This is a genomic window from Sphingobacterium psychroaquaticum (genome assembly GCF_900177625.1).
GTDB lineage: Bacteria > Bacteroidota > Bacteroidia > Sphingobacteriales > Sphingobacteriaceae > Sphingobacterium > Sphingobacterium psychroaquaticum.
On the sequence record NZ_FXAU01000004.1, the window covers coordinates 173,015 to 230,685 of the forward strand.

The 57,671-nt window shown below is 40.4% G+C and carries 43 protein-coding genes (1 of these 43 cut by a window edge); 23 read left to right on the forward strand and 20 right to left on the reverse strand.

All coding sequences use genetic code 11. The features are described 5' to 3' along the window. The first annotated feature begins 180 nt into the window (after window positions 1-180). The 9 genes from B9Y69_RS11865 to B9Y69_RS11905 all read left to right on the forward strand — a co-directional run bounded on the left by B9Y69_RS11865 (window position 181) and on the right by B9Y69_RS11905 (window position 12,596). The gene (locus tag B9Y69_RS11865) at window positions 181-2,526 is read left to right on the forward strand and encodes a TonB-dependent receptor (RefSeq protein WP_085473182.1); all 2,346 of its coding nucleotides are present in this window, start codon (window positions 181-183) and stop codon (window positions 2,524-2,526) included. 150 nt (window positions 2,527-2,676) lie between these two features. Beyond that, window positions 2,677-3,159 (forward strand): thioredoxin family protein, encoded by a 483-nt coding sequence (locus B9Y69_RS11870; RefSeq protein WP_085473183.1) that lies wholly within the window; start codon window positions 2,677-2,679, stop codon window positions 3,157-3,159. 77 nt (window positions 3,160-3,236) lie between these two features. Then, complete coding sequence (locus B9Y69_RS11875; RefSeq protein WP_085473184.1) at window positions 3,237-3,896, forward strand: FKBP-type peptidyl-prolyl cis-trans isomerase; 660 nt, start codon at window positions 3,237-3,239, stop codon at window positions 3,894-3,896. Window positions 3,897-3,981: 85 nt separating this feature from the next. Beyond that, window positions 3,982-4,578 carry an FKBP-type peptidyl-prolyl cis-trans isomerase gene (locus B9Y69_RS11880; RefSeq protein WP_085473185.1) on the forward strand — a complete coding sequence of 199 codons (597 nt, stop codon included), beginning with the start codon at window positions 3,982-3,984 and terminating at the stop codon, window positions 4,576-4,578. Between the two features lie 150 nt (window positions 4,579-4,728). Next, on the forward strand, window positions 4,729-5,307 hold the full coding sequence (locus B9Y69_RS11885) for an RNA polymerase sigma factor (protein ID WP_085473186.1): 579 nt from the start codon (window positions 4,729-4,731) through the stop codon (window positions 5,305-5,307). A gap of 61 nt (window positions 5,308-5,368) precedes the next feature. Next, entirely contained in the window at window positions 5,369-6,463 is a 1,095-nt protein-coding gene (locus tag B9Y69_RS11890) for a FecR family protein (RefSeq protein ID WP_085473187.1), read from the forward strand. A gap of 14 nt (window positions 6,464-6,477) precedes the next feature. Continuing rightward, complete coding sequence (locus tag B9Y69_RS11895) at window positions 6,478-9,957, forward strand: SusC/RagA family TonB-linked outer membrane protein (RefSeq protein ID WP_085473188.1); 3,480 nt, start codon at window positions 6,478-6,480, stop codon at window positions 9,955-9,957. Window positions 9,958-9,970: 13 nt separating this feature from the next. Further along, window positions 9,971-11,383 carry a RagB/SusD family nutrient uptake outer membrane protein gene (locus tag B9Y69_RS11900; RefSeq protein WP_085473189.1) on the forward strand — a complete coding sequence of 471 codons (1,413 nt, stop codon included), beginning with the start codon at window positions 9,971-9,973 and terminating at the stop codon, window positions 11,381-11,383. Window positions 11,384-11,387: 4 nt separating this feature from the next. Further along, window positions 11,388-12,596: a TlpA disulfide reductase family protein gene (locus tag B9Y69_RS11905; RefSeq protein ID WP_085473190.1), complete on the forward strand. Its 1,209-nt coding sequence runs from the start codon at window positions 11,388-11,390 to the stop codon at window positions 12,594-12,596. Window positions 12,597-12,636: 40 nt separating this feature from the next. On the opposite strand, the gene gldB is transcribed toward B9Y69_RS11905, so the two are convergent. Next, window positions 12,637-13,671 (reverse strand): gliding motility lipoprotein GldB, encoded by a 1,035-nt coding sequence (gene gldB, locus B9Y69_RS11910; RefSeq protein WP_085473191.1) that lies wholly within the window; start codon window positions 13,669-13,671, stop codon window positions 12,637-12,639. 182 nt (window positions 13,672-13,853) lie between these two features. Here gldB and B9Y69_RS11915 point away from each other — a divergent pair, with 182 nt between their 5' ends. The 3 genes from B9Y69_RS11915 (at window position 13,854) to B9Y69_RS11925 (ending at window position 16,850) form a co-directional block, all read left to right on the forward strand. Further along, window positions 13,854-14,504, forward strand: a complete 651-nt coding sequence (locus B9Y69_RS11915) for a porin family protein (protein WP_085473192.1) — start codon at window positions 13,854-13,856, stop codon at window positions 14,502-14,504. A gap of 70 nt (window positions 14,505-14,574) precedes the next feature. Continuing rightward, entirely contained in the window at window positions 14,575-16,203 is a 1,629-nt protein-coding gene (locus B9Y69_RS11920; RefSeq protein ID WP_085473193.1) for an NAD+ synthase, read from the forward strand. Between the two features lie 71 nt (window positions 16,204-16,274). Then, entirely contained in the window at window positions 16,275-16,850 is a 576-nt protein-coding gene (locus B9Y69_RS11925; RefSeq protein ID WP_085473194.1) for a DUF4136 domain-containing protein, read from the forward strand. A gap of 542 nt (window positions 16,851-17,392) precedes the next feature. Here B9Y69_RS11925 and B9Y69_RS11930 read toward each other — a convergent pair. From B9Y69_RS11930 to B9Y69_RS11955, 6 genes are all read right to left on the reverse strand, one after another. After that, window positions 17,393-18,829 (reverse strand): RagB/SusD family nutrient uptake outer membrane protein, encoded by a 1,437-nt coding sequence (locus B9Y69_RS11930; protein WP_159451841.1) that lies wholly within the window; start codon window positions 18,827-18,829, stop codon window positions 17,393-17,395. Window positions 18,830-18,842: 13 nt separating this feature from the next. Continuing rightward, a complete protein-coding gene (locus B9Y69_RS11935) occupies window positions 18,843-22,019 on the reverse strand; it encodes a SusC/RagA family TonB-linked outer membrane protein (RefSeq protein WP_085473196.1) in 3,177 nt (1,058 codons plus the stop codon). 654 nt (window positions 22,020-22,673) lie between these two features. Then, window positions 22,674-24,056 (reverse strand): RagB/SusD family nutrient uptake outer membrane protein, encoded by a 1,383-nt coding sequence (locus B9Y69_RS11940; protein ID WP_085473197.1) that lies wholly within the window; start codon window positions 24,054-24,056, stop codon window positions 22,674-22,676. Window positions 24,057-24,068: 12 nt separating this feature from the next. Then, window positions 24,069-27,047, reverse strand: coding sequence for a SusC/RagA family TonB-linked outer membrane protein (locus B9Y69_RS11945; protein ID WP_085473198.1), 2,979 nt, complete (start codon window positions 27,045-27,047; stop codon window positions 24,069-24,071). Between the two features lie 506 nt (window positions 27,048-27,553). Further along, window positions 27,554-29,056 carry a RagB/SusD family nutrient uptake outer membrane protein gene (locus B9Y69_RS11950; RefSeq protein WP_085473199.1) on the reverse strand — a complete coding sequence of 501 codons (1,503 nt, stop codon included), beginning with the start codon at window positions 29,054-29,056 and terminating at the stop codon, window positions 27,554-27,556. An 11-nt stretch (window positions 29,057-29,067) separates the two neighbouring features. Next, entirely contained in the window at window positions 29,068-32,286 is a 3,219-nt protein-coding gene (locus tag B9Y69_RS11955; protein ID WP_159451842.1) for a SusC/RagA family TonB-linked outer membrane protein, read from the reverse strand. Window positions 32,287-32,800: 514 nt separating this feature from the next. On the opposite strand from B9Y69_RS11955, the gene trmD reads away from it, so the two are divergent. From trmD to dusB, 6 genes are all read left to right on the forward strand, one after another. Then, entirely contained in the window at window positions 32,801-33,478 is a 678-nt protein-coding gene (gene trmD / locus B9Y69_RS11960) for a tRNA (guanosine(37)-N1)-methyltransferase TrmD (protein ID WP_085473201.1), read from the forward strand. A gap of 245 nt (window positions 33,479-33,723) precedes the next feature. Then, window positions 33,724-35,127 (forward strand): anthranilate synthase component I family protein, encoded by a 1,404-nt coding sequence (locus B9Y69_RS11965; protein ID WP_085473202.1) that lies wholly within the window; start codon window positions 33,724-33,726, stop codon window positions 35,125-35,127. Next, window positions 35,124-35,315, forward strand: coding sequence for a hypothetical protein (locus B9Y69_RS11970; protein ID WP_085473203.1), 192 nt, complete (start codon window positions 35,124-35,126; stop codon window positions 35,313-35,315). Before B9Y69_RS11965 ends, B9Y69_RS11970 begins: the two co-directional genes overlap by 4 nt. Further along, window positions 35,305-35,877, forward strand: a complete 573-nt coding sequence (locus tag B9Y69_RS11975; protein WP_085473204.1) for an anthranilate synthase component II — start codon at window positions 35,305-35,307, stop codon at window positions 35,875-35,877. Before B9Y69_RS11970 ends, B9Y69_RS11975 begins: the two co-directional genes overlap by 11 nt. Window positions 35,878-35,961: 84 nt before the next feature. Beyond that, window positions 35,962-36,744 (forward strand): indole-3-glycerol phosphate synthase TrpC, encoded by a 783-nt coding sequence (gene trpC / locus B9Y69_RS11980; protein WP_085473205.1) that lies wholly within the window; start codon window positions 35,962-35,964, stop codon window positions 36,742-36,744. Between the two features lie 45 nt (window positions 36,745-36,789). Further along, a complete protein-coding gene (gene dusB / locus B9Y69_RS11985) occupies window positions 36,790-37,794 on the forward strand; it encodes a tRNA dihydrouridine synthase DusB (RefSeq protein ID WP_085473206.1) in 1,005 nt (334 codons plus the stop codon). 68 nt (window positions 37,795-37,862) lie between these two features. On the opposite strand, the gene B9Y69_RS11990 is transcribed toward dusB, so the two are convergent. Beyond that, the gene (locus tag B9Y69_RS11990) at window positions 37,863-40,319 is read right to left on the reverse strand and encodes a TonB-dependent receptor (protein WP_085473207.1); all 2,457 of its coding nucleotides are present in this window, start codon (window positions 40,317-40,319) and stop codon (window positions 37,863-37,865) included. A 222-nt stretch (window positions 40,320-40,541) separates the two neighbouring features. Between B9Y69_RS11990 and dtd the strand changes: the two genes are divergently transcribed. Together dtd and B9Y69_RS12000 are read left to right on the forward strand one after the other, a co-directional pair. After that, a complete protein-coding gene (gene dtd / locus B9Y69_RS11995) occupies window positions 40,542-41,000 on the forward strand; it encodes a D-aminoacyl-tRNA deacylase (RefSeq protein ID WP_085473208.1) in 459 nt (152 codons plus the stop codon). A gap of 1 nt (window position 41,001) precedes the next feature. Next, window positions 41,002-41,328: a nucleotide pyrophosphohydrolase gene (locus B9Y69_RS12000; RefSeq protein ID WP_085473209.1), complete on the forward strand. Its 327-nt coding sequence runs from the start codon at window positions 41,002-41,004 to the stop codon at window positions 41,326-41,328. Between the two features lie 127 nt (window positions 41,329-41,455). On the opposite strand, the gene B9Y69_RS12005 is transcribed toward B9Y69_RS12000, so the two are convergent. The 4 genes from B9Y69_RS12005 to B9Y69_RS12020 form a co-directional block, all read right to left on the reverse strand. Further along, window positions 41,456-42,961: a lipopolysaccharide biosynthesis protein gene (locus B9Y69_RS12005; protein ID WP_085473210.1), complete on the reverse strand. Its 1,506-nt coding sequence runs from the start codon at window positions 42,959-42,961 to the stop codon at window positions 41,456-41,458. 10 nt (window positions 42,962-42,971) lie between these two features. After that, window positions 42,972-43,250 (reverse strand): acylphosphatase, encoded by a 279-nt coding sequence (locus tag B9Y69_RS12010; protein WP_085473211.1) that lies wholly within the window; start codon window positions 43,248-43,250, stop codon window positions 42,972-42,974. Between the two features lie 40 nt (window positions 43,251-43,290). Then, window positions 43,291-44,457, reverse strand: coding sequence for an amidohydrolase family protein (locus tag B9Y69_RS12015; RefSeq protein WP_085473212.1), 1,167 nt, complete (start codon window positions 44,455-44,457; stop codon window positions 43,291-43,293). 62 nt (window positions 44,458-44,519) lie between these two features. Then, window positions 44,520-45,284, reverse strand: coding sequence for an endonuclease/exonuclease/phosphatase family protein (locus tag B9Y69_RS12020; RefSeq protein ID WP_085473213.1), 765 nt, complete (start codon window positions 45,282-45,284; stop codon window positions 44,520-44,522). Window positions 45,285-45,431: 147 nt separating this feature from the next. Here B9Y69_RS12020 and ggt point away from each other — a divergent pair, with 147 nt between their 5' ends. After that, a complete protein-coding gene (gene ggt, locus B9Y69_RS12025) occupies window positions 45,432-47,126 on the forward strand; it encodes a gamma-glutamyltransferase (protein ID WP_085473388.1) in 1,695 nt (564 codons plus the stop codon). Between the two features lie 38 nt (window positions 47,127-47,164). Here the strand turns inward: ggt and B9Y69_RS12030 are convergent, their stop codons facing one another. Next, window positions 47,165-48,484 carry a DNA recombination protein RmuC gene (locus B9Y69_RS12030; protein ID WP_085473214.1) on the reverse strand — a complete coding sequence of 440 codons (1,320 nt, stop codon included), beginning with the start codon at window positions 48,482-48,484 and terminating at the stop codon, window positions 47,165-47,167. Between the two features lie 119 nt (window positions 48,485-48,603). Then, entirely contained in the window at window positions 48,604-49,791 is a 1,188-nt protein-coding gene (locus tag B9Y69_RS12035; RefSeq protein WP_085473215.1) for a formimidoylglutamase, read from the reverse strand. Between the two features lie 124 nt (window positions 49,792-49,915). On the opposite strand from B9Y69_RS12035, the gene B9Y69_RS12040 reads away from it, so the two are divergent. Beyond that, on the forward strand, window positions 49,916-50,881 hold the full coding sequence (locus B9Y69_RS12040; protein WP_085473216.1) for an SDR family NAD(P)-dependent oxidoreductase: 966 nt from the start codon (window positions 49,916-49,918) through the stop codon (window positions 50,879-50,881). A gap of 28 nt (window positions 50,882-50,909) precedes the next feature. Beyond that, window positions 50,910-52,205 carry an HAD-IB family phosphatase gene (locus B9Y69_RS12045; protein WP_085473217.1) on the forward strand — a complete coding sequence of 432 codons (1,296 nt, stop codon included), beginning with the start codon at window positions 50,910-50,912 and terminating at the stop codon, window positions 52,203-52,205. 258 nt (window positions 52,206-52,463) lie between these two features. On the opposite strand, the gene B9Y69_RS12050 is transcribed toward B9Y69_RS12045, so the two are convergent. From B9Y69_RS12050 to lpxD, 6 genes are all read right to left on the reverse strand, one after another. Continuing rightward, window positions 52,464-53,015, reverse strand: coding sequence for a 5-formyltetrahydrofolate cyclo-ligase (locus B9Y69_RS12050; protein WP_085473389.1), 552 nt, complete (start codon window positions 53,013-53,015; stop codon window positions 52,464-52,466). A gap of 164 nt (window positions 53,016-53,179) precedes the next feature. Next, complete coding sequence (gene efp / locus B9Y69_RS12055; protein ID WP_085473218.1) at window positions 53,180-53,740, reverse strand: elongation factor P; 561 nt, start codon at window positions 53,738-53,740, stop codon at window positions 53,180-53,182. A gap of 138 nt (window positions 53,741-53,878) precedes the next feature. After that, window positions 53,879-54,502, reverse strand: coding sequence for an ABC transporter ATP-binding protein (locus B9Y69_RS12060; RefSeq protein WP_085473219.1), 624 nt, complete (start codon window positions 54,500-54,502; stop codon window positions 53,879-53,881). A 14-nt stretch (window positions 54,503-54,516) separates the two neighbouring features. Then, window positions 54,517-55,314, reverse strand: a complete 798-nt coding sequence (lpxA, locus tag B9Y69_RS12065; protein WP_085473220.1) for an acyl-ACP--UDP-N-acetylglucosamine O-acyltransferase — start codon at window positions 55,312-55,314, stop codon at window positions 54,517-54,519. Between the two features lie 5 nt (window positions 55,315-55,319). Continuing rightward, window positions 55,320-56,714, reverse strand: coding sequence for a bifunctional UDP-3-O-[3-hydroxymyristoyl] N-acetylglucosamine deacetylase/3-hydroxyacyl-ACP dehydratase (locus B9Y69_RS12070; protein ID WP_200811799.1), 1,395 nt, complete (start codon window positions 56,712-56,714; stop codon window positions 55,320-55,322). Between the two features lie 24 nt (window positions 56,715-56,738). After that, window positions 56,739-57,671 carry the 3' portion of a UDP-3-O-(3-hydroxymyristoyl)glucosamine N-acyltransferase gene (lpxD, locus tag B9Y69_RS12075; RefSeq protein ID WP_085473222.1) on the reverse strand. It continues 111 nt past the right edge of the window, so only the last 933 of its 1,044 coding nucleotides appear in the window; its start codon lies off the right edge, out of view — the gene reads right to left on this strand; it ends in the stop codon at window positions 56,739-56,741.

The following is a 57,671-nucleotide window of genomic DNA, read 5'->3' on the forward strand; positions in this document are numbered from 1 at the left end:
ACTATGGAAAGGACACGAGCCGAAGGCTCGTGCCAGCTAGTACGTATATTTCGGCATCGCATAAAACGTACAGACTTGATAGCTTTACGACTTTACAGTTTGATAACGTAACCGCAACATCTAACGACTTTACAGTTTAACAACTTAACAGTTTAACACAAAACAATTTCACTTTACATAATGACAAAAACATACTTTTGGTTATTAATAACCCTTTTATATATATTCCCGATCACTTTATTTTCTCAAGTTACCCTTAAAGGAAAAGTAACAGATGCAAATCAAGCGCCGATTGCGCAGGCTACAATCTTGGTTGATGGCACCAAACTGGGAACCTCCACTGACAACGAAGGTTTCTTCACGTTATCCAATGTCCCGACAGATAAATCCACATTAACGACACGGGCTGTTGGTTACCAAAGCAGTAAGCGAACACTAAACCCAAAGGAAAAATCGGCAACTATTACGATTGTACTAAACGAAGATAACCTCAGTTTAAATGAAGTCGTTGTCAGTGCGACGCGGTATGGCTTGGAACGTCGAGAAGCTCCGGTGGTTGTAAATGTACTAGGACCGAAACTATTCAATGCGACCCAATCTGTCGCCATGTCCGAAACATTGAACTACCAACCTGGTGTCCGTGTAGAGAACAACTGTCAAAACTGTGGTTTTTCACAAGTACGACTAAACGGGATGCAAGGTGCTTATTCTCAAATCCTGATCAATAGCCGATCCGTTTTCAGCGCCCTGAATAGTGTGTACGGTCTTGATCAAATTCCAACCAGTATGATTGACCGCATCGAAGTCGTACGTAGTGGCGGCTCTGCCTTATTTGGTGCAAACGCAATTGCGGGTACCATCAATATCATCACGAAAGATCCGGTAGAAAATGACTGGCAAATTAAATCGACAAATTCACTGATCGATGGCAAATCATGGGACAATACCATTGATTTCAACACCTCATATGTGGATACAGATCTTCGGAACGGTGTTACTTTCTATGGTATGCATCGCAACCGTGAGGCCTGGGATGCAAACGACGATGGCTTTTCCGAAATCACTAAACTTCGAAATACTACATTTGGCACCAAGGCGTTCTTCAAACCTTCGGAGTACAACAAAATTACTTTGGACATGAGTGTGCTTAATGAATTTCGTAGAGGGGGAGATCGTCTTAACCTGGCGCCACACTTTACGGATGTAACCGAGCAGTTGCAGACCAACTCCTTGATTGGAGGTCTTACATATGACCAATATTCTAAAGATTGGAAACAAAAACTATCGCTCTACGTATCCGCACAAAAAACAAAAAGAGACAGTTACTATGGTGGGCTTGCTGGTTCAACCAGTCATCAAGATAGCGTTACCGCTGCAAACTCATATGGTGTAACCGATGACTTTGCGATGGTAGCCGGTGCACAATATACGTACAACTTTGATAAGGATGTGTTCACAGCGGGCGTCGAGTTCAATAGCAACCGAACAGAAGATAATATCCCCGCCTACAATCGCATGATCGATCAGAAAACTAATGCGTTAGGGGCTTATGCACAATATGAATGGAAAATCGTTGATCAACTCAAGGCACTGATTGGCGCACGCTATGATTATACACACGTGGATGGAACCTACCAGCTATTGGACAAAAACCGTATATCGGATCAAAACTTTGGAACCTTTAGCCCTCGCTTAACGATCTTATATGATATTGATTCATACCTTCAATTTAGAGGCGGATATGCGCGTGGTTTCAGAGCGCCACAGGCCTTCAATGAAGATATGCATGTTACGTCTATTGGCGGTCAGCAGGCCTTCGTGCTGATGGGTGAAAACCTGAAAACAGAATACTCTAATGCCTATACTGGTTCATTTAATTACACCCGTAATTTTGGTCGCACACAAGCGAGTCTTTTGATCGAGGGTTTTTATACCGATTTGAAGAACCCATTTACCAACGTAATGACATCGGAAGAAGACGATATTATTATGCAAGAAATGCGTAATGGCGCAGGTTCGAAAGTTTATGGTAGTAATATTGAGCTTAGCGTTGCTCCTTCCAGTAAATTCAGTGTACAGGCTGGAGGAACGATCCAACGTTCGAAATTCAATGAAGAACAAATCATTTTCGAAGGCGAGACAGCGGCAGACAATGTTGTTACGAAGCGCTATATGCGTACACCAAATATGTATGGATACTTAAATACCAATATTAAAGCGACAAAACAATTTGCTATCGATGTTACCGGTGTATATACAGGCAAAATGTTAGTCCCGCATGTACAGGAAAGCGGACAGATGCTCGTTAAAGAAGCACGGGACTTTGCCGAGTTAAACCTTCGTTTAGGCTATACCGTCGCCATCAAAAAAGAATTTAGTATGGAGTTTTTTGGGGGTGTACAGAATATGTTCAATGCCTTCCAGAAAGACTTTGATCGCGGTGCTTTACGGGACTCGAATTATATTTATGGACCAACAAAGCCGCGAACATTTACACTTGGCGTCAAAATTGGACATTTTCACTAGAGGATAGTTTCTAGAAGGTAGTTTGTAGTTAATAGAAAGTATTGATTATAGGGGTTGGGCTTGTCCCCGCCTGCGTGGTTGGTAGAAAGTAGTTGGTTGTTAGTAGAGAGTAGTTCGTAGAGAAATAAAGACCTGTTAAAAGTTATACAGATGAAAAAGAAAGCAATCATATTCTTATTTTTCTTGTTGACCTTGTCGATGAGCCGCCTTCGTGCGCAACAGAAAGCAGCGGCTGTGAACTGGATTACCTTTGAGCAATTGTCGGACTCCTTAGCGATACACCCGAAAAAGGTTCTTCTCTTCTTCCACACCGATTGGTGTGCTTACTGCCGTAAGATGCAGCGGGAAGTATTCACGGACCCTAAAATAGTCACCCAATTAAATACACATTACTATGCCGTCCGCTTCGATGCGGAGAGCACAGATACCGTTTCTTTTGATGGGGCGCTGTACACCAACAGTGCTCCACAAAAGAAAACTGGAAGCTACCATAAACTAGCTGAACTTCTGGCAGCACGCCAGGGTACGTTCAGTTTCCCGACCACTATAATACTTAATGCACATTTTCAGGTACAAACACGCTCTTTTGAATACCTGGATCGAAAGAAACTCGCTCGAGTAATCGAGTTTTAAATCGTATTTTTTTATGTTTGCTGTAGCGTAGTCCTAATACCGCACGTTCTACCTAATGTTAAAGACTAAAAAATATTATGAAAAATCTATTTAAACCATTATTTGCCTTAGCTTTTGCTGCTGTTGCGTTGACTTCATGTAATAAAAGTGACAACACAGACTACGAAGCGGAGTACTTAAAAGAAGAGAAACGACTAGACTCTATCTTTACCGCAGATAATGCTAAAATTCAACGTTACATTGCAGAGACATCTTCTGACCCAGGAACATACCAAGAGGATAGTGTGAAAGTTAGATTTCATTACCTAGATAAGACAATTAAAAGAGGTATTTATTTCAAAGTTCTCTCTCAACCTACGGACGATACTTACGAATACAAAGCAACGAGCACGCAGTCTCTGACAGCTCCAAAACTTAAACTAAAATATACAGCAACTTTACTTGACGGCACTGTGGTACAGTCTGATACAGAAGGTTCAACATACTCCTTTAATGAGTCTCAGCCTAAAATTTTCAACCAGGCATGGTACTTTTCTTTCTTCCCATATGCTGTAAAATTCAACGGTCAAGATGTAAAAATATCTGGTCTAGGTGGTTTAACAAAAAATGGCTTGAAAAAAGGAAGTAAAATCCGGGTTATCACACCATCATACTGGGCCTTTGGAGGAAACACTAACGACAAGATCCCAGCAAATTCTCCATTAGTGTATGAGTTTGAAGTATTAACTATCGAGTAACAATAAACTTTTAGAATTAATATAGCGGAGGCCAGCGCTTAGCAAAGCAAGCTGGCTTTCCTTTTTTCCATTACAATAGACAAACATGAAAAAACTTTTTACTAAGCTATTTATCCTAGCGGCTTCTGCTGCGGCGTTAACATCTTGTAACAGCAAAAATGATTATGACAACAGCGACTACGAAAAAGAAATCGCACGCATAGATTCAACAAACAAAGCGCAAGCACCAAAGTTAAAAGACTATGCAGCAGCTAATTTTGAAAACCCAAAACTAGATACAGCATCAGGCATTTGGTTTGATGTCATAAGTGAGCCAGCAGACGACACGTACTCCTACGTAAGCGGTTCAGGTTCATTAACAAGCCCTGCGGTAAAAGCGAAATATGTAGGTAAATTAATGAATGGTACAACATTTGACTCTTCAACTGACGGTTCTGACTTTACTATTACTGCAGGTCAAGGCGGACTTATCGCAGCTTGGAAATTTGCCTTCTATCCGAAATCAATTAAATACAACGGTCAGACCTATCCTGTTGGCGGTATCACTGCGAATGGTTTGAAAAAAGGATCTAAGATTCAGTTCATAGCGCCTTCAACATTGTGCTATGACAACAGATCAAATGATAAGATTCCAGCAAACTCTCCGTTATTCTTCGAAATCGAGGTAATGACCATCCAGTAATTGCATCTTCTACAGAATTTTTAACCTTATAAAAGCGGCATATCTGATTGGATATGCCGCTTTTGTATTTCATAATTCTTCCACAATTCACTCCGCGGACAGCTTCTTTTCACGCCAAACTATTATTTAATATCTTTGCGATGCAAAAAGATGGATATAGCGAAATACATAGCTTGCAGTGACGAGCAGTTGTTTCTCCTTATTAAAGAGGGAGATCATACCGCCTATCGTATTCTTTATGAACGTTTTTTCCCTATCTTATATGCGCATGCCACAAAGAAAGTTCCAGACAACGAGTTGGCCAAAGATATCCTACAGGATGTTTTTGTCAAACTATGGACCGCCGCGCCAACATTGGATGTAAAAGGAAAAATCAGTAACTATCTATACGGAGCCACACGTAATACCATCATCAACTACTACGTATCCTCTACGAAAGTACAAGATCATATGGCTGTTTTCACCCTGTACCAAAATCAAGTAGACAACTCCGTTATCGATAATCTCCAACTCAAAGAACTACAAGCTTTGATCGAAAAGGAAGTCGGTGCTTTGCCAGAGAAAATGCGCGACATCTTTAATCTAAGCAGAAAACAACAACTCTCACACAAAGAAATTGCCGACCTGCTCAATCTTTCCGAGCTAACGGTTAAGAAGCAAGTCGCGAACGCACTTAAAATTCTCAAGAAAAAAATCAACTATCATTTATTGTTGACTATACTTTTTTAATTTTTATCTACTCCCTTCCTCATTTTGGATTGTCATGTTATTAAAATGACCTAATTACATCATGAAAGAAATGCCAAATAAAGTCTTATTACAGAAATACCTAGCAGGTAAAGCCTCTCCTCTTGAACGGGAAGCTGTTGCACGTTGGTATACAGAACTGCAATACGACAGTACGGTGACTTCCTACGAAGAGGTGCAAGAAACCGTTTGGCAAAATATCCTCATCCAAACAAAATCTAAAAAGAAAGTTCGCACCTTATATATGAAATATGCTGCGGCTATCGTTTTAGCCTTGGTTTCATTGGCGGTAATATTCTTTCAACTACAAGAAACAACGACACCACCAATATCTGCACAACAAGTTCGTCCGGGCAGTAATAAAGCCGTCCTTTACCTCGACCAAGACTCCGTGGTCTTGAGCGATCTCGACAGTGGCGAAGTTAAAATCCTTAAATATGCACAAGTAACAAAGCTTGGCGATGGCACGATAGCTTATCAGACACTTGCTAATGTTGCACCAGGAACCTGGACCAAACTCTCCACTCCAACGGGAGGTCAGTTTAAAATCTTATTGTCTGATGGGTCTACAGTGATGCTAAATGCAGCATCGACCTTAGAATTTCCGAATGTATTTGCATCAGATATACGCACAGTAAAACTAGATGGAGAAGCGTTCTTCGAGGTAAGCCATAACCCGGAAAAACCATTTATCGTAGAAAGTAAAAACCAAAAAACAAAAGTATTGGGCACCAAGTTTAACATCAGTTCCTATGCTGATAGTAAAACTACCACCTCGCTCGTCGAAGGTAAAATTGAAGTATCTACCGCAAATCAACGCATTGTCCTTCGTCCGGGAGAACAAACCATCAACGATGGGAACCAGTTGACTCATCTTAAAGCTTTGTCAAAGGCTGATACAGATTGGAAAGACGGTCACCTATCGTTTGACAGTAAGCCCCTCGGCGAAATTATGCAGTCGGTCGCCAAATGGTATGATATCACCGTGTTCTTTGAAGAACCTGAACTGATGGCGAAAACATTCACCGGCAGTGTACCGCGCAACAAACCGTTGGATGAAATCCTGCAAGCCTTAACCCTCACGGGGGAAGTCCATTTCCATCTCAAAGACAGAAAACTTACAGTAACAGCGAATTAACTAATAATCTAAATATGAATAAAATCTACAACCGATTGATGAGACCGATTGTGATGCGGTCTGCTGTCGCCCTATTGGTACTGCAAAGTACCACAGCGGTTACTGCACAAAAGATCACCATGAACACCCGGCAAGAAAACCTAAAGTCTGTACTAAAACAACTAGAAGGAAAAAGTAAGTACAAATTCCTCTATGCCGATGAGGCGATGACAAAGAGTGTGCCTGTCACGATAAATATGGAAAACAGTGATTTTAAAGCTGTTGTTACAGAAATCTTTCGCCAACAGCCATTTTCTGTTGAATTTACGGCGGATGCAGTAATTATCAATTCGCGCACTGCCACACAAGAGGTGACAACCATCCAGGGAAAGATCTCCGCCGCGGACGAAAAAAACGGGCTATCAGGCGTTACACTACGTTTAACCGGAAAGAACTACGACTTTGTCACTGTAACGGACGCCGCTGGTTATTACACCTTTCACAACATTATCCCCGGTAAATATCAGATCACGGCAAGTTATCTTGGCTACCGCCCGCATACTCAATCCGTGACGGTTGGGCGCGAGGAAGTAACCACCAATATTCAGCTGACAGTCGCAGAAAAAGAACTGGACCAAGTTGTTGTCGTGGGCTATGGCTCCACACAGCAACGTGACCTAACCAGCTCCGTAAGTAAAATATCGGGGGATAAACTACAAGATTTTTCGAATAATGCCACCACCTTTGAAAGTATCCTTGGTGGAGCAGCCAAAGGCGTGATGGTCACCCAAAACTCAGGTGAGCCCGGTAGTACGGCGAAACTAAATATCCGCGGAATTACCTCCCCTGTTTCGGGTAGCTCCAACGAACCTCTATACGTTATTGATGGGGTTCCCTTCTTTATCGAATATCCGGATATCAACCCTTTATCGAATATCCCGGTATCGGAGATTGAAAGTATTGATATCCTAAAAGACGCCGCCGCAACCGCAATCTATGGTTCACGTGGTGCGAATGGTGTCGTTATCGTAAATACAAAAAGAGGAAAAAGGAACGCCAAATTCAGTGTTAATGCAGACTATACGCACTCGCTGAGCAATCCGATCAAGAACTACAAACCTTTATCTACCGCGGAGTTCAAACAAGCACAAACAACCTTGATTACGAATACCATCGATGCGATAAACAAAGGACAGATCGATCCATACGAAGCCATGTACGTACAGATACCTGCTTTGGAATCTTTTGCCACGATTTCTCCTGATAGTTTCGACGATTTCGACACACCGTTGACCTATAAGTATGAAGGCCTACGTGAAGATGCTTTTGGAAATACATTTACTGATTGGAACAAGGTTATTCAAAACAAAAATGCACGTACGTCCCAGTTTAATGTCAGCCTAACTGGCGGAAATGAAAACCATAACATGTCATTCAACTTCAACACAATTGATCAGGATGGTTTGTTTATTAATGACAATCTTAAACGATACAGCGGACGTGTAAGCTTTGACAGCAACATCAGTCGATACCTAAAATTAGGTTCATCATTAGGTTATAGCGTAACAAAGCGCAACGATGGAGAATCGATGTTTACAGAAGGGAATACCAAGACATGGTTAGTGCGTCCCGATATTTTGCCGTATACAGAAAGTGGTGATTTTAACCGCATCGACGGTACAGGATCGTGGGGATATCCTGTGATGCTAGCGAATCCATTGGCACAACGTCAAAACAAAAACAACAGTAACCTCGGGCAGTTCTTAGGTAGTGCATACGCCGAAATCGAAGTCATTAAAAATCTGAAGTTACGTTCTGATCTCAGCATTGCATCATACCAAAGCGAGGGAAGCCTCTTCTCTCCAAAAGTAGCACAAGATGATCTTAGTATACTCGGTTCGACATTGTATTCGTCCCTATATACAAGCAACAGTAAAAACACCAATACCAGTCTAAATTTTAGAGGGGATTACACATGGGCGACAGGTAATCATCATTTCAAGGCGATGGCAGGTTTCGGTTATGACCGATACTTCCTAACCAGTGGAAGCGTAACATACGACGACTTCCCAGATGATGAGGTCTTAACGAACGAACAATCAGCCGCCCGTGTTACTTTTTACAACAGTAGCAAATTAGATCGGGGATTAAACTCTATTTATAGTCGTTTGAACTACAAGTATGCAGATAGATACCTTGCAGAAGTAAATTTCAGAACAGATCAATCCTCTAAATTCGGACCAGGGAACCAACGCGCGTATTTCCCTTCCGTATCTTTGGGATGGCGTGTTTCGAATGAAAAATTCTTAGCCGATGTATCCGCAATCAGCGACTTAAAACTACGCGCAAGTTGGGGAAACACAGGGTCAACTAATATCAATGACTTCCTATATCGCCAGTTTTTCATCCGCGCATCCAATAACTTATGGGGCGGCCGACCAAGCGTTGTCTTAGAAAACACCCTTCCTAACAGAAACGTAAAATGGGAAAAAACAAGAGAGTATAACTTAGGCTTAGATTTCGGTTTCTTCGATAACCGGCTATTTGGTAGTTTCGACGTATACAATCGATACACCGAAGGAGCACTATCACCAGCGCCGGCGCCTTTGGAATCGGGGTTCAAGAATTTCTATTCCAACCTGATTGACCTCAGCAACCGTGGATTTGAATTGGAGTTAGGGTATGAGATTATCCGAAGCAAAGATTTCGGATGGACAACAAGCTTTAATCTCTCGCGCAACAAAAATAGAATTGAACACCTAAATGGTGCAAATATCAGCGCATACCAACTCGACTCTTTTATTGAAGGACAACCTGCTGGCACACTGAAAGGATACCGTGTAGAAAAAATCTTTAATGACCAAGCGGAAATAGATGACCTAAATGCGAAAGCACAGGATCTTGGTTTCGCGTACTACCAATCATTTTCAACAGGTCTAGGCGACTATAAATTTGCGGACCTAAACAATGACGGCCGTATCTCGACCGAAGACCGTACGATTATTGCTTCACCGCAGCCGAAATTCTTTGGCGGACTTTACTCGACGATGCGTTACAAAAGCTTTGGCTTATCGTTTGTTTTTCAATTCTCTAAAGGTGCACAAGCGATGTTAGACAACCTCTTGTTGGATAACTTCGGACGATTGGGAGAGAGTATCCACCGAGAGACTTTGGAAAACATGTGGACACCAGAAAACACCAATGCGAATTACGCCCGCATGGTATACTATGATCCGTCCAGTAACATGCGTTCATCAGATCGCTATGTGTACGAAACATCATTCCTGCGCTTGAAAAATGTTAACCTGAGCTACAACCTACCAAGCAACTTGGCGCAGCGTTGTCACTTACAATCGTTGGCCTTGCATGCGAGTATGTCTAATATTTTCACCATCACGAAATGGCCTGGTCTCGATCCGGAATTGATCGGTCCTTATATTACGACATCAACCAGTAATAATGACCCTTATCCATTATCAAAGACATTTTCATTTGGTATAAGAGCAACCTTTTAACTGTATTTAAATTATGAACATCAAAAAAATAACACAGATATTCTGTTTTAGCGCGGTACTATCATCCTGCCAACTGGCGGGGAGTATCGACGATATAAAACCACACTATAAATTGGAAACCGACAACGTTATTCGGGATACGGAGTCGGCAGAAAATGCCTTGCGCGGAATTTACGAAAGCTGGCGTCAATGGGGCGTTTCCACGCCTCGTCCCCTTATGTCCATCCTTACCGGAGGCTTGATCCGAACAGGAGGGATTGCGGGCGAAGCAGGCTTTATCAACAATGATCTTCTTCCTACAAATATTGCACTTGCCGATATCTATCGGGATTATTACAGGATTATCAATACGGCAAACAACTTCATTGCTTTGATGGAGCAAGGAAAAGCTGCAAATATGCCCGAAAATAGAGTGAAAGAATGTATTGCAGAGGCAAAGATTCAACGCGCCTTAGCACACTTTTACTTACTCCGCTGCTTTGGATACTCCTTTGATGTAAACTCTAACTACGGGATCGTATTACGGAGCAAACCGTTTGAAGGTCTAGAGGTTGCGAAGCGAAATTCCGTTCAGGAGTCCTACCAATTCATTCTTGATGACCTCGCATACGGCATTCAGTTTGCCCCAGAAACAAACAAGCTGCATTACTATGTTTCTGTGCAAACCGCAAAAGCACTGAAAGCGAAAGTTCTACTATATATGAACAATTTCAGTGAAGCCGAAAAAATAGCGAAGGAAGTGCTAGAAAGCAGTAAACAGCAAGGTTACATTTTGGAGGCTAACTTTGGCGATATCTTCCTAAAAGGATACCGCTCTTCGGAGATTCTATTTTCAACCTATAACTTCGGATCCACAGAAAATGCACAAGTAAGTATCGAAAGAACGACTTTCAGTGAGTACAGCAGAAACGTAGCCGATTTACTTGTCGACAACAATGCAAATGGCAACACTTCAACGGGAGCTGGCCTCGACGGTCGTTTTGGCTACATGTATTCAGCTGCCACCAGAGGCCCGTTAATGAATGGTAAATATCCGTATGGTGCCAATGCCGTTGCACAACGTAACGTGCATATTCTTCTACGCCTTGGAGAGGTTTATCTCATCCACGCCGAGGCGGCAGCACGAAACAAAAATTATGGTGCTGCAAGAGAGAGTCTACAAACTATAGCTTCCCGTGCTGGATACAAATCCGACTATGCCTCTCTTATTTCTAATGAACGTTTAGTCAACGTAATTTTTGAACACAAGTGGTTGGAACTATTATCAGAAAACAGTGAAGATTGGTTTGACTATGTACGTTATTACAAGCTAAAAGATATCGCTATCAACAGTATCAAAAATACCATTACACAGGATAGACAATTAATCTTACCTATTCCAACGACAGCATTAGCTGGAAACAACCTATTAGAACAAAACCCTTAAAATCATGATAAAAAAGATTGTCCTGAGTTCTTTCTTGCTGGCACTAGCAAGTATCGGCGCAACTTACGCGCAACAAACCTTTACGATAAAAGGTAAAGTACATGGAAATACCGCAAACGGCACCCGCGTATACCTTACGAAACCCAATGAAACCGGGGAAACAAGAATTGACTCTACTGTTATTAAAAATAACACATTTACCTTTAAAGGAAAATTAGACAAACCGGCTATGTACCGAGTATTCCTTACAAAAGGGAAAGGTGCAGAAGCGAAGAAGCCAGAAAATTGGCTTGCATCCGGCTTCTATGTAGACGCGGGCACGATTACCTATGATGGTCATATCGATAGTCTACCATCTTACTACTACAGACCAAAACAACCCAATGTAAAACCAACAATTAAAGGATCAAAAGCACAAGATCTGGCGGATCAGCTTGCTGCCTCCATCAGCAAACAACGTCGTGAGATCAATCGTTTAGATGAGGAATACTTAACGAAATATCATTTGCCTTCACTAGACAATATCTTCAATACAGCAGAAGGTATTGCGCTACTACAAAAGATGCATCCCTTAGAGCAGGAAGTAGATTCCATAAAAATGCTGTTCATCAAAAACAACCCACAGAGTGTCGTGGCTTTTGATACCGCGCGTAATTTCTTTTATGCTATGGACCTCGCCCTCACACCAACTGAAATCGATGAAATGATCGGTTTTTTAGCGGCAGACTGGAAAGGCACCCCCGAATTTGCATCCCTTAAAGCGGCAGCGGATCAAGCCAAAAGAACAGCCATTGGCGCACAATACTTAGATGGAAAGATCTTGGACAAAAGTGGTAAGGAAGTAACACTTTCCAGCATATTCCCGAAAGATAAAAAATATATCTTATTGGAATTCTGGGCTTCATGGTGTGGTCCTTGCCGAGGCGAAATTCCACATTTGAAGCATAGCTACCAGGTATGGAAAGACAAAGGTTTTGATATTGTTAGTATCTCTTTAGACCAAAAAGATGCCGATTGGCGGAAGGCAATGGATGCAGAGGATATGAAATGGAATCAATACAACGCTAACGGTGGTTTTGATTCACCTATTATCCAAGACTACAACATCAAGGGGATTCCATATGCTTTGTTGGTTGACAGTAGTGGCAAGATCGTTCGTAGCGGTATGCGAGGTGCATCGCTTGATTTAGCTCTCGAAGAGCTTTTGAAGTAAAAATAATAAAAACGGCTTTCCATATGGAAGGCCGTTTTTATTATTTCCCTTTATACTTTGATTGCTCCAAAATCTCTTGTGCATTACTATTAGCAAGCAGGGCTTTCAAAGTGACCTCCGGATTTCGCTCCATATACTTACGGACCAACATCCATCCCAGGTAAGTTCCCAACTTCGGCGCTGATTCATTATTTTCTCCTAACTCCGCCGTAAAAGGACCTTCTGTAAAATATTTCTGAATCCGTAAATGATCGGTATTATACAACAGGTCCTCTTGTAGAAACCAAGACCATACTTCTCCTTCATAACCTTTCGCCCATTCGAGTTGTTTTGCCGTATAACCAATCTTGAGGCTATCCGCCGTTTCCGGGAGTATAGAATCCATCGCCAGCAAAATCTTGCCCTGATAGACCATATGCTGTAAGCTACTCGTATTATTTTCATCCGGCGGATACAAGTCCTGTCTCAAAATACTTTCCACGACACGCGGCGTAATATTCTCCGGTGTAAATCGACGCGACAAGTATAATGGAATATCTCGTACTAAGGATGGATAAAATTTGGAGTCACTCCCTAAAAACATATCCAACCCAATCCCTACATACCCCTCTCCAATAGGCACCTGCACAGAAAAACCGGAGAAAAACGAGTAAAACCGTGGCACGTTATACGCTGGGAAATAATACTTCATATAGCGCATCGCTAGACTCAACTCCTTCTCTTGCGTTTGTAGGGAGGGATATTTTTCGGCAACAGCAGCGGCAAGATTCTTAAAATCCTCCTGCTGTAAAATTCGCTTCATCATATAGTCGATATACAGGGTGTCCCGCGCATCGCCGACTTCTAACATATGGAGCATAAAATCTTGATAAAAGGGGGCATACTTCGTCTGCCACAATTTATTTTGTTTTGGTACCGATAAAGTATCCAGTTGCGCCAGCTCTTGATCAAAACGTTCAATCTTAACATCAGCCTTGATATGCGAAATATCCGGTGTCTTCTTGTTGGATTGACATGACAACAAACAAACAAAAAAGAAGAGGCCAAACGGGAAGAACAAACGAAATGATGGCATAATGCTGTATTAATATGTAAGCGCTAGTAAACTTTACAAGTTTACTGCAAAGATCGCTAGGAGACAAATTTTTTACTGAATAGCGTGTGCTGCCTGTCTTAGTCTCAACCTCGTTAAAGCCGGTTGCATCAACCACTAAATAGAATATAATTGCTATTTTTACAGCTACAAACAATCACATAATGAGAAAAAACGTTCTATTTACCTTGTTCCTCTCTATAGCGCTACTTACTGGATACCATAGTAAAGCACAATATTACCATCAAGAAAAAAACCTTTCATTAGGATTACAATTTAACCCCAATATTGGATGGTTGTCTTATGGAGATGATGATCAATATCGTTCAGAATCAAAAGTAGGTTTCTCGTACGGTCTACTGGCCGACATCGGTTTTAACAGAAACTACTATTTTTCGACTGGTTTATTTATCAATAGCCTACAAAGTCGTGTCGAGAACCAAACGAACCTGACTAGTGGTATTACCCAGAAAGTATACCGCTTGCAATATGCTGAAGTTCCCTTGGCAATCAAGCTAAAAACAAATGAAGGTCGCTCAGGGCGTTTTTATGGTCAATTTGGCTTCACCGCTGGTGTAAAGGTATCAGGCAAAGAAAAACTAGAGAATAATCCCGAAGGGACTCGTTTTCGACCTATTTCTGGCGATGATATATTCCGCTTAGGTTTACTTGTCGGTGCAGGCGGAGAATGGCGGTTGACCAATAGCTTATCCGCTGTGACGGGACTTTCCTACAATAATGGTTTTACACGGACAATGAAAGAAGGCAGCCCTAAGCTATCTTATGTTTCCTTTAATCTTGGCTTGCTGTTCTAATTCGGCATAACATGTGATTCCGTCACCGCACGCGAAACTTTTTTGCCTAAAAAATGTTAATTTAGATACCATGAAAATTGCACTCGCCCAATTAAACTATCATATCGGAAACTTCCCGGACAACACAGCGAAGATCATTACAGCCATTAGGAACGCTAAGAACGAAAAGGCGGATTTGATTGTCTTTGCAGAACTAGCAGTAGGTGGATATCCGGCGAAAGATTTATTACGTAACCATCGCTTTTTAGCGGAATGCAACCAGAGTTTGGCCGAGATTGCCTCCCACTGTACAGATATTGCGTGCATTCTTGGTGCCCCCGTAAAGAATGAAGATCTCGAAGGGAAGCCGCTTTACAATGGAGCGGTGTATCTTGAAAAAGGCGCTATAAAAGAGGTTGTACACAAAAGCTTTCTTCCAGATTACGATGTATTTGATGAATACCGGTACTTTGAGCCCAATAAGCACTTTAACTGTATCGAGATCAATGGGCAAAAAGTAGCCCTTACGGTATGTGAAGATTTATGGGATGACGATACAGCGAACTCTTATGTGGGAGACCTCATGTCCGAATTAAGGAAGGAAGATCCAACCTTAATCATCAATATTGCCGCTTCACCCTTTTCGTACACGCACTTTCAGAACCGATTGAATGTACTTAAGCGCAATGTGATCAAGGCTGCTTGCCCGTTGGTATATGTAAATCAAGTCGGTGCACACACGGACATTATTTTTGATGGACGCTCTTTGGCTTTAGATAGAAACGGTGATATTATTAGCGAGTTACATAGTTTTGAGGAAGACTTTAGAATAATTGATTTCGGTACTGAATTAAAAACGGTCGCACCTAGAGAAACTTCGGAAATCGAGATGATCCACGGTGCTTTAATCCTTGGCTTACGCGATTATTTTCGTAAATCAGGCTTCAAAAAAGCTATTTTAGGCCTCTCTGGAGGACTTGATTCTGCAGTAGTCGCAGCTTTAGCGTGTGAGGCTTTGGGGGCAGAAAATGTTTTAGCGATTCTATTACCCTCGAAATACTCGAGTGACCATTCGATCAAGGATGCATTAGATCTGGTCAAGAATACAGGGTGTGAACACCAAATTATCCCTATTGAAGATGTAGCTCTTTCTTTTGAAAAAGTACTTAAAAACTCATTTAAGGGAACAACACCAGACACGACGGAAGAGAATATCCAAGCGCGTGTTCGCGGAACCATCTTGATGGCTCTATCTAATAAATTTGGTCATATCTTGCTCAACACCTCCAATAAAAGTGAGGCCGCTGTGGGCTATGGCACATTGTACGGTGATATGGCGGGTTCTTTAAGCGTTATAGGTGATGTGTATAAAACACAGGCTTTCGCTCTGGCGCGTTACATCAATAGAGAGCGAGAAATTATACCCATCAACACCATTGTAAAGCCACCGTCCGCAGAGCTACGTCCAGATCAAAAAGATTCTGATTCCCTGCCTCCGTACGAGATTCTGGATAGCGTATTGTTTCAGTTGATCGAGTTGGAGAAAGCGGGGTCTGAAATTGTAAATTCTGGTTTTGAAGAAAGCTTAGTGCACCGTGTCTCGAAACTGTTAAATAACGCGGAATTTAAGCGTTTTCAAGCACCTCCAATTTTACGGGTGAGTCCAAAAGCGTTTGGTAGCGGTCGTGTGATGCCTTTGGTTGCAAAATTTTCTTTTTAGTCGTTAAACTATTAACACGACTTAGAGTCAAATGGTTAGTAAAATGAAAAAGAAGTAAACAATATATACAGATGAAAAAGTTAGTCTATATTTTCGCTTTAGGGCTCCTGACGGTATTCGCCTCCTGTTCGTCAGTACAATATAACACGACGCGTGTACAGAGCCAAGATTTTAGCCAATATAAAACATATGGCTGGTTGACTCCGGTCGACTCTCTTTCAAAAAATTATTACAGCAATGATATTGCAAAAGGGAATATCATAGCCGCAGCGAATAAGGAGCTGGAGGCAATGGGTATGCAATACGTGAAAGAAAACCCTGATATCTTGTTCCGCTATATAACTATCGTGAACAATAAAAGTCGCTTAGTATACAACAATGCTTATTGGGGCATGGGTTGGGGCGGTCCATGGGGTTGGTATAGACCTTGGGGATGGTACGGTTACGGTGGATACAGCTACCCAGTGGGCAGTGAAAAATACCGTTATGCACATTTAATTATCGAAGCAATTGATCGTCGTACAAATTCTGTCGTATGGCAAGCAAGAGGTTCTTCGGAAATAAATACGCCAGAGAAATCGATTAACAAACTCCCTGAAGTGGTCAATGGCATATTTAAACATTATCCGCTGAAGGCTAAGAAATAGGTATTATCGGAGAGACACAAAAGATTGTGTCTCTTTTTTTTATTCATAAAATTTAATAAATAGTGGGATTTTCTTTCTATTAAGATCAAAAAAAGGAAATTGACAATCAAGAAGAAACTAATACCTTGTTGAATAAATGCAAAAGCAGTTAACCACTCACTTTGTATGCTCAATAGACAATTCCTTTTAACCTAAACAGATTTAACTGAGCAATACCTCACTCTGCAATACGAGTGCCTTCAGTTGTTTAATTGTAATGATCTCTGTTAAAACCAAAATTACCAAAAGCAGTTAGAAATATAAATCGTAGATACAACGATAGTTTAAGGTAATTTAAGTTCTGGGATTCTATTTAAAGAGAATTTGTGCAACGTACATATGACCACACCTTCATACTTTACGTATATTGTTTGGTGCAAACCATGGCTATTTGCCAAATTACAAATCAATATTTAATATAAAAAGAAGACCCCGTCAATATATGCGGGGTCTTCATATAAGAAACTATTCAAGTTCCTTTTTAAGTCCAAGAACTAGATCTATTAGTAATCTTTATTCTGCACTAAATTTGGATTTTGCTGAACTTCAGCAAATGGGAATGGAAAAACAACATATGACGACCCCCATGGTTGTAATAAAACAGTACCATGTGCAGGAATATCACGTTTCGTTCTCAAATATTCAAAAAGAGCATGACCTTCAAAAGCAAGTTCAATTCTCTTCTCTAGCAAAATCGCATCGATCAACTGTTGCTTTGTTGTAGCAGTAATATTAGTTGATGCATCAGAACGATGTCTAATATTATTTACCAATGTAAGTGCTTCAGCATTTACGGCAGTTCCTGCTTCTAGGTTTGCTAAAGCTTCTGCTTTATTAAGTACAACTTCAGCATAACGAATAACCGGAACCCAATCAGCAATAGTCGTATATTTACCATTCCAATACGTTGTCACCGCTGGCGCCCCATTATTTCCTGGCGTTACAACAGTAGTAATTAAATCCGTACGACGTTTATCAGTTGCTGTCATTAAATTAACAAAACCTGAAGACACCTGAATATCAGCACGATTCTTTGGAGAATAGTGTTGCGCTAATGCATGGTTCGTATTAGGATTGTCACCACCATTATGAGCTACAGAAAAAATACTTTCTTTTGTAGTCGATGTTTCAAAAGTTGATTTCGGAGCTGCATTTAAAGAATACAAGTTCAATCCTTCCAGTTCATTAGCATACTTCAAAGCTTCTTGGTAATTACCTTGATATAAATAGATTCTAGATAATAAAGCATATACACCGCCTTTTGTAGCACGACCAACAGAAGCAAAATTACGTGTTGCACTAGCTAAAGGCAAATTAGGAAGAGCTTCATTCAAGTCTAGAATAATTTGATCATAGACCTGCTTAACTGTATTTCTTGGGACCCTGTGCGATGGGTCAAACGGTAAATCTGTGGCTGTTAAAACTAACGGCACACCTAAGTGCGAAGCGTCGGCAGTAAATTGATACGGTTGAGCCCAGAAATTTACCAAATAGAAATAAGTAAGTGCACGAATGAATTTCGCTTCTGCAATATATTTCGCTTCATTTTCAGGAGTAGCAACACCTGTATATACGCCAATATTACGGATAAACAAATTAGCTTCATTAATTGTCCGGTATGCACCAACAAAAGCATCTCTTACTGTAATATCAGTCGAAAGCAAGGTATTGAAGCTGGACATATTACCGAAAAATGTCGGCACTCCACAATCGATACCTCGAATATCAGCGTATATCAAAGCACGTCCACCAAGAAAATCTCTATTCTGCAGTGCATCATACATACCCGTTGCAGTTTTATCAATTCTGTCAGGAGTCGAGAAAGCGATTTGAGGAGACAACTGTGCATACGGATCTTCAAAAATTTGTTTCTCACAGGAAGAAAAAATGCTTCCTGTAGAAATCAATGATCCGAGTATAAGTAATTTAATATTTTTCATGATTAAAATTCGTTTAGAGAGAAACATTTAGACCAAAAGTGAACGTTCTTGGTTGAGGAACAGATCTACTATCAACTCCAATAGCAATATTAGAATTGTTACGGTTTGAGTTTACCTCAGGATCTGGTCCCGAGTAACCTGTAATTACGAATGGATTATACACCTGAGCATACAAACGTAATTTGTTTAAACCCGTACGGCTCAATGCTGCACTCTGGAACGTGTAGCCTAAGCTAATCGTTCTAAATCTTAAGAAGTCACCTTTCTCCAAGAATCTTGTTGAAGCCTGATTAGCTGTATTGTCAGTTAAAAATAAACGAGGAACATCAGTATTTTGTCCTGGTGTTGTCCAGCGGTCTAGGATCTCTGCATCGTTATTTAAAAATCCATTTGTCAACATAGAGGATTTTGTTGTATTATAGATATAGAAGCCCCCTGTGTAAACCATAGAAATACCTAAATCAAAGTTTTTATAAGCGAAGTTATTGTCTAAGCCTCCATAATATTTAGGCAAACCACTCTTATTCGTATAAACTGCATCAGAGCCTGTAACAGCACTAGTAAATGTACCATCGTCTAATGTCCAACGACGAGCTGCAGTTGTTGCGTCAGGGTTATATGTCTTTCTAACACCATCAGCCGTTAGCCACATTGGATTACCAGTTTCAGAATCAACCCCAGCCCATCTTAACAATTTAAATGTTCCTAAAGTTCTACCTACACTAGCTACAGAGTTTCCAGAAGTAATGTCTACATTTTGTGTAACTAATTCTGTAACACGGTTTCTTATTGCCGTGAAGTTCACAGATGTTGTCCAAGTGAAGCCATCTTTTTTCATCGTTTCAATATTAGCCGAGAATTCTATTCCTTTATTATTCATCGAACCAATATTGGTATCCACAGAACCTGGCGTACTTGCAGTTCTAGATGGTGCACCAACTGTAAATAGAGGTTGTGCGGCCAATACTAGACCAGAAATGTTATTATAGAAATAATCAATTACAAAGTTGAAACGATTGTCGAAGATATTAAAGTCAACTCCAACATTGTATTTGTTCGAAGTTTCCCATTTCAAATCAGGGTTACCAATTTGATAAGCAGAGAAACCATTTTGACTCGCATATGAACCTCCTCCATAAAGTGCTCTCCATGCATAAGATCCAATACCTCTCGAGTTACCAACTTTACCGTAACTAGCTCTAACTTTCAAATAAGAAATCCAGTCAGTTTCCTTTAGAAAATCTTCTTCAGAAGCTACCCATCCTAATGATACAGAAGGAAAATATCCCCACTTCGAATTTTTACCAAAAGCAGAATATGCATCTGTTCTAAAGGCAGCATCTAACATATACTTATTATTGTATACATAACCCAACCTAGAAAAATACGATTGTAATCCATTAGAAAACACATTACCACCACTTAATAACATTGTATTATCTGTACCCGGAATGGTTCCTGTATAACCTCCATCAATGATGTCCGTAAAATACTCGTCACTAATGTTACTTGCTCCTGCATAAACCTGCTTTTCTTTCGTAAACTGATACTCTGTACCCACAGTAGCAGACACACGGTGAACACTAGCGAAAGTTTTATCGTAATTCGCAAAGTTCTGCCATACCCACTGATTTCTATTTCTAAAGTTATCTTGAATTAATCCATTATACGCAAAACCCAGACCACCAATCATAGGATGGCTGTATTGATGTTCGTAGTTATTTAGATAATCAATACCAAATTTACTTGTAATTCTCAAGCCGCTAACAGGCTGTACCTCAATGTATCCATTTGCTAAAAGCTGCTCTGGTGTATTTTGATTCTTCTGTAAATTTAAAGTAGCAATCGGGTTTGCGATGTTACCAGATAGATTTGTAGAAGCTAACGTAGTAATATTGTTACCATATCCTAAATAACCAGTTGAACCTAAATTATATCCATTCTTACCATTAATTGCTAATGTTGGAAAGGCATTTAGCGCTGCAACAGTTGCGCCTGCGATGTAACGATCTGTTAAAACCCCATCATTAGCAGTTTTACTGTACGATAGTGAAATCCCTGATTTAAACCATTTTGTTGGCTTAATATCACCATTAATACGTACCTGACCTGTTTTAAGTTGATTCTGAACAAGAATACCCTTTTGATCTAAATAGCGAGCTGAAGCGAAGAAGTTCCCTTTTTCACTACCTGAAGAAATCGACAATGAGTTATCATACCCAATACCTGTTCTATAAACCTCATCTAACCAATTGGTTCTATCATTTACACCGTCTCCATCTACATCGCTTTCTTTCGCAATTTCAGTTACGCCACCAAAACGAACAGCTGCATTTTTAGCCTTTTCGTTATTAATCGTGATAAACTGATCTCCATCCAATAAAGAAATTAATTTTGAAGCTTTGCTAGAAGTTAATTTTGAGTCAAATGTAACATTAGACACTCCATTTTTTCCTCTTTTCGTATTAATTATGATAACACCGTTAGCAGCGCGAGATCCATATAATACAGCAGCACTAGCATCCTTCAATACTTCGATAGACTCGATATCATTGCTATTGATCATTGAAAGAGGGTTAAAACGTGTTCCATCACCGCTATTAAATGTGTTTACGTTTTCAACATTATTCATTGGAACCCCATCAATAACGTACAAAGGTAATGAACTGGAAGAAATAGAGTTTACACCGCGAATACGTACCGAAACACCGTCTCCTAACGTACCTCCTGTACTACCAATCTGTACACCCGCAAGTTTACCAGACAAAGCCTGCTCAAAACTTAAAGATGGTTCGGCAGCAAGTTTAGCACCTTTCACACTTCCTTGTGAACCTGTCAAATCTTTAATTTGGCGAATCCCGTAACCTGTAACTACAACCTCTTCTAAAGCTGTTTCATCAGAAACTAAGCTCACGTTAATTATTGATTGAGAATTAACGTTAACACGTTGCGCTACGTAACCTATGTAGGTAAATGCCAGAGTAGCATTATTAGGAACATTAATAGAATAGTTCCCTGAACCATCGGTCTGAGCAGCGGTTGAACTTCCCACAAGAGCAACCGAAACCCCACTTAGAGGCGATCCATCACTTGCAGACGTTACTTTACCACTCACCTGACGGTTCTGCGCATATGCAGCCCCTACAAGAAGCGTACACAGCAGAAAAATACTGAGTAATTTTTGTTTCATATGTTTGTTGTTTAGTTAATTGTATTCTTTTTCAAAGCAGTAGAAAAACTTAAACTTCAATGCTTTACTCAAAATCAAAAGATTCCTCATGGCACTAAAGAATTACGTATTCCCGAAAAAAAAGAACTAGTTAGCCGCTTAATTCAAATCTAGTCTTGTTAGTTTATAGTAGTTGTGTAACAAACTTCGTTTATGTTAAAATTTGTTAAAACTAATGCAAATATATAATAAAAAACCAATGTGCAAACTTTTTAACCGTTTTTTCTATTTTCATTTCATTAAGATTTTGTTAAATCATAGTTCAAAGGCATATTTTTTCAAGCTCTTTTTTACGATTGTATCAAACAGCGAATATTGGCCAAGGATTCTAGAGGTTTATTTCGCCGAATAATTTGCACAAAAGTTAATTGGGTTGTAGCATAAACAACCCTAGCCTGACACTGTTTTATAGCGAATGTTTTCACATAGGCATTGTATATTCACCAACTACGCCTAAACATCAAAACGCCCGATAGAAAAACTACCGAGCGTTAAGAACACTAACTACAAAAACAACAAAATTATATCATCTCACTTTTTTAAAGCTTTATCTCAAACACAATAAAGTAAAGCACTTCAACATTTCGTGTCATTAAAACAATCCTTAAACTAAAACTAATATTCTGGATTTTGTTGTCCTCTCAATTGGACATTCGTATCAATCTCACGTTGAGGAATCGGGAGAACAGTTTTTGGTGCCCCGTAATTGGCTCGTACATCATCTGTCCTTAAGTTTTTCTTATTCCGTAATAAATCGATCCGACTATGCCCTTCAAAGGCCAATTCTTTAGTTCTTTCTACCAAGATAAGCTCTATTAATTCATCTTGGGATGTTGGGTTCTTGTTCGGTAATCCTGCCTTTGCACGAATACTATTAACCAAAGAAACAGCCTCAGCATTTACACCTCCAGAAGCTTTCGCCAAACCTTCTGCTCTATTCAAGTAAAGCTCGGCGGTTCTTAATACAGGTGAATTATCAGAATTATTGATCGCATCAGGGTATTTCATCGGAAAATATCTCGAAATTCCATCAGTAGCAATCCCGGAAATTTTTGCCTGAAAGCGTTTATCTTCTGGTTCCTTTTCAAACATTGCAATTAGTGCTTCCGAGAAGGTTGCATCCCCCCTTCCTCGGAGCGACGCTGGGTTATAATAACTAGCCCAACCGCCAGCTCCAACCCTACCATTATCAATGGCGCTATTCATAATAGTAAACACATCAACAGAAGTAGTTAAACCATACAACCCTAAATCAATAGCTGACTTAGCATTTGAAGCTGCCAAATCGTTTTGATCACGGTAAAGATACAGACGCGACAACAACGCGTAGGCAGCTCCCTTAGTTGCTTTTCCTCGGGTTTCATCTGCACTTCCATATTGAACTGGCAACAATTCAATTGCATCTTTCAAATCCGCTTCAATCGCGGCATGAATCTCATTTAGAGTTGATCGGGAAGGAAAATTGACCGTTCCCACAAATTGATCGAGAACTAAAGGTACACTAAGGTTATTTCCGCCGTTAATCTGAAAAGGCTGACTATATAGTCCCGCAAGTTGTAAATAGATTAAAGCTCTTAAGAATTTTGCTTCTCCAGTAAACTGGTTGATCTGCTCTGACGTTATCCCTGGAACTCCGCCAACCTGAGCAATCAACTTATTTGATTGCAAAATAACCTCATAGTTATAGCGCCACACATCCCTAACATCTCCATTCGTAGAGACTGCCGAAAAATTGTTAAGATCCTGCAGTGTCGGAAATGTACCAACAAATTCTACGGTATTTCCCATGAAATCATTTATGACTTGCGGCAATGAGCCATAGACTTCAAATTTTTGAACATTACTATAGATACCCCGTAATGCACTTTCGGTGGTAGACACACTATTAAAAACTACCTCATCCGCCAGATCTTGCTCAGGCAACAATTTTAACTTATCCCCACAAGCTCCCAAAACGACAGATAGCAGGATTACATATATTACTTTTAAACATTTCATATCTTCTTCGTTTTAAAATCCAAAATTCACTCCAAATGTAAACGCTTTAGGCTGTGGTAAAGCAAAGAAAGTCTGGCCTACAATCAGATTATTTGCCCCGTTTCCGGAAATCTCAGGATCCCCTCTGAATCCTTTTGCTTTAATTGTCCATATATTTTGTGCTAAAAAATAAACCCGCGCAGAAGTGAAAAGCTTTGTCCGCTCTAACCACTCCGTTGGGAAAGAGTATCCAACTTGTACTGTCTTTAGTCGTAAGTACGAACCGTTAAACAAATTCTTCGTCGAGGCTTGCGCGAAAGTACCTCGCGTAGCGCTATTTAATGCCGGCGCATAAGATTGATCCCCCGGTTGAGTCCAATAATCGAGCAATTTTGTACTCTTATTATATGAGCCCGAAGCAAAATTATCGGTAAATTCTAATCCATTTAAATATATATCATTACCATAAATAAAATTAAAGAAAGCGGATAGATCAAAGTTCTTATACCGAATTGTATTAGTAACACCGCCCTGAAAGTTAGGATCTCCTTTACCTACAATTTTTCGGTCCGCCGCGACAGGGGAGGATGTAACCTCACCATCCTTATCGAACCATTCAGCCTCACCTGTCTCTGAATTAATCCCTTTATACTCGATCAAGTAAAAACTATTTCTAGAATATCCTTCGATTGCGCGTTGTTGACTACTGCCTGAAACAAAATTTCTCCCAAACTCATCAGGGTTCTCAGGTAGTGACAAGATTTTGTTTTTATTAAATCCTATATTAAAACTCGTATTCCATGAAAAATTGTCTCGCTTAATATTCTCTGAGTTAATAGAAAATTCAAATCCACGATTTCTCATTTTCCCGACATTCTTCGATGCAGAAGCAAAGCCCGTTGTATACGGATAAGGAACATCCAACAAAAGTTGTGAAGTATTTTTATTATAAAAATTAAACTGAAAATCAATCCGATCGAAAAGACGAGCAAATAAACCAATATCGAATTGAGCAGTTTCTTCCCAACTTAAATCAGGATTTGGTACACGAGAAGGGGCTAAACCTGCAAGTCCCATATAGTCGTTATCCGCAGCAAAACGACCGATATAATTGTAATATCCAATACCATCATTACCAGCAGTACCATAACTTGCAGTCAGCTTTAGGTTTCTCACATACCGATTGTCTTCATTGAAAAAATTCTCTTTTGAAATTATCCAACCTCCTGAAAACGCATAAAAATTACCATACTTTTTATTTTGTCCAAATCGTGAAGATCCATCTCGACGAAAGGATCCCTCAAACAAATACTTATCATCAAAGGAATAATTTAACCGAGCAAACATAGACTCCAGCGCCCACTCATATATAACCTCATCGGTCGTACTAGGCGTTGAAGCGGACCCAACATTCGGCAAATCATCACTAGCAAAGCCTGTTCCAGCCAAACTAATTTGTGTTAATTTCGCCGTTTCAAAACTATATCCTGCCAACGCACCAATTTTATGTCTATTATTAATCCGCTTGTCATAACTAAGCGTTGAGGTATTCACCCATTTATTATCTGTAAAATGTGTACGGTAAGCATATCCACCTGGATACATAATATTAGCGGACCTATATTTTTCATCTATTCCATAATAATCTATACCCCAATCTGTCTTAGCCTTTAAGCCCTCTAATATTTCCCATTCAGCATAGGCATTACCAATTTGTCGGTTTGAGTAATTTTTATTCAACCCTGTAGCATCAATGGCAAGAAAGTTCCCAATAAACCCAGTGTTTACAAAATTCCCTTCTTCGTCATATGGTGTAATATACGGTAACATAAGATGTGCGCCGGTAAGTGGAGCGTTCGTAGAATTTTCCGTGCTAATACGATCCATATCTACTCGAGATAAGTTATAATTCACCCCTACTTTAACCTTATCCGAAATATCATGATCTAAACTCATTTTCCCAGTCAACCGATCCATCTGATTTCCAATAGTATAACTCGACTCCTTCGCGTAATTTCCTCCTAAGTAGAATCGTGTTCGCTCATCTCCTCCCTGTACGTTAACGGCTAAATTATTTGTATGTCCCGTACGAACCGCCGCATCGAGCCAATCAAAACTCGTAGTTGGAAAATTAGGAACTGTTGTATTATTTGCTTTCAGATAATCAGTTCTAAAAGCCACCCATTCTTCGGCCGTCATCATATCATCAATATTCGCTGTCGGTCTTGAAAAACCATTAAAGTAATCTATGTTGACTTTAGTCTTACCTGCTTTTCCCGATTTTGTCTTAATTAAAATAACACCATTCGATCCCCGAGAACCATAAATTGCCACAGCTGAGGCATCTTTTAAAACAGTGATAGATTCTATATCGTTGGCATTTATGTTAAGTAGCGGGTTTAAATTAGAAGAAGCTCCTTGTGCTTGCATGTAATTACCACCGGCAGCATTCAACGGAACACCATCGATTACATACAACGGCCTTCCACCTGCATCTAAAGATGATCCACCACGAACCGTAATCTGTGCTTCTGCTCCCAAAACACCGGACGAGTTCACCATATTAACACCCGCTGACTGTCCCTGCAAAGCTTGCTGAGGCGTTTGAATCGGCATGTTCTTGAAATTTTCTTCACGAACCGTCGATACAGACTGCGTGGATAATAGTTTACTTTGCACACCATAAGCTACGACAACGACCTCATCTAAAACAGCACGATCTTCAACAAGCTCCACATCAACAGTAGTTCGTGCGCCAACATTCACACGCTGCGAGGCATAGCCGATATAAGAGAAAACCAACGTACTTCCGCTTGCCGCGGCTATACTATAGTTCCCATCCCCATCAGTTTGTGTCGCACGCGAAGTGCCAACAACAGCCACAGACACACCTCCAATTGGCTTTCCATCCGTCACAGAGACCACACGTCCATTCACTTGCCGTTCTTGCGCCTGAGCAACCCCAATAAGCAACATGCCGAGCAGAAAATAGTTAAGTAATTTTTGTTTCATAAGTTTATATGTTTAGTTCGTAGAATACGCTTGAGCACAGACTTTACCTTCTTAATTGGTGAATCGGAGACTTAGCATTTACATGAAACTGGTTACCGTAGAGCAAATTTTATATTGGATAAAATCACAACTACGAATACAAATATATAATTTCAAAAACGAAACAAAATATTATTCTGTAAAATAAAATTATTTAAAAACTTAATTCCAAAATAACACACCTTTAAATAACAAAATTTTAACCAAGACACTATACACGTATTGAGATTCAATAAACAAACTACAGAATAATGTGAGTGAGGGAAAAAGAAAGGATATATTTATTTGTAACAAAGTTTGTTAAAACACAAAAAAAATCCCCGATACCAAAAGGAATCGGGGATATCACACTAAGCTTAAAACTATATTTCAGCATTGTAACAGAAAACAGGACATACGGCACACAAAAAAAGCAGCTATCCTATAAGGATAGCTGCTTTCTATCGGATTTATGTAATTATAACCCTTTAGTTGATTGGATTCTGATCCGCTACAGACAATGCTTTATTTGCATTGATCTCATCTTGCGGGATAGCAAACAACCAACGGTTTGAAGTCGCAGGTAAAACCGTAACATTTGGAGCAAAATTACTTCCTCCATCTCCATTAAGGTTTGCACCACCATGGTTACCGTCACCTGTTGGGCGGTTCAATCCTTTACCCAAACGTTTTACATCAAGAATACCGAAACCTTCGCCCCATAATTCAATCTTACGTTGCAACAGGATCTCATTCAACAAAAGCTCTCCAGTAAGACCTGTTACAGAAAAACTAGCATAACGCGTTTTCACTAAATCAGTCAAAGACTGTGCTGCTGCACCATCTTGACCTAAGCGTGCTTGCGCCTCAGCTTTAATTAAGTATAGCTCTGCCAAACGCATGAACAAATAATCAGAAGCCCAGTTACCCGATTGTCTCAATTGGAATTTCAACTGTGAATACAATGGAATACTTTTGTCTTGTTTTCCTTGGAATAATGACTTTCTAACATCTCCTGCTGGAATCTTATCAAATAGAGCTTTAGTAATCTTCTTCTGACCACCTAATGCAGCATAACCACCAGTAGCAGGTCTGTTATCCATATGCGAGTAGAACGACGCGAAAATTGTCGCTTGCTCAACATTTACTTCGCCACCCCATAACCATTCAGGTGCACTTAACGTGTTAAAGCCAGAAGCCGTGTACTCTGATTCTGTAAAGAGTCTTTTTCCACTATTAGCAATAGCCTTTTCTGCCATCGCCAATGCTTTTGGATAGTCTCCAAACTGCAATGCAGCTCTCGCATAAATTCCTTCCGCTGTTGCTTGATTAACATGCGATAAGTGAGCACGAGACTTACCTTCCAATAACGTCTCCGCCTTTTCAAGGTCTGCAAAGATCTGTGTATACACCTCTTGCACTGTCCCTCTACCCTTTCCTTCGGAGGTAGGTGCAATATATAATGGAACACCCGGACTATTAACATCATACTTAGAGAAAAAGTTCACCAAGTAAAAGTAAGAGTGAGCACGTAAGGCTAAAGCCTGTCCCATAATCAAATCTTTTTGATCTTGGCTTCCTGTTGCTGCCGGAAGTTGTGCAATAATACGGTTCGCATTATTGATAATCCGATAGTAATAATACCATGTGCGATCAGGTCTGTTGCTAGCATTAGCATTACTAAATGCAGAATAATTATACTCTGAAGTGTAATAATTATATCCCTGCGCATGCAACAACATATCCTCTGCCATCATATCCGATGTTAAATCGTATGACTTTTGCCCAAAATTACCATGATTGGTCAACGAGCTGTACATCGTACGTATCGTTCCGTTCAGCGCAACCATAGCTCCATCGGTATTCGTAAATACTAAATCTGCACTTACGTTATCCGTTGGATTGGTTTCTAAGTAATCTTTTTTACAGCTAGTCGCCAACACTGTACAAGCAAGGGCCAACGTAGCTACTCTTTTATATACTTTATTCATCTTATTATCAATTATAATCCAATAGTTACACCAAATGTGAAGTTTCTCATTGTTGGATAGGTGTAGTCTGCAGTACCGGTAAATGCACGCTGAGGATCCATACCTTTACGTTTTGTGAAGATTGCGGCATTATCGACATTCGCGAAAACCCGAAGACCCGACAATCCTATTCTAGATATTTTCGCTTTATCGAAGTTATATCCTAAAGTGATGTTTTTAATATTCAAGTACGTTGCGTCAAACAAGAATCTTGAAGAAGCAACATTACCTGCGTTCGCACTAGCAATACCATTTTGCAAACGAGGAACATCTGTAATATCACCAGGCTGTTTCCATGCATTCAAAATATCTTCGTGCCAATGCGTACCGTAACTACCTTGGTGCATTAACGAAGCGTAATTACCATCATAGAACTTACCACCTAATTGGTAGGTTAACAATACCGAAAAGTCAAATTGCTTGTAACGGAAAGCATTGGTTAAACCACCTACAACATCAGGAATTGCCGAACCATGGTAATAATATGTCGCACTGTTTACATTATTTGTCGTTGTGCGCCCCGTAACCACACCATTAGCATCAACCTCATCTTTATACCATAGTGCATCTCCGTTATCCGGATTTACACCAGCATAATCTCTCAACCAAAATTGGTAAAGATCTTGCCCTTCCATCATTTTCTTCGTTCCACTGATGATTCCCGTTTCACGACTTTCTGCTGGAAGTTTAGTAATTTTGTTTTTATAGTGACTGATATTTAGATCAACACGCCAGTCGAAATCTGTGCTCCGGATAGCATTATAACCAATCTGCACATCGATACCTCTGTTATACATAGTACCTACGTTTTTCCAGATCGATGTAATACCTGTCGACATTGGAAGAGGCACCTCAAACAATAAGTTAGAAGATTCACGGTTGTACCACTCGATAGTACCATCAATACGTCTATTGAATAACGTAAAGTCCACACCAACGTTGACCGCCTTGTTCTTCTCCCAACTAAGACCTTCATTCGCCAAAGAAGAGATAATTGCTCCAGGCATATTTACGTTATTCCAACCATAACCATACAAACTCTGCCATCCGTAAAAGTTATCAATGTTGGTACTTGTAGGAGACTCTTGATCGGTTTCATTTGATGTACGTGTTTGCACCACACCTTCATTACCCTGCTCTCCGTAACTTGCACGAAGTTTCAACTCATTGATCCAGCTTACGTTTTTCAAGAATTGCTCTTGACTAATTCTCCAGCCAGCACCTACCGAATAGAAGTTACCCCATTGGTTACCACCCTTACCGTTTTTACCTGGGTAGAAACGTGAAGTACCGTCACGACGGAAACTTCCTGACAAAAGGTATTTATCTTCGTAAGAATAGTTCACGCGGCTAAAGTAACCTTCAATACGGTGATAGTTTTCGTACGAAGTAGCACCTTCTAGCGTCGCACCAGGAGCTAACTCTGAGTTACCCGGGAATGGGAAACCAGAACGTGTAGCCGACAAGAAGTTACGTTCTAAACGATAGTTCTCGTGTCCTACCATAACATTAATGTTATGGTCCTCGTTGATCGTTTTGTCGTATGTCAATACCTGATTAAAGGTGAAAGACAATTGTCTATTCTGGATTTTAGTAGACCGTCCTCTAACGTTCTGCGCATCTCCAAACTGTGGGTTTTGGAATGTAGTAGCATATCTATTATAATAGTTACCACCCAAAGTTGTTCTAAATGTAAAATCATTTAAGAAACGAGCTTCCAAATACGTGTTAAAGTTTACATTACCAATTTTTCCTGTACGTTCATCCAATTCAAGGGAGCCCAAAAGGTTGGAGTTACCAGCATATGGTCTCGCTCCCATTTGGCTGTTTACACCCCAGTCAAGAACTTGCTCACCTGTTAATGGGTCTGTCTTAATCTGCCCTTGCGCATCTCTTTCCCATACCGGATAGATAGGTCCCATCATGCGTGTATAATAGAATGGATTTGTTGTTTGCGTACCACCTTGTGAGTGAACATTGTCTTGGTAAGCCAAAGCACCATCTAGGTTGATCCCAGAAGACAACCAATCCTTTATTTTTGTATCTACGTTTACGCGTGCATTGAAACGCTCATAACCAGAAAATTTAACATAACCCGGCTCATTCAAGTACCCCAAAGAAACGTAGTGCGTAGATTTATCCGAACCACCTGAGTAGTTTAAATTATAATCTTGTCTAAACGGTGTTTTAAACAATACATCTTGCCAATCGTCTGCATACAAGATCTTAGCATCCGGGTTGAACTGTCCATTTTTCAGCACAATTGCATCATTAGCACGATCGGTAGCATTGTAACGCAAACCAGCGATAAGATCTGTTGACGCTTTCTGATTGATCGCGTCTGTAATTTTTGAAGGATCTCCGGACACAAGTCTGTTACGTGTTGCATGCCACATACCTTCATAATATTGAGGGATACTTACTCGGTCATATTCTGGAATAGCACGATTTAAGAAACCTAATCTTGCAGTGAAATTTAATTTAGGTGCATTAGAACGACCTTTTTTTGTAGTGATCATAATTACACCATTTGCTGCTCTTGAACCATACAAAGCTGTTGCTGCAGCATCCTTCAATACAGTAGTCGTCTCAATATCATCGGTAGAGATCGATACATTTGACCCTGAATAAGGAACACCATCGATCACATAAAGAGGTGAAGAGTTTGCATTCACTGAACCAATACCACGAATACGAATGTCAGCACTCGTCCCAGGAGCACCACCACCATTATTCGCCTGAATACCAGCAACAGTTCCTTCCAATGCTTTCGTAAAAGAAGCAACTTGCTGTTTCTCAAAAGTTTTCGCAGTAACCGTCGACTCCGAACCTGTAAAAGCTGTCTTTTTAACAGTTCCATAAGGAACCTGAACAACTACGGTTTCGATAGTTTCTTGGTCGCTAATAAGTTGCACATTCACGACAGACTGACTTCCCGTAGCGACACGCTGAGAAATAAAGCCGACGTATGTAAAACTTAATGTCCCACTTGAGGGCACCACCAATTCATAACGACCACTTTCATCCGTCTGTGTAGCAGTAGTTCCACCTACAACAGCGATAGATACACCTCCAATCGGAGAGCCATCAGCTGCGGATGTAACTTTACCACTCACCTGACGATTCTGCGCAAATGCTCCTCCTATGAAGAGCGTACACAGCAGAATAAAACTGAGTAATTTTTGTTTCATGTTGTTTATATAATTTATTAATAAGTTGCAAATCAAGTGTATGCGCAATAAAATTTGCATTGACAACTAAATAAATTCATCGAAAAACCTATCAACAGAAAGGATCTAAACAATGAAAAAGCACATACAAATGTCCATTTCAATCATTTAGAGTTAGTAATTTGGTGAGTATCAAACCTTCGTTAACATTTTTTAACAAAAGCGGAAGGCAAATCTATAGGAATTAGGTTGTTATTGCAAGCTTTGTAACAAATTGAGTCCTATTTCATAAAAAAAAGCAAAATGTGGTTTCATTTTTTGCTAAAACGAAAACGAAAAAAAATTTAGCATTAGATGTATAAAACAGAATTATCGATAAAATTAGATACAATAATCAAGTCTTTATTCTGGTCACCCTACTTATTTAGAATCTGTACAAATTAAAGTTTGTCATAACATCAATTGTAACAATACAGCAAAAGATCCGTAAAACCATATTTACACTTGGGAAATAGATTTTAATTATCTTTGCGCCATGCGTTTTGATATTATTACCGTATTGCCCGACTTGCTACAAAGTCCATTTGCACATTCCATCTTACAGCGTGCACAAAAAAAAGACTTGGTAGAAATCCATGTCCATAATCTACGTGACTATGCCAATAACAAACATAAGTCTGTAGACGACTATCCTTACGGAGGTGGTTCAGGGATGGTTATGCAAATCGAACCCTTTGCTGCCTGCATCGAAAAATTACAAAACGAACGCGTATATGACGATATCATATATATGACTCCAGATGGGGAAACTTTGAATCAAGAAATTGCAAATAGTCTTTCTTCAGCAGGAAATATTATGATCCTATGCGGTCACTATAAAGGTATAGATCAGCGCATACGGGATGTCTTTGTTACAAAAGAAATATCAGTTGGTGATTATGTATTATCGGGAGGCGAATTACCCGCTGCAATCCTGGTTGATGCTATAGCACGCTTAATCCCCGGCGTCCTTTCTGACGAGACTTCCGCCCTGTCCGATTCCTTCCAAGATGGCCTTCTAGATGCTCCAATCTACACCCGACCAGCCGAATGGCGCGGACATAAAGTACCGGATGTATTACTCAGTGGCCATGAAGCAAAGATCGCCGCGTGGCGCGATGAAGAGCAACTCAAACGCACCTTAGAACGTCGTCCTGATTTATTGAATGACTAACATTTTGCAATTATTTTTGTTTTTTTTCTAAAAAAAGTTTGTAAAGCAAAAAAATATAATAAATTTGTAGTGTACAAATGACAATAAGAAACATATATACAAATTGGTGGTGGCCTGCGATAGAAATCGTCGGGAACAGATTTGGTATGTTATAAAATATTCATAATCAACCAAAACCAGTGTGAAAACAGGCCCGACGATCTAATTGTCGGGCCTTTTCTTTTTTATCGAAAATCAAAAATAATATGAAATATACGCTACAAACAAAACACAAAAAAATACTTGCCGATACAACCACACCGGTGAGTATATACCTGCGTTTGCGCGATTCTTTCCCAAATAGTCTATTGCTGGAAAGCTCAGAGTATCAAAGCAGAGACAATAATATCAGCTACATCTGCTGTCAACCTATAGCTGGTATTACACTAGACGACACACAGCTATCTATCAGCTATCCGGGGCAATCTTCTATTTACAAACCAGCTTCTGAAATAAACTTAAGAAAAGAAGTCTCTACCTTCAGACAGCAATTTGTACAAACGGAGACAGAAAAACACCAAGTCATTTCTTCAGGGCTTTTTGGTTATTTCACATTTGATGCCATTGAACATTTTGAAGATATTACATTAACCACTCCAAAGGCTGCTGAACGGAATATCCCAAAACTACAATACCACGTCTATCGGTACGTAATTGCGATCGATCACTTTCGCAACGAACTTCATATTTTCGAAAACTTACTGGAAAACGAAATATCGGATCTGGACCGGATGCAATATCTGATACAGAACAAGAATTTCCCAGAGTACAACTTCCAGCGAAAAGGTGGCGAAAGTTCAAATATGAAAGATGAAGACTTCAAAAACCTAGTGACACGTATGAAAGCACATATACAGCGCGGTGATGTATTTCAAATTGTTCCTTCACGTGCTTTTTCTACTCCTTTTGCCGGTGATGAGTTTAATGTATATAGAGCCTTGCGCTCTGTAAACCCTTCGCCTTACCTATTTTATTTTGATTATGGAAGCTTTAAGCTTTTCGGTTCTTCGCCAGAGGCCCAACTTACGATCAAAAAGGGAGAAGCGACCATTTATCCGATTGCCGGAACTTTTAAAAGAACAGGCGACATGGAACAAGATGAAAAAATCGCAGAAGCACTCAAGAATGACCCTAAAGAATCAGCCGAACATGTGATGCTGGTTGACCTTGCGCGCAATGACTTAAGTCGCCATTGCACGAATGTCCAGGTCAAATCATACAAAGAAGCACAGTATTACTCCCATATTATACACTTGGTTTCCAAAGTATCGGGGAAGTTAAATCCAGAAGCAAACCCTTTCGATGTCGTTGGCGACACCTTCCCTGCAGGGACCTTATCGGGCGCTCCTAAGCATATGGCACTTACACTTATCGATCGTTATGAAGGCTTGCAACGATCGTTCTACGCCGGTGCCCTTGGGTATATGGGCTTCAATGGTGATTTCAACCATGCCATCATGATTCGTTCCTTCCTAAGTAAGCAGAATGTGCTGCACTATCAGGCCGGTGCAGGTATCGTTTTGGATTCTGATCCAGAGATGGAATTACAAGAGGTAAATAATAAAATTGCGGCGCTCCGTCGTGCTTTGGAATTAGCAGAAACATTATGAGCAATAGAAATACCATGATCCGCCCCTTAGATTATTGTGAAACAACGACACAGATCGCCACTTCACTAGAAACTATTGACGCACGTATTGAAGAATTGATAACTTTACGTGAGGTTTATCGGAACAAACAACGCGCTTTAGCCGAACAGGAAACAATAAACGTTTTAGAACACAATAATGAGCAGTAAAAAAATATTGGTAATCGACAACTACGATTCCTTCACATATAACCTTGTACATCTACTACAGGAGTTAAACCAAGAATACGTTGTAGTTCGCAATGATAAGTTTGCGCTGGAAGAAGTAGCGGCATACGACAAGATCTTATTGTCTCCTGGTCCCGGCATTCCCGAAGAGGCAGGCTTGCTAATGGATGTGATACGTACTTATGCTTCGACAAAAAGTATCTTGGGAATCTGTTTAGGTCAACAAGCAATAGCCGAAGTATTTGGCGGCACACTTTTCAATATGCCAAAACCGCTTCATGGTGTTGCCACTTCCATCAACGTAACAGATGCTGATGAAAAGCTTTTTCAAAACTTCCCTGTGGACTCCATGATTGGACGATACCACTCGTGGGCGGTAGAAAAGGATAGTCTTCCAGATTGCCTCAAAGTAACGGCGGTCGACCCGAATGGTATTATTATGGCGCTATCACATACTGAATATGATGTGCGTGGTATGCAGTTTCACCCAGAGTCAATCTTGACAACCAATGGAAAATTGTTGATCGAGAATTGGTTGAAATAAGGTATACCTCAACACATACAATGTAGTGCAGGGCCATCAGGACATAAAAATAAACAATGACTAACGATCACCTAGTTTTAAGTAATGAACATACTAGATAAAATCATAGCAAAAAAAAGAACTGAAGTAGCGGAAGCCCAAGCCAAGGTTTCATTAGCAGAATTAAAAACATACCCGCTCTTTTCACGGGAATGTTACAACTTAAGGGAGTCGATGCTCCACCCTGAGCGTACTGGAATTATTGCAGAATTTAAGCGTGCATCGCCCTCAAAAGGTTTAATAAATGGCACGGCATCTGTTGCGCAGGTCGTCAAAGGTTACCAAGATGCAGGAGCTTCAGCAGTTTCTGTATTAACAGACCCTGATTTCTTTCAAGGATCATTAGCAGATCTGACAGCTGCTAGGCAAGCATTGACTATTCCTTTATTGCGGAAGGAATTTATTATCGACCGTTACCAGATTGCTGAAGCGAAAGCATACGGTGCTGATATTATTTTGTTAATAGCAGCTTGCTTAGAAGCTACCGAAATAGAATCGCTGTCCATCTATGCGAAATCACTTGGTCTGAATGTCTTGCTCGAAGTACATAATGAAGAGGAATTGAACCGCAGCTTATTTAATAGTATAGATGCTATCGGTGTCAACAACCGTAATCTTAAAGACTTCTCGGTAAGCTTGGAACATTCCTATGATCTTGTAAATAAGATCCCGGATCGATATATCAAAGTATCTGAAAGTGGTATTTCTGATCCTGCAACGATTACGGCGCTGCGGGCTGCTGGCTTCCAAGGCTTCTTAATCGGTGAGAATTTCATGCGGACTGATAATCCAGGAGCAGCGATAAAAGAGTTCGTGGATCAACTCTGAAAGCACCAGTTATAAAAAACCAGCTAGAATGCGTAATTTTGCAAAATGTCAGTTAAAATAGGTGAACATATTGATTTAGGGGAGTTTCCATTGCTGCTTGCACCAATGGAAGATGTGAGTGATCCACCATTTCGTTACGTGTGTAAGCAGAACGGTGTAGATTTAATGTACACCGAGTTTATCTCTTCGGAGGGATTAATTCGGGATGCAGCAAAATCGCGCCAAAAGCTTGATATCTTCGAGTATGAGCGTCCGATTGGCATCCAGATCTTTGGTTCAGATATAGAAAGCATGCGTAAGTCCGCAGAGATTTGCACGCTGGCCGCGCCAAATCTAATCGACATCAACTACGGCTGCCCCGTAAAGAATGTCGCCTGTCGCGGTGCTGGTGCTTCTTTGTTACAGGATATTGACAAGATGGTTGCTATGACGAAAGCAGTTGTAGATGCCACACACCTTCCCGTTACGGTTAAGACGCGCTTGGGCTGGGATGATAACACTAAAAATGTATATGAAGTAGCGGAAAGGCTGCAAGATATTGGTATTAAAGCTTTGGCCATCCACGGTAGAACACGTGCTCAGATGTATAAAGGACAAGCTGATTGGAGCATGATTCGAGATATAAAGCAGAACCCGCGCGTTAAGATTCCGATTTTTGGTAATGGCGATGTGGACTCTGTGGAAAAAGCAGCTGCGTGGCGTCAAGAATATGAAGTGGATGGGATTATGATAGGTCGTGCCTCTATTGGATACCCCTGGATTTTCCGTGAAATTAAGCACTTCTTTGAGACAGGCCAACGCTTAGAAGGCCCAACTATTGCGGAACGTGTAGAGGTTTGCAAAACACACTTAATAAAATCTATCGAATGGAAGGGGGAGAAAACAGGTGTTTTTGAGATGCGTCGTCACTATTCTAACTACTTTAAAGGTATTCCAAATTTTAAAGAATATAGAACACAACTGGTCGGGCTACAAGATTATCGTGAGATCTTAGAAGTTTTAGAAGAGATCCAAAATTCTTTTTCTGAATTCGAATTTGCCGCAGTCTAAATAAAAAAACTCCATAAAAAAGGGGCTCAGAAATTATTTCTGAACCCCTTTTTTATATTATAGCGTTATTAAAATCTAATATTTATACCCATCATATAATTCGCCGTCGCCTGCGGTGTATAGAAATTATAGAACGTCCGTTCCCCGGTAGTATTCATCGACCCCCAAGTGTAACCACTGGTTTCATACTTCTCTCCAAGAATATTATTTACACTTACCATGAGATCCACATTTTTAAGGCCTAAAGCAGCAAAACTATAGCGCGCATTCAGATCATTTACCAAAAAAGGATCTATGCTCCGCTCCCTACTTGATGTATTATCCAAATACATGCGAGATACATATTTAGTACGTAAACTAAATTCAAGATTCTGAATCGGGCGATAAGCAAACTCATTTGAAAGAATGGTTGCTGCAGATAATGCAATATTCGTTTTCTTATATTCAATTTCCTTTAGACCAAGATCATTCCAGTCTTCATCATAAACTGGCACATATTCTTTAAAATTTTTGATTTTATTCTGACTGAAAGCAGCTGTTGCACGCCATGTGAATTGCTCCGTAATATTCCATGCAGCATCTAATTCGATCCCTACGCGATAGCTGTCAGGCACATTCTGACGAATCGTTCCTCCGACATCATTAATTGCTCCTGTCGGAATCAACTGATCTTTATAAAGCATCGCGTATGCATTAGCCCCTACATTAAACGAGGTTGTACGCAAGCGATACCCCGCTTCTATATTTTGCATGCGCTCTGGCGTCGGAAAAGCATTCAATGGGTTCTCGACATAATCCTTCCGAACAGGCTCTTTACTCGCATAGGCATACGATAGATATGCATTGCTCTGCGCATTGATTAGATAAGTAAGTCCGGCTTTAGGATTAAAAAACGATAAATCATCATGGATGTTCATATTTTTTATTTTATCATCATTCCCATCAATTTTGTAATGCAATGTCCGGTATTGCAGATCCACATTGAACAACCACTTATCTAGCGTATAGTTTACTTTACCGTAGATATTAAAATCATTTTTCTTTGCATTATTCTCATAATAACGATCGCCCAATTCACTGTTAGATGCGAAGCGAGACCAAATTACTTCGCCATAATGATCACCCGTGTACTGATTGAAAGCACCGCCTAAAGTCAGCTTCAAATCATTCGATGGTGTATAATTAAATGCGTAGGTCGCTCCATAAAAATGATTATCCAACCAACGACGACGAATCAAATCCGAAGTCTTTGTCGTATCTGTTCCAAAGATTACAGGTGCCATTCCATACTTCGATAATTTATCATCTGCACGGTACTCTTCATAATAGCCCGCACCACGGGTATAATGCAAAGCTCCACTAAAGTTAAATTGGTCGCTTACCTGATTATTATAATGAATCCGCGCGTGCGTCTGTGTGTAATTATCCGTCTGATTATCGTAGGTATAGTAATTGTATTTTCTATCCGCATTCAACAAACGATCTGTTTCGGAACTGCTCAATTCCATACCTACTGCATAATCGGCTAAGCGACCGCGATCACCTTTAATAAGCGGCTCTGGTGTACCATACCATGCCTGATATGTTTTCTCTTTCCCAGAAAACAAAGTCGCCTTTAAGCTCTGCTTCTTACCGTAAAAACCACCATCAACATAGAAGGACTTAAGATCCGATGAAGCACGGTCAATATAACCATCCGAAGCCACGCGCGACAACCGTGCATTAAATGCATAGCGATTATTAATAAGTCCCGTCCCTGCTTTTACGGTGTTCTTCCACGAATTATAGGAACCATAACTATTATTGAGCTCTGCATAAGGTTTCTCCTGCAAGGCATCGGTTTGGATATTCAAAGAGGCTCCAAAAGCACCTGCCCCATTAGTGGACGTACCAATACCGCGCTGTACCTGAATGTTATCTACACTGGATGCAAAATCGGGGATGTTCACAAAAAAGGAACCCATACTTTCGGCATCATTTAACGGAATACCATCCAAAGTAACATTGATGCGTTCATTGCTTGAACCACGAATCGTCATATTTGTATATCCAATACCATTTCCAGCATCCGAGCCAATCACAACCGAAGGGGTTTGATCCAACAGATAAGGAATATCACGTCCCATGTTTACCTTCTCGATCGTTTGCTTATCGATGTTGGAGAAACTGGTTGATGCATTACTTCGTGCACGCGTCGCGCTGACCAACACCTCCTCTGCGCGTAGACTTGCCTCACGAAGTTGGATGCGGACAAACTGATTACTCGTTAATCGCAATGTGGTATCCTGAGTGCCGTAACCGACATAAGAAACATGAACTTGATAGCTGCCTGATCCTAAATCATTAAACTGAGCTTGTCCCTCTGCATTGGTTTGTTGAACCAACCGCTTGACTTTACTCACCGAAACACTGGCATTAGGTAACTTTTGATTTCTATCGTTAACTACTTCCAACGATAAACGGTGCTGCGCATATGTCGTGAATGACAAAGCGACTAATAGTGCACTGATTGATACTTTAATCATTAATAATTTGATTTTTTTCGTTAAACATACTATTGCAAGGGGTTCACAATAGCGTAATAATTTAACTTAACCTTTCCCTCCGCCAGCATTATCTGGATCAGGTGCGTCTCCATTACCATAGTAAAGAGACTGGGTATAATCTCAGCCTTTATTCGTGTTCGAAAACAAGGCACCCCTAACGATAGCGCAAAGGTAGCTTTTTTTTTCTATTTTTAGCGTCATATGCGAGCAGTAATACAACGGGTCACACATGCGTCCTGCACAGTGGAAGGTATAGTAACCGGAAAAATAGACCAAGGGCTATTGGTCTTGGTGGGAATCGAGGAGATCGATACAGAAGAAGATATGAAGTGGTTAGCTCAAAAAATAGTTAATCTTCGTATTTTTTCAGATGAGAACGGATTGATGAATAAGTCGGTACAAGATATCGCTGGCGGGATTCTATTGATCTCTCAGTTCACTTTATTTGCTCAAACAAAAAAGGGGAATCGGCCTTCTTTTATCCGCGCAGGCAAACCTGATAAAGCGAGACCAATGTATGACGGGATGGGTAAATACCTATCAGGACTCTTAGAAAAAGAAGTACAAATGGGCATCTTTGGAGGCGACATGAAGATTGACCTTCGCAACGATGGCCCGGTAACAATCATAATGAACACACAGGATAAAGACAATTTTTAAGATGACAATTAAAGAAGCACAAGAAGTAATAGATAAATGGATTACGACGACAGGAGTTCGCTATTTCAATGAACTGACCAACACAGCCATGTTAATGGAAGAAGTGGGTGAAGTCGCACGTATAATGGCACGCCAGTACGGCGAACAATCGTTTAAAAAGTCGGATAAAGAGGTCAATCTAGCAGATGAGATGGCCGATGTTCTTTTCGTACTGATGTGTCTAGCGAATCAAACAGGTATCGACCTAACCGACGCATTAGAAAAGAACTTAGAGAAGAAATCTATACGGGACGCCGATAGACATAAAAACAATGAAAAATTAAAATAAAAAATTACAATTGAAGCCTTATTAAAAGCAATCCGTAATTACGAATCTAAAGGACGAGGGTGTAGGTCTATTGAATCACACGAACAGCCTGAGCTGGAACGACCTATTGCATAATGCGATGAAAGCATTACCCTCGCTTCAACAACCCTAATAACACAACTCTTTCATTGTACAAAACAACGGCACAATACACGAACAACAACGCGTTACCGCTCCAGAAGTTGCGCGCAAAGAAGACATAATTTATCGCGACCAAAGCACCTCCTAGAGCGAGGTAACCGACAGTTTTTCCGACCTTATAAGGAATCGGGTAATTGCGCTGTCCCCAAAAGTAAGATAAAAATACCATAACCGTATATGCTATTGATGTCACAAGAATAGCACCGACGTAACTGTATTTCGGGATCAGCACATAGCAGAGAACTATAGTCACCAATGCACCCATCCCCGATATATACAGACCATATTTCGTTTGATCTGAAAGCTTATACCACACCGATAAATTCATATAGATCCCGAGCAAGACATAGTTAAACAAGATAATTGGAATATAATCCAAGCCCGACCAATACCTAGCTACTTGCTCTGCATTGCCCCCTTTAATAAAGTACTTCAGCCATTCTATGTTCATAGAGAGCCCCACCATTACAAGAACCATTGCGATAACGAAATACTCCATTATCAGGGCATATACTTTTTTGGCGTTTTCGTTCTTTGCATAAGAGAAGAAAAACGGCTCGGCTCCCAACCGGAAAGCCTGCACAAAGATGCTGAGAAACATAGCTATTTTCGATATAGCACCGTAAATCCCAAGTTCTCGTTCCCCTACATTCCCAGGGAGTAGGCTTGGCAACAAGATCTTGTCCAGATGCTCATTGACGATAAAAGACACATTCGCTATAAAAATTGGCAAGCTATAGGAGAACATACTGTTTAGCAACTTCTTGTCTACTCGAAAACTAAACCCGCGTATCTGAGGCCATAACATCAGCAAGGTTACAGCACTTGCAATAAGATTAGACAAAAACACATAGCCCAACCACATGCCCTTGTACCACGTAAAAAAGCCTTCAAGAGAGGGGAATGTCCGAATCAACCAAGGTATAAAAACCATGAAAGACAGCGTAAAACAAACAAAAACACATATATTGATTGTCTTTAGTAAGGCATATCTAACAGGGCGGTTTTCAGAACGAAGCTTTGCGAACGGAACAACAGCTAAAGCATCTATAGCTAATATCAGCCCCATAAAGCAAATATATTGCTTATAATCAGCAACCGATTGGAGTCCGTTAGCAGCAAACCACTCCGACGCAGGTGATATCACGGAAAAAAGTACGAAAAGAAATACAAGGCTTGTAAAAATGGTAACAATAAAACTATTGTTAAAAACCTTCATCTTATCCTTTTCATCCACTTTTTGGAGGTAGCGGAAGTAGGTTGTCTCCATCCCAAAGGCTAGAAACGTATTGATTAGCGCCGACCATGAGTACATATTCGTAAAAATACCGTATATGCCCGTATCGAGCTTACGCACTAAAATCGGCGTCAGGATAAAATTCAGTAACCGAGAAACAATGGTAGACAGCCCGTAAATAGCTGTATCGTTCAGAAATCGTTTAACAACAGACATCCTTCACTCCTTATTTTAGCTTCTTGCGAACCACAAAGTCTTTGAATCCCTGTATTTCACCTTCAGTAGACGTTACATTTTCTACCTCTGCACGCTCTGGGCCCTCATCACAGAACTCCAACAACGAAGACAAGGCAAAATCATCTCCCTCAGCCGCTATATACACAGACCCGTCGGGTTGGTTAAGCGCAAAACCCTTTACGCCCAATTGATCGGCAACTGCTTTTACGGTAGCACGGAAATAAACTCCTTGCACCTTTCCTGTGACCACAATATCGAGATGTTTCATGGGGAGCAAACTTACCTAAATTTGTATAAAAAGCGAAAAACTAAACCAGACGACGTAAGGTAACAGAATCGACTAAATGTAAGTCTTCCATTCCTTCCAATAGTACCAATCCTGGACGCTTACCCACCTCGATAGATCCTAATTGTGCATCCAATCCCAAAGCTTTCGCCCCATTAATCGTCGCCCACTTTAACAATTGCAGAAAATCAATCTGGCTCACTTCTGCAGCGATGGCCTTCAATTCTTCCAGAATATTCAATGTATCATTGGATGCCAAACTATCCGTACCAATTACTATCCGATCGTTGCTTGGGATAAAATTCAATATCTTAGGTAATTTTCCCTCAATATAAAGGTTTGCTTTAGGACACAAACAATAATACACGTCCCGTCCTTGTCGCTGGACAAAATCGATATCTTTTAGCGAAGTGAACGTATTATGCACTAAAATTAATCTGTTGGACACCGGGGTATATGGCAAATACGATTGTATAGAGTTTCTAGCTTGCGCTTTAAAACTATCCGCATTCATGCCCATTTTTTCGTAAAACTTCAAGAAACCACCTGACTTATATCGAAATAATTTATTCTCTTCGTCACTTTCTTGGTTATGAATACTAAGGATATTGTCTGTCCCTACAACCTTACGAAAAGTCTTAAATAGCTCTTTCGAACATGAATAGGGTGCATGTGGTGTAATAGAAGCATTTGGTTCGAAGAAAAATTCAATATCACGAGCTCGATCAATTCGATTTTGCACTTCCTCTTTCACCAATCCCATAACCTCAACAAACGTGTGATATATGATTTTACTCTTTTTCTTTACTTGGACCGAATGGTCCGTATTCACATGATCGCCAACTGCTTGAATTCCGTTTTCATACATCATATGGTCGGCTTCAGCAATCTTATCCAAAATAACCTCTTGCGATTCCTCACGCATGGTCATCACTTCAGATAAAAACACAGGGAGTCCCATATTCCTTTTCGTCTTCCCTAGCATATGCGATAATTCGATATGGCAATGTGCATTCACAAAACCAGGAATTAGTACTCCTGCATAAAATTCCACCTCTACACCGTCAAGGTGAGGATCCCCCTCCTCATAAATTGCAATAATCGTCCCAGTATCGTCAAGAGCGACTACACCATTCCGAATAAGGGAACCAACTACGGGAGCAACCGTGCTTGCCGAAATATATCTCATTAACTTTCCTGCTATAAAATTGTATAAAAATAAAAAAAATTGACGGAAAACAAATAAATATACTATTGTGTAATATTCAACTCCGCAAATAAAGGTAAATGATCGGAACCGTAAGGCTCATTGAGAACACGATAATCGATCCATGAAAACTTGCTATGTTTCCCTACCATGATATAATCAATTTCAGTCCTAGGCTTTGTATTCGGAAACGTTGCTCCATTCTGTTTGGTATTACGAACAAAGAAATGTTCTAATAGTTGAATCGGTTCAGTTTCTGGCTCCGCATTCAAATCCCCAACCAAGATGAGCGGACGACTGTACCAATCACCTAATTCATTGATATACTTAGCTTGTTCTACTTTATTTTTCGCTTTCAGATCCAGGTGTGTATTTGCAAAAGAAATCTGCTTACCATTAGGCAATTCGACATCTACGATAGCTAAAGATCTATTTTCACTTGGCTCCACCATAGGCAAATCGTAACGTCGTTTTCCCACTATTTTATGCTTGCTCAAGATAAGTGTTCCGTATTCTCCTTTCTCTAAATCTATCCCTTTAGAAAAAAAATAATACATTCCCGTAAGTTCCGCTAACACTTTGGCCTGATCGATATTATTGGAGCGCGAAACATTCACATCAACCTCTTGTATACCCACCAGGTCTGCACCCGAAGCAACAATAATCTGCGCTATTTTTTCAAGATCAATCTTCCCAGGAATCTCGGGCGGATTTCCATGATGAATGTTATAGGATAAAACCTTAATGCGTTGCGCGTGTAATGCTCCCACACAGAGCAACAAGATTACGATAGTAAAGAACCTCTTCATACCTCCTAAATTAAGAACTTATATTGAAAAATAAGCAGATGATCGCTTGTATAGATTTGTTTATATTTATACACCGTAAAAGGAATCCTGAGATAATATGTGTTTCAACGCCTTTTTAAGAATAAAAACATCAAAAAAACCGAAAAAATGAAATTTATCACCACTACTCTGGCTTTTTTCTTTTTCATAATTTCTGGAAATACGCCACTAATAGGACAAGTAAATGTTCCAGCAAAAGAATTTCAGCAGGCGGCTGTTATCACGGCACATCCTTTAGCGTCGAATATAGGAGTCAATATCCTACAAAAAGGTGGCAACGCCGTCGATGCAGCAATTGCTGTTCAGTTTGCTTTAGCAGTTGTTTATCCTAACGCTGGAAATATAGGTGGAGGCGGATTTATGATATACCGATCAAAAAAAGGGGATATCGCAGCGCTCGATTTTAGAGAAACAGCGCCTTCCTTGGCTAGCCGGGACATGTATCTTGATACGGAAGGGAACCCAATTGTCGACAAAAGTTTATACGGTCAACTTGCCGCTGGTATTCCGGGTACCGTAGCGGGGATGGAAGAAGCGCATAAAAAATATGGCTCCCTTTCTTGGAAGGAATTACTCGCTCCAGCAATCGAATTAGCAAAAAATGGCTTTCAAATCACGGCTATGCAGGCAAATGAATTTAATGAGTATAAAGAAAAATTTGTAAAACACAACCCCAATTGGGCAGCTATTATTAGAGAAGAAAAATGGATTCCCGGAGCTACTTTTGTTCAAAAAGAACTTGCCGCTACGTTGGCTTTAATTGCGAAAAAGGGACGCGATGGTTTCTACAAAGGAAAAACAGCGGATCACATCGTCTCTGAAATGAATCGAGGTAACGGTATTATTTCATATAAGGATCTACGCAACTACAAAGCAATATGGAGGCAACCCATTGTTGGTATGTACAAAGATTATAAAGTAATCTCGATGCCTCCGCCATCTAGCGGAGGAATTGCCGTATTAGCATTATTACAATCCGTGGAAAAGTATCCCTTAGCGCAATGGGGCTTTCAGGCAGATAGCACTGTTCGCGCGATGGTTGAAGCAGAGCGTCGTATTTATGCCGATAGAGCAACATATTTGGGAGATCCGGACTTCTACAAAGTTCCGACATCATACCTCATAGACAAACAGCTTAATCAGGAACGGATGTCTACAATCGACCTCCGACAGGCGACACCAAGTGCTGAGGTTAAAGCCACAAAATTTCCAGGATATGAATCCGAACAAACGACGCACTTTTGTATTGTTGACAAAGAAGGAAATGCTGTTTCACTAACCACAACGATCAACGGTTCTTATGGCTCTTGTGTATGGGTTGACGGCGCAGGTTTTTTATTAAACAATGAGATGGATGATTTTTCGGTCAAACCAGGCGCCCCTAATATGTATGGGCTTCTGGGGGGCAAAGCTAATGCCATCGAAGGTGGAAAAAGAATGCTGAGTGCTATGTCCCCAACAATTATTGAACGTGAGGGGCAACTAAAAATGGTCGTTGGAACGCCAGGAGGATCGACTATTATTACATCAGTCTTTCAAGCGATATTAAATGTCTTGGAATTTGGGATGGATGCGCAAGCGTCTGTCAGTGCTCCTCGATTTCACCATCAATGGCAACCCGACAGAATTGATGTAGAGCAGGGTGCCATTTCGGAACAAGTACGTACAAGTTTAGAAAAAGATGGTTACCGCATCCATAAAAGAGGTAATATAGGTCGAATGGAAAATATCATCCGCCTACCAAACGGAAAATTACAGACCGGAGCAGATCATCGTGGAGATGACTACGCAACAGGTTATTAAGTAAAAGAAGAGTCCACCTTTAAAAGTGGACTCTTCTTTTATTCATCCAAAAACTTGCCATCAATCTTCTTGTTCGCTTTAGCGCCTAAAGCTTTGAGGTTTTCAACTTTCTTGATTACATTACCCGCCCCAGTGGACAGCTTCTTCATCGCATCTTGATGCTTCTCCCCCGCCCGCTGGATATATCCTTCTACTTGTTGCATATCTTGCAAAAAACCAACGAATTTATCGTAAAGTGCACCGGCTTCCTTGGCTATTTCCTGAACATTCCGATTCTGTCGTTCTTGCACCCATACACTCGCTATTGTCCGCAAAGTCGCTAACAGAGTGGAAGGGCTAACGATAACCACCTTACGGTCCCATGCATCAGAAAACAACTCTGGTCGCTCGCGTACCGCCGCACTTAAAGCCGACTCAATCGGCATAAACAGTAAAACAAAATCCGGAGAATGGATACCGTAGAGATGATGGTAATTCTTTGCAGAGAGATCACGCACATGCCCTTCAATGGATTGCACATGTTGCTTTATTAATTGAACTTGCTCTATCTCATCTTCACTATTTACCCAACGTTCATACGCCGTCAATGATACTTTCGAATCAATAACAAGGTGCTTTTCCTCGGGCAGAAGAATAATAGCATCCGGAATTTTACGCTTATCATCCTCCCTAAAAACGGACTGCAACGTATATTCTTGGTCCTTCACTAAACCCGAACGCTCTAATACCCGATCGAGGATAATTTCGCCCCAATTTCCCTGTTTTTTATTGTCCCCTTTAAGCGCCTTACTCAGGCTATTCGCCTCATTTTTTATCAGTTGACTCTGTTGCATCAGCTGTTCCACAACACCTTTCAAAACGTGACGTTCTGCTGATTCTTGCTGATAGGTACGTTCCACCTTTTCCTCAAAAGTCTTGATCTTATCCCGTAACGGGTCTAAGATCTGACTCATATGCTGTTGATTTGTCGCTGTAAATTTTTGCGTCTTTTCATCCAATATTTTACTGGCCATATGTTGAAACTCCAACTGAAATTGTTCCCGCAGTCTCGACATTTCCAATCGTTGTTCTTGAAATTTCTCTTGCTGCGCTTGCAAATAGGCATTTGTACTCTCTAATGTACGCTCAAGACTCATACGATCCTCTCGCTCCTTTTCTAGACTATGCTCCAATTTATCATGACTAGCTGCGAGTACTTTCTCCCGTTCTTGGAATTTTGTCATTTCAAGAATTGCGGAGTTCCGTTCTTGCTCAAGTTTTACAGCGAAACTCTTTCGCACACGTTGTCCATTTTGCCATAGCAAAACCACAACCAACACCACCAACACAACAATACATGCTATAACAAATACATTCATTTTCTTCTTTTTTGTGACACGATTCGATCGACGTATCCAATATCAGATCAGGCAAAGCCTGGCGCGTCGTCCCCCTCGCAGCGCCCTGTCTAGTCGACGAACTATCAACCACCAAAACTTTACTGTAACTTCTGATGCGTTTTCCACCATAGATCCGGCATATCTCCTGCCACCGCTAACTGGTAGTCCTCATAACGACATGGCACCCAATAGTACCGTTCATTAACAGATTTAGATCCGAAATATGGCACTTGCATCCACCAACGATCCGATTTTTTGCTTTTTACAAAAACTAGTTCGTAATCATCATTTTCTAAAGTCGTGCGATAGATTATATACGCCGATTTAGGCACTAAAGGAGCATCATTTTTACGGTTGTAATACCCATCGATAAAACACCAAATCATCTGCGCAACCAAGCTAGCTGTATGCCCCATCGGGTCAAAAGTCGGGTTATATTCATACAGACCAAAGGAGGAGCACTTATCAGACATACCCGCATAACGCGCCAACTGACATGCTTCATCTCCATACAATCCATTAGGGTTGGCATTTGCATTACCCGGTGCCTCTGAAGCACGAATAGCACCAATATCAAAGCTTACCATATCGGCCGCTCGAATCAGAGGTTCTGCCTGATCTAGCTTTCCGGCCATCATACCTATCCGCATTGTACTAAAGAACAGTTTATCATACATGTTAATAGACTCCTTACTCACTAAATAAGTTTGATAAGCCATATTACTCAGATTAAACAGATAGTCCGGCTGATGTAAAATGATATGATTGAGGTATGTATTAGAGTTCAATGCCGTATTATCTGCATTGTCTTGATCCAAATCAAAACGACTGTCAATAACGGCCACTTCCACACGTTGTTCTAACCCTTCGTAGCCCATGTATTGAGCGTATGTTAAGTCTTGGCCTCCGCCAATAATAATAGGTACGATATCCTGTTTTACTAACTCCTCTACGACCGTTTTAATTGCGAAATAAGTATCTGTAAGTGACTCTCCCGCCTTGATGTTACCCAAATCGGCAATCTTGACATTATAGTCGCCTTGATACAAATTATAGAGGTACTTGCGGACTGCATTAGCTGATTTTTTTGTTCCTTCGTTATTCACAGCTCCCCGTTCCTCTTCTACCCCAATTAGCACCAATTGAGGCTTCGTTTCCGGATCTTCAAGATCAGGGAATACATCTTCATACGCTTGAATACTCTTTCCAAACTGCGAGTTGTAAAAAGCCGATCCACTAATAAAATCTTGAACTGTGATGGGCGAAAAAAAGACCGATAAAGACATAAGTTTTGCGTTGTAGATTGTAAACTTAGATAAAAAAAAAGAAACAATCACCTACCTATTGTGCAATTCTGCTTTTAATAAGCTATTTTTGAAAAGGATAAGTTTTTAAAAATAAGTTAGCATTGTGATATTAGTTACTGGCGGAACAGGTTTTTTAGGGTCTACGTTAATTCAACAGCTCATTCAGGCGGGCCAATCCGTTACGGCCACAAAACGGAACGACTCTATTGTACCTTCCGGTCTGGAGAAACATCCGTTGGTACGTTGGGTAGAGGCCGATGTTACGGACTATTTTGCTTTATCGGACTTATTTACCGACATCCAAGAGGTGTACCATTGTGCGGCTAAGATTTCCTATCACAAAGAAGACTGGGACATGATGCTGCATATCAATATTGAGGGGACCAAGCATATCGTTAACCTCTGCTTGGAGCACAACGCTCGCCTGGTACACGTCAGCTCCATCGCATCCTTAGGTAACAGCAAGAACAACGAACTAGTTGGGGAAAGTACTTTTTGGGACGAAGGTGCGCCACATTCCAAGTACTCCCTGTCGAAATACGAAAGTGAGATGGAGGTATGGCGAGGTATTGTTGAAGGACTTGATGCGGTCATTGTCAATCCCTCTGTCATTATGGGAGCCGGAACAGGAGACCGTGGTTCTGGAAAACTGTTTTCTGTGATACAAAAAGGATTACGAATCTATCCTTCTGGTAGTGTGGGTATCGTTGATGTTGAGGATGTGGCCAAAGTCATGGTTCTTTTGATGAACGATAAAAAAATCACCGGGGAACGTTTTATCTTAAACAGTGAAAACGTAAGTAATAAGCATCTACTGGAGCAAATTGCTGTTTTATTAGACAAACCTGCACCAACCATCCAAGCCAAGCCATTCATGATGAGTATTGCATGGCGTGCCGCTAAACTGGCAGCCTTATTCAGTAATAAGCAACCAACGCTTACGCGGGAAACAGCCAAAGCATCCTCCGCCAAGCTAGCCTTTTCCAATAAAAAGATCAAAGATATTATCGGATACACCTTTAAACCCGTAGATATAACTTTGAAAGAAATGAGTTTAGACTACAAATAACAAACTATAACAATCAACCTTAACCACCGTGAAAAATTATTACATCATTGATTTCGACAGTACATTTACACAAGTCGAAGCCTTAGATGAGCTAGCAAAAATATCGCTAGAAAACCATCCAGAAAGAGATAACATATACAAACAGATCGAGGATTATACCAACTTAGCAATGGATGGTAAGATCTCTTTTCGAGAAAGTTTAGCTGGCCGGGTAAAGCTTTTAAACGCGAACAAATCGCACCTAGACAAGCTCGTGAGTCAACTCAAGAAAAAAGTATCGCGTTCCTTTGAGCGGAACAAAGAGTTCTTTAAGGAAAATTCGGATACCGCTTGGATTGTCTCAGGAGGCTTTAAGGAGTTTATTACACCTGTTGTCACGCCCTATCATATCAAAAAAGAAAATATTTACGCCAATACCTTTAAATTTGACGAAGAAGGAAATATTATCGGTTACGATGAGACAAATCCTCTATCCGATGAAGGAGGTAAGGTTAAGCTGCTTAAGGAACTAAATATTGCTGGTCGTATTTTTGGCATTGGAGATGGTTACTCAGACTTCCAATTGAAGGAGTCTGGCTTAATTGAGAAATTTTTTGCCTTCACGGAGAATATTGCACGTAAAAGTGTGACCGAGAAAGCAGATCACATCACGCCAAGCTTCGACGAGTTTCTATATGTCAATGACTTACCTCGCGCAATCTCGTACCCAAAGAACCGTATCCTTTGTCTTATTATTGGAGATGTACCTGAAATCGCTGTACACATTCTCAAAAGAGATGGCTTTTCTGTGCGCATCAAAGACAATTTCGAAGAGAAATATACCAAAGACGTCGGCTTGTTGCTTGTAGCAGACGGCATTACGATTGATGATGATCAATTAGCAAGAGCCGATAAATTAAAGACAATTGGTTACCTAGGCGATGCGAAAGCGCATATCAGTAAAAAGATATGTACCGAGAAAGGAATTGTGGTTTTTGATGACAAGAAAAACAAGAAGCGGAATTCGGAATTTATTCCACGCCGTATGGCCGATTTTATTAATAATGGAGATACGTACATGAGTCGTAATTTCCCGAATTTGATCTTACCGAAGCTCACACAGGCACACCGCTTATTACATATCCACAAAAATGTACCCGGAATTATGGCGCAGATAAATAATGCCTATGCCGAAAACAATATTAATATTATCTCTCAGTTTCTGATGACCAAAGGGGACATCGGTTATGCCGTTACGGATATACACACGGCTTATGACAAGAAACTTATTAAGCAGCTGAAACAAATTGATAACACAATAAAATTCAGGATCTTATACAAATAAAAAAAACTGCATAAAGGAAATTATTTTTCATTTCAATCCTAAGAAATGAGGATTCGACTATTCTCTTATGACAAACACAATTAGACAGCCACGTCCTTGCGAGAAGCGCTTCGACGTGGCTTTTTCGTTTTGGCCGTTCTCGATTTATCGTAGAAAATCGGAGGGAGTTTTAAAATCGTGTGATTATACAAATAATAATCAGCGATCATCATATTCTGCACCAGAATAACACTGATACTGTGAGTTCCTTCCCCTTACTTAAGGCGTAATCAAAACGTCCAAGGGCACATCATATTCATTAACATCATCGATCTGTTCAACAGGAGGAAACAGCGACAAGCCAATTTTTAAACAATCCGGACGACATTTCGCAAGGAAACGATCATAGAATCCTTTTCCGTAACCTACGCGATTTCCGGCTTTGTCAGCAACAAGCAACGGAATGATAACCGCATCGATAAGCTTTTCGTCGACTGACTCTCCTTCTTGTGGCTCCAAAATACCCCATTTATTTTCGAATAATGCGCGTCTCTCCCTAAACAGATAATGTGACATACTTGAATCATCCGGGTTAGAACGGCTAACTACAATTTTAAGTGCCGGATAATGTTGTCGTAACCAATCCATAAAAGGCCACGTATCAATCTCACGCATCCGCTGTATGGGTATATATAAGTGTAGATACGCCACATCATTCCAGGAACGCTTCTTCAGCTGAGCCAATACCCGTTCGCTCCGAGAAACAAAATCATCCGCAGACATCAACTGTCGTTCTTTCTTATAGTATATACGTAATCCTGCTTTATCCATAGTCTTTAACATAGGGCACAGCCGTACCTTATCTTTATACTGAGCACCTAGTCTATTCCCACTACTTTTATACTAACGACCAACGGCTCTGTATTTTCTTCCAAAAAAAACGGCCTTGCGCTGGGAAGCTAACAAGACCGAATAATCAACCTAAACCTAATATTTTATTTAACACGTTCGATATAATCACCAGTACGTGTATCAACTTTTACTTTATCGCCCTGATTGATAAACAAAGGGACTCTAATTTCAACACCTGTCTCTACTGTTGCTACTTTAAGTGCATTTGTAGACGTATCACCTTTTACAGCAGGCTCTGAATATGTGATTTCCAACTCTACTGTTGCTGGAGCTTGCGCCATAATAGGCTCTTCGCTTTCGAATGCAATGATCACATTCATACCTTCTTTCAAGAATCGTGCCGAATCTCCGAACAGATGTTTTGGGATATTGAACTGTTCATACGTATTGTTATCCATCACAACGAAAAAGTCAGCATCATCATATAAATACTGGTAATCGTTTGTTTCCACACGCGCAATAGTTACCTCTTCGTCCGTTCTAAAACGGTATTCCACAAGTTTTCCTGTTTTTACGTTTCGCATACGCGCTTGGTAAAAAGCACGCAAGTTCCCTGGTGTACGGTGGATAAACTCCTCTACAGACACCAATTCTCCGTTAAAACGAAGTATATTTCCTGATTTTACTTCAGATGCTTTCGACATAATGAATTTTTCGTTTATTATGCAAAAATAATAAATATAGTGCGCTTTTGAAAATGAATAGTTTATTGAGCTAGAGGCATATCTTACCTCAAATAGGGAACAAGAAAACTCCCCGTAAGAAACCTGACTGGGGAAAGGTTATTTAAAATCAAGTATATGCAATTGCTCATCGCAAAAGCTATACTCTTTTTCTTGATTAGAGCCAACAAGGAGCATTCTGTTGGCATCAATTGTCTGCTGGATTAGATCTAAGTACCAGTCTTCTCCTGGACGATCTAAGTTACTCGTAGGTTCATCAAGAAGTACAATAGGCGTATCCGAACAGCACGCAAGCGCCAATTTGACCCGCTGTTTCATTCCGGAAGAAAAAAAACGAATCTCTTTATCAAGCGCTTTCTCAAGTCCCAATATGTCAATTAACCGATCGTAATTAAACCCGGTGGCATAATTTTTAAATTTAAAATGGAAGGCCAACATTTCCTGTAGTGTAAACTCTTCCAGAAGTTCCACATAAGGTGCTGCAATAGACAAATGTTCATAGATATTATCAGCCTCAACCGTCGTTTGTTCTTCGGTTTTATAGACCACCGTTCCTTCACTGGGCGAAAGACTACCAGAGACAACCTTGAGTAAGGTTGACTTACCCGATCCATTTGGACCAAGCACCGCATATTTTTTTCCAATGGAGAAGGTATAATCCAAGTGGCGAAAAATCCACTCCTTATTATACCTTCGCCCTGTGTTTTGTAAAGTTATATTCAATAAACAGCCCTTTTCTATAATGTTGACGCTTTCCCTTGATTAAACCCTTTAATTACTCCACGATTCGAATTCCGAACAAAAGATAATATCTCGTCTCGGATTTCTGTTGGGGTAAACTCTGCCTCGATCAAATCTAATGCTTTCGTTAGATTTCTATTTTGCACAAATAGAACACGGTAGATATCTTGTATTTCGGTAATCTGTTCAGCAGTGAATCCGCGTCTACGCAATCCCACCGAGTTGATACCAGCATACGCGATAGGTTCACGCGCGGCCTTAATAAATGGAGGAACATCTTTACGAACCAATGTACCACCGGTCACAAAGGCATGCGAACCAATCTGGCAAAACTGATGGACAGCCACCATACCCGCTAACACAACGTAATCACCTACCGTTATATGGCCTGCCAGCGTACTGGAATTTGAAAAAATACAGTAATCGCCGACGATACAATCGTGCGCAATATGGCTATATGCCTGAATAAGACAGTTCTTACCGACAACCGTTTTGTAACGATCTTTGGTCCCTCTATTGATAGTTACACATTCGCGGATCGTGGTATTATCACCAATCTCACATGTTGTAACCTCACCTTCAAACTTAAGATCTTGTGGCTCTCCGGAAATAACTGCTCCTGGGAAAATTCGACAATTTTTCCCAATTCGTGCTCCATTCATAATGGTCACGTTTGATCCAATCCATGTGCCCTCTCCAATCTCCACATCTTTATGGATGGTAGAAAAAGGTTCTACCACCACATTTTGGGCGATCTTAGCTTCCGGATGGATATATGATAGCGGTTGTATCATTCCTATTAATTTTTAACTTTTACGATCTGAGCCATTAACTCAGCTTCACTTACAATCTTATCTCCCACCATACCAACACCTTTCATACGTGCAATACCACGACGAATAGGCTCAATCAATTCACAGCTAAAGATAATGGTATCTCCAGGTGTTACCTGATTCTTAAAACGAGCATTTTCTATTTTTAAGAACAAGGTCAAGTAATTTTCAGGATCAGGAACCGTATTTAATACTAATATACCACCTGTCTGCGCCATAGCTTCAATCTGCAATACACCTGGAAACCACGGTGCACCCGGAAAATGTCCCATGAATAAATCTTCATTCATCGTTACATTTTTCAGACCTACAACATGTGTATCCGAAAGCTCTAAAATTTTATCAATCATCAAAAACGGTTGACGATGTGGTAAAATTTTCATGATCTGCACCGTGTCATAAACTGGCGGCGTATTTGGATCGTATACTTTAACGTTTTTCCTGTTTTTATCCTTTTTAATTTGCGCTTTTATTCGCTTAGCAAACGCAGCATTCGCAGCATGCCCTGGACGAGCAGCCATGATATGCCCTTTTAATGGACGTCCCACCAATGCCAAGTCGCCGACCATGTCCAACAATTTATGTCTTGCTGGCTCATTTTGGTAACGCAGTTGTATGTTATCTAAAATACCTTCACTTGCTACTTCTACAGACTTGTTAAACAAGGTCGAAAGCTTATCGAGTTCCTCTTTGCTAACTTCTTTATCAACGATTACAATAGCGTTAGATAAATCACCACCCTTGATTAAGTTGTTGTTCAACAAGGCTTCTAGTTCATGCAAGAAACAGAATGTTCGAGAACTTGAAATTTCCTGAATAAACTCCGTAATATTGCTGATTGACGCATGCTGACTGCCCAATACTGGTGAATTAAAGTCAATCATACACGTCAAACGGTAACCATCTAAAGGCATAGCAATAAGCTCAACCTTACGGTCTTTTTCCGCATAAGAAATGTTGTCTTTAATTTCGTAGTAATCTCGATCCGCTTCCTGCTCCACAAAGCCTACTTCCAGCAAGCGATCTACAAAAACTTTAGAGCTACCATCCAAAATTGGCACTTCAGGACCATCAATTTCAATCAAAACGTTATCAACCTGCAAACCTACTAAGGCCGCCATTAAGTGTTCGATTGTACTTACAGATGCTCCATTTTGTGAAATCGTTGTCCCTCTAGATGTATCCGTCACATTGTCCGCATCAACTGCGACTATAGGTCCTCCTTCCAGGTCAACTCTTTTGAATTTATACCAATGAAACTCTGGTGCAGGTTTTATAGTCATATTTACAGCTTGACCTGTATGCAGACCAATTCCTGAAATAGAAATTTCGGATTGTATAGTCCTTTGTTTTACATTCATATCTAACATTCTATTTTGCAATAATTAAGGCGTTTCATTTTTTAGGTCCCGTATCACGAACTCCAACTCGGAGATGCGTTTCTCTATGGAAGGTAACTTCGCATAAAACACATGGGAGCGTAAGTTGCTGCTATAGGGCAAAGACGGTGTCCCACCCCACTTTTTATTTTCTTCGACAATCGATCTATTAACGCCCGATTGTGCTTGTATCTGCGATCCAGAGGCAATCTGAATATGACCAACTAACCCCACTTGTCCACCAAGGATAACATTCTCTCCAACCTTAGTGCTTCCTGAGATACCTGTTTGCGCGGCTGCAACCGTGTTCTTTCCGATCTCCACATTATGTGCAATTTGGATAAGATTATCCAATTTCACACCTTGACGAATGACTGTTGACCCCATGGTCGCGCGATCAATAACGGTATTCGCACCAATTTCCACATCGCTTTCCAAAATCACGTTCCCAATCTGTGGCACTTTATTGTATGAGCCATCCTTCTGGGGCGCAAAACCAAAGCCATCACTACCCAAAACAACGCCTCCATGTATCACCACGCGATCCCCAATTTTGGTATCATAATAAACTTTGACTCCAGGAAAGAGAACACAATCGTCTCCTATAGTAACATTGTCACCCACAAACACTTGTGGATATATTTTTACATTATTACCAATCTTCACATCCTTACCAATATACGAAAAGGCTCCGAGATATATCCCTTCTCCTAGCTGCGCACTTTCATGCACAAATGAGGGTTCCTCCCGTCCAATTTTCTCATTTCGCAACTGATGATATATTTTCAATAACTCAGAAAAAGCAGAGTACGCATCCTTCACACGGATAAGCGTCGCACGGACTGGCTTAGCCAACTGTAAATCTTCATTTACAATAACAATAGAAGCCCCCGTATCATACAGGAAATGCTCGTACTTTGGGTTTGCCAAAAAAGACAA

Coding starts and splice junctions, on each gene's coding strand:
- B9Y69_RS11955 (WP_159451842.1), bottom strand. CDS start 32,286: ATGAAACAAAAATTACTCAGTTTTATTCTGCTGTGTACGCTCTTCATA.
- B9Y69_RS11865 (WP_085473182.1), top strand. CDS start 181: ATGACAAAAACATACTTTTGGTTATTAATAACCCTTTTATATATATTC.
- B9Y69_RS11930 (WP_159451841.1), bottom strand. CDS start 18,829: ATGAAAAATATTAAATTACTTATACTCGGATCATTGATTTCTACAGGA.
- efp (WP_085473218.1), bottom strand. CDS start 53,740: ATGTCGAAAGCATCTGAAGTAAAATCAGGAAATATACTTCGTTTTAAC.
- B9Y69_RS11935 (WP_085473196.1), bottom strand. CDS start 22,019: ATGAAACAAAAATTACTCAGTATTTTTCTGCTGTGTACGCTTCTTGTA.
- dtd (WP_085473208.1), top strand. CDS start 40,542: ATGCGAGCAGTAATACAACGGGTCACACATGCGTCCTGCACAGTGGAA.
- dusB (WP_085473206.1), top strand. CDS start 36,790: ATGTCAGTTAAAATAGGTGAACATATTGATTTAGGGGAGTTTCCATTG.
- B9Y69_RS11900 (WP_085473189.1), top strand. CDS start 9,971: ATGAACATCAAAAAAATAACACAGATATTCTGTTTTAGCGCGGTACTA.
- B9Y69_RS11875 (WP_085473184.1), top strand. CDS start 3,237: ATGAAAAATCTATTTAAACCATTATTTGCCTTAGCTTTTGCTGCTGTT.
- B9Y69_RS11975 (WP_085473204.1), top strand. CDS start 35,305: ATGAGCAGTAAAAAAATATTGGTAATCGACAACTACGATTCCTTCACA.
- B9Y69_RS11925 (WP_085473194.1), top strand. CDS start 16,275: ATGAAAAAGTTAGTCTATATTTTCGCTTTAGGGCTCCTGACGGTATTC.
- ggt (WP_085473388.1), top strand. CDS start 45,432: ATGAAATTTATCACCACTACTCTGGCTTTTTTCTTTTTCATAATTTCT.
- B9Y69_RS12005 (WP_085473210.1), bottom strand. CDS start 42,961: ATGTCTGTTGTTAAACGATTTCTGAACGATACAGCTATTTACGGGCTG.
- trmD (WP_085473201.1), top strand. CDS start 32,801: ATGCGTTTTGATATTATTACCGTATTGCCCGACTTGCTACAAAGTCCA.
- B9Y69_RS12020 (WP_085473213.1), bottom strand. CDS start 45,284: ATGAAGAGGTTCTTTACTATCGTAATCTTGTTGCTCTGTGTGGGAGCA.
- B9Y69_RS12070 (WP_200811799.1), bottom strand. CDS start 56,714: ATGAATGTAAAACAAAGGACTATACAATCCGAAATTTCTATTTCAGGA.
- B9Y69_RS11870 (WP_085473183.1), top strand. CDS start 2,677: ATGAAAAAGAAAGCAATCATATTCTTATTTTTCTTGTTGACCTTGTCG.
- B9Y69_RS11970 (WP_085473203.1), top strand. CDS start 35,124: ATGAGCAATAGAAATACCATGATCCGCCCCTTAGATTATTGTGAAACA.
- B9Y69_RS11920 (WP_085473193.1), top strand. CDS start 14,575: ATGAAAATTGCACTCGCCCAATTAAACTATCATATCGGAAACTTCCCG.
- B9Y69_RS11880 (WP_085473185.1), top strand. CDS start 3,982: ATGAAAAAACTTTTTACTAAGCTATTTATCCTAGCGGCTTCTGCTGCG.
- B9Y69_RS12000 (WP_085473209.1), top strand. CDS start 41,002: ATGACAATTAAAGAAGCACAAGAAGTAATAGATAAATGGATTACGACG.
- B9Y69_RS12050 (WP_085473389.1), bottom strand. CDS start 53,015: ATGGATAAAGCAGGATTACGTATATACTATAAGAAAGAACGACAGTTG.
- B9Y69_RS12015 (WP_085473212.1), bottom strand. CDS start 44,457: ATGAGATATATTTCGGCAAGCACGGTTGCTCCCGTAGTTGGTTCCCTT.
- B9Y69_RS11885 (WP_085473186.1), top strand. CDS start 4,729: ATGGATATAGCGAAATACATAGCTTGCAGTGACGAGCAGTTGTTTCTC.
- B9Y69_RS11915 (WP_085473192.1), top strand. CDS start 13,854: ATGAGAAAAAACGTTCTATTTACCTTGTTCCTCTCTATAGCGCTACTT.
- B9Y69_RS11950 (WP_085473199.1), bottom strand. CDS start 29,056: ATGAATAAAGTATATAAAAGAGTAGCTACGTTGGCCCTTGCTTGTACA.
- B9Y69_RS11965 (WP_085473202.1), top strand. CDS start 33,724: ATGAAATATACGCTACAAACAAAACACAAAAAAATACTTGCCGATACA.
- B9Y69_RS12010 (WP_085473211.1), bottom strand. CDS start 43,250: ATGAAACATCTCGATATTGTGGTCACAGGAAAGGTGCAAGGAGTTTAT.
- B9Y69_RS12035 (WP_085473215.1), bottom strand. CDS start 49,791: ATGTCTTTATCGGTCTTTTTTTCGCCCATCACAGTTCAAGATTTTATT.
- B9Y69_RS12030 (WP_085473214.1), bottom strand. CDS start 48,484: ATGAATGTATTTGTTATAGCATGTATTGTTGTGTTGGTGGTGTTGGTT.
- B9Y69_RS11905 (WP_085473190.1), top strand. CDS start 11,388: ATGATAAAAAAGATTGTCCTGAGTTCTTTCTTGCTGGCACTAGCAAGT.
- B9Y69_RS11895 (WP_085473188.1), top strand. CDS start 6,478: ATGAATAAAATCTACAACCGATTGATGAGACCGATTGTGATGCGGTCT.
- B9Y69_RS11890 (WP_085473187.1), top strand. CDS start 5,369: ATGAAAGAAATGCCAAATAAAGTCTTATTACAGAAATACCTAGCAGGT.
- gldB (WP_085473191.1), bottom strand. CDS start 13,671: ATGCCATCATTTCGTTTGTTCTTCCCGTTTGGCCTCTTCTTTTTTGTT.
- B9Y69_RS11940 (WP_085473197.1), bottom strand. CDS start 24,056: ATGAAATGTTTAAAAGTAATATATGTAATCCTGCTATCTGTCGTTTTG.
- lpxA (WP_085473220.1), bottom strand. CDS start 55,314: ATGATACAACCGCTATCATATATCCATCCGGAAGCTAAGATCGCCCAA.
- B9Y69_RS11945 (WP_085473198.1), bottom strand. CDS start 27,047: ATGAAACAAAAATTACTTAACTATTTTCTGCTCGGCATGTTGCTTATT.
- trpC (WP_085473205.1), top strand. CDS start 35,962: ATGAACATACTAGATAAAATCATAGCAAAAAAAAGAACTGAAGTAGCG.
- B9Y69_RS11990 (WP_085473207.1), bottom strand. CDS start 40,319: ATGATTAAAGTATCAATCAGTGCACTATTAGTCGCTTTGTCATTCACG.